Annotated in this window: 4 protein-coding genes; all 4 read right to left on the bottom strand. The window is 74.8% G+C overall.

Annotation, left to right across the window (positions count from 1 at the left end; translation table 11 throughout):
- Nucleotides 1-6,734 (bottom strand): type I polyketide synthase (locus ACF068_RS31690; RefSeq protein ID WP_392277769.1); only part of this gene is annotated, 6,734 nt, incomplete at its 3' end.
- A gap of 279 nt (nt 6,735-7,013) precedes the next feature.
- Nucleotides 7,014-23,456 (bottom strand): type I polyketide synthase, encoded by a 16,443-nt coding sequence (locus tag ACF068_RS31695; RefSeq protein ID WP_392277770.1) that lies wholly within the window; start codon nt 23,454-23,456, stop codon nt 7,014-7,016.
- A gap of 91 nt (nt 23,457-23,547) precedes the next feature.
- Nucleotides 23,548-39,402 carry a type I polyketide synthase gene (locus tag ACF068_RS31700; RefSeq protein ID WP_392277771.1) on the bottom strand — a complete coding sequence of 5,285 codons (15,855 nt, stop codon included), beginning with the start codon at nt 39,400-39,402 and terminating at the stop codon, nt 23,548-23,550.
- A gap of 341 nt (nt 39,403-39,743) precedes the next feature.
- Nucleotides 39,744-42,102 (bottom strand): SDR family NAD(P)-dependent oxidoreductase (locus ACF068_RS31705; RefSeq protein WP_392277772.1); only part of this gene is annotated, 2,359 nt, incomplete at its 5' end.

Genomic DNA, 42,102 nt, shown 5'->3' on the forward strand with positions numbered 1-42,102 from the left:
CCCTGCGAGTGACCGATCACCGCACCCGGACGCACCCCAGCAGCACGCCACACCTCCGCCAACGACACCATGACGGCGAAGAGGGCAGGCTGCACGACGTCCACCCGGTCCAAGGAGGGCGCGCCTTCGGCGCCGCGCAGCACATCGCGCAGCGACCAGTCGGTGAAGGGCTCCAGCGCCTTCTCGCACTCATCCACTCGGGTGGCAAACACGGGTGAAGCGTCCAACAACGCCACTGCCATGCCTACCCATTGCGACCCCTGTCCGGGGAACAGGAACGCCGTCTTACCCCCGACGGCCTCCCCCTGGACGACCAGGGGTGAGGTGTTCCCCGCCGCCAGGGCGGTGAGGGCGTTCGCGTAGTCGTCCTGGTCGCGGCCGATGAGCACGGCGCGCCGGCCCAGGGCGGTCCGGGTCGTGGCCAGGGAGTGGCCGATGTCGGCGACCCGCTGGTCAGGGTGGGTGGACAGGTGCGTCAGCAGGCGCTCGGCCTGCCCGCGCAGCGCCTTGTCGTTCCTGGCGGTCAGCGGCCACGGCAGCGGGAGGGGCGCGCCGGACGCGGAGCCGTCCTGGGCGTGCGGGGCCGGCTTCGTGGTCAGTAGGGGTTCGGGGGACGGCTCAGGGGTTTCCGGGTCGTCGGTCCCCTCGTCGACCGGGGCCTGCTCGATGATGGCGTGGGCGTTCGTCCCGCTGAACCCGAACGACGACACGCCCGCGCGCCAGGGGCGGTCGGTCTCCGGCCAGGCGCGCTGCTCGGTCAGCAGCGTGACCTCGCCGGCGGTCCAGTCGACGTGCGGGGTGGGCTCGGCGATGTGCAGGCTGCGCGGCAGCACTCCGTGCCGCATGGCGAGCACCATCTTGATGACGCCCGCGACACCGGCGGCGGCCTGGGCGTGGCCGATGTTCGACTTGATGGAGCCGAGCAGCAGGGGCCGGCCGGCCGGCCGGTCCTGACCATAGGTCGCCAGGAGGGCCTGCGCCTCGATCGGGTCGCCCAGCGTCGTGCCCGTACCGTGCGCTTCGACGACGTCCACGTCGGCGGCCGTGAGCCGGGCGTTGGCCAGGGCCTGGCGGATGACGCGCTGCTGGGACGGGCCGTTGGGGGCCGTCAGGCCGTTGCTGGCACCGTCCTGGTTGACCGCCGAGCCGCGCACGACCGCCAGCACCGGGTGCCCGTTCTTGCGGGCGTCCGACAGGCGCTCGACGAGCAGCATGCCGACGCCCTCGGCCGGGCTGAACCCGTCGGCGTCCGAGGAGAAGGCCTTGCAGCGGCCGTCCGTGGACAGGCCGCGCTGCCGGCTGAACTCGATGAAGGTGCCGGGTGTCGACATGACCGTCACACCGCCCGCGAGCGCCAGCGAGCATTCACCGCTCCGCAGTGCCTGTACGGCGAGGTGCAGGGCGACCAGCGAGGCGGAGCAGGCGGTGTCGACGGTGACCGCCGGGCCTTCGAGACCGAAGGTGTACGACAGCCGGCCGGAGACGACGCTGCCCGCGCTGCCCGTGGCCAGGTGGCCTTCGAGGTCGCTCGTGGTGGCGCGTACCAGGTTGGAGTAGTCGGAGCCGTTGGTGCCGACGAAGACGCCGGCCTGGCTGCCGCGCAGGGTCTCCGGGTCGATGCCGGCCCGCTCGAAGGCCTCCCAGGAGGTTTCCAGGAGCAGCCGCTGCTGCGGGTCCATGGCCAGCGCCTCGCGCGGCGAGATCCCGAAGAACGCCGCGTCGAAGGCGGCCGCGTCGGAGAGGAAGCCTCCCTCGCGGGTGTACGAGGTGCCCTGGGCGTTCGGGTCGGGGTCATACAGCGCGTCGACGTCCCAGCCGCGGTCCAGGGGGAACTGGGACAGCGCGTCACCGTCGGAGGTGAGCAGGTGCCACAGTTCCTCGGGGGTGCAGACGCCGCCCGGGAAGCGGCAGCTCATGGCGACGACGGCGATGGGCTCCGCGTCGGAGAGCGCGGCGCTCGTGGGGACGGGGGCGGCGGTGGCGGCACCGGCCCGGCCGAAGAACTCGGCGCGCAGGTGGCGGGCGAGGACGGTGGGCGTGGGGTGGTCGAAGACGAGGGTGGGCGGCAGCTTGAGCCCGCTGGCGGCGTTGAGCCGGTTGCGCAGCTCGACGGAGGTGAGTGAGTCGAAGCCCAGCTCCTTGAACGCCCGGCCCGCCTCGACCGCGTCGGGCCCGGCGTAGCCGAGGACGGCGGCGACCGCGGTGCGGACGAGTTCCAGCAGCAGGCGCTCCTGCTCGGCCTCCGGCAGTCCGGTGAGCTGCTGGGCCAGCGCGGCCGCGCCTCCGGGGTCGTCGGCGGCGTCGGCGCGGATGCCCTCCATGACCTCCCGCGCCTCGGGGAGGTCGTGCAGCAGGGGCCGGGGGCGGCCGGATGTGAAGGCCAGGACGAAGCGCTTCCACTCCATGTCCGCGACCGTGAGGGTCGTCTCGTCGCGGTTCAGCGCGTGCTGGAGGGCGGAGACGGCCCGCTCGGGTGCCATCTCGATGACGCCGTGCCTGCGCATCCGGTCGCCCACCGCGCCCTCGGCCATGCCGCCGTCGCCCCAGGGGCCCCAGGCGATGGAGGTGGCGGGCAGCCCCGCCCCGCGGCGGTGCTCGGCGAAGGCGTCCAGGAAGGCGTTGCCGGGCGCGTAGTTGCCCTGGCCGGGGGCGCCGAAGGTGGCGGCGAAGGACGAGAACAGCACGAACGCCGACAGGTCCAGGTCCCGGGTCAGCTCGTCCAGGTGCAGGGTGGCGTCGACCTTCACCCGCAGCACCCGCTCGACCTGCGCGGGGGTCAGTGCCTCGATGACGCCGTCGTCGAGCACGGCGGCCGTGTGCACGACGGCGGTCAGCGGCCGGTCGGCCGGTACGGCCGCGATGAGGGCGGCCACGGCGTCGCGGTCGCTGACGTCGCAGGCCGCGACGGTGACCTCGGCGCCGAGTGCGGTGAGTTCGTCGCGCAGTTCGGTGGCGCCGGGGGCGTCAAGGCCCCGGCGGCTGGTGAGCAGCAGGTGCTCGGCGCCGTTGCCGGCGAGCCAGCGGGCCACGTGGGCACCGAGCGCGCCCGTACCGCCGGTGACCAGCGTCGTGCCCTCCGGCTTCCAGGCCCGGACGGCGGGCGTCTCGGCGAGCCGCGCCCGGACCAGGCGACGCACGTGGAGGCCGGAGGCGCGGACGGCGACCTGGTCCTCGGCGGCGTCACCGGCGAGGACGCCCGCGAGCCGGGCGAGCGTCCGGTCGTCCACGGCGTCGGTACCGGGCAGGTCCACCAGACCGCCCCAGCGCTCGCCGTGCTCCAGGGCCGCCACCCGGCCGAGGCCCCACACGGCGGCCTGCGCGGGGTCGGCCGCCCGCTCGGTGCGGGTCACGGCGACGGCTCCGCGCGTGGCGCACCACAGGGGGGCGGCGACCTCGGCGTCGCCGAGGGCCTGGACCAGGGAGAGGGTCGCGATCACACCGGCGGGAGCGGAGACGCCCAGCGGCTCGTCGGCCCCGTCGCAGGTCAGCAGGGACAGCACGCCCGCCACGGCGGAGCCGTCGGCGAGCGCCTCCCGGATCCGCCCGGCCAGCTCGCCCCGGATGTCCTCGATACGGGTGTCGGTACGGGTGTCGTCGGTACGGGTGTCGTCGGTACGGGTGGGCGTGACGGGCCGTACGTCGGCGCCGTGTTCGGCCAGCGTACGGAGCACGGCGTCGGTCAGCTCGGAGGTGGTCTCGGGAACGGCCACCAGCCAGGTGCCGGACAGACGGGAGTGGGCGGGCTCCGGCGCGGGCTTCCAGGTCACCCGGTAGCGCCAGCCGTCGACGGTCGACTGCTCACGGCTCCGGGTCCGCCACGAGGACAGGGCCGGCAGCAGCGCAGTCAGCGTCTCGTCCTCGTCGACGTCCAGTTCCGCCATGAGCGCGGCCACGTCCTGCCGCTCGACGGCCTCCCAGAAGCGGGCGTCCACCGCGTCGACCGGGTACGCGGCGGCGGTGTCCTCTGCCGCGCCGCTCTCCAGCCAGTAGTGCTCCTGCTGGAAGGCGTAGGTGGGCAGGTCGACCCGCCGGGCGCCGCTGCCGGCGAACACCGCGTCCCAATCGACCGTCACACCCCGGACATAGGCCTCGCCGAGGGAGAGCCAGAACCGCTCCAGACCACCCTCGTTACGCCGCAGGGAGCCGAGCACGGCGGCCTCACGGCCCGCGTCCTCCACCGTCTCCTGCACACCCACACTCAGCACCGGATGGGGACTGGACTCGATGAACACCCCGAAACCCTGATCCAGGAGCGTGCGCACGGCCTGCTCAAGCTCCACCGTCTGACGGAGGTTACGGAACCAGTAGCCCGCGTCCAGCTCCGGACCCGTGACCCACTCCCCGGTGACGGTCGACAGGAACGGCACCTCAGCCGCCTGCGGGACGATCGGAGCCAGCAGCTCCGCCAGCTCCTCGCGCAGCAGCTCGACCTGCGCCGAGTGCGAGGCGTAGTCCACGGCGATCCGCTTGGCCCGCACCCCATCCTGCTCACACACCGCCAAGAACTCATCCAAAGCGGCGACCTCACCGGAAACGACGACCGAAGACGGCCCGTTGACCGCGGCGATGGAAATCCGGTCCTCACCCCACGGGGCGATACGCTCCCGCACCTTGTCGACCGCCAGCGGCACGGACACCATCCCGCCCACACCCGCCAACACCCGACCGATCGCCTGACTACGCAGCGCCACCACACGGGCCGCGTCCTCCAGCGACAAGATCCCCGCCACACACGCGGCGGCGATCTCCCCCTGCGAGTGACCGATCACCGCACCCGGACGCACCCCAGCAGCACGCCACACCTCCGCCAACGACACCATCACCGCGAAGAGGGCAGGCTGCACCACATCCACCCGGTCCAAGGAGGGCGCGCCTTCGGCGCCCCGCAGCACATCGACGAGCGACCAGTCGGTGAACGGCTCCAGCGCCTTCGCACACGCCTCGATCCGGGCAGCGAACTCCGGCGAGGAGGTAAGCAGTTCCTCCGCCATGCCCACCCACTGCGAGCCCTGCCCCGGGAACAAGAACGCCGTCTTGCCCGCGACGACCGAACCCGTCACCACGTTCGCGGCCATCGCCCCCGACGCCACCGCCTCCACACCCGCCACGTGATCACCGAGGACCACCGCCCGGTGCTCCAAAGCCGCCCGCGACGACGCCAACGACCAGCCCACATCCAGCACACCGGCACCCGGCGCACCCGCGAGCCAACCCGACAACCGCTCCGCCTGCGCCCGCAACGCCCCCGCACTCTTACCCGACAACACCCACGGCACCACCGCAAGACGACCAGGAGCACCATCACCGGCAGCACCATCAGCGCCATCGGCACCACCCTCGACCGAGGAAACCTCCGGCGCCTGCTCCACGATCACATGCGCGTTCGTCCCGCTGAACCCGAACGACGACACACCCGCACGGCGGGGTTCTCCCGTCTCCGGCCAGGCGGTCGTGTCGCCGATCAGGGAGACGGCACCCGCCTCCCAGTCGACGTGCGGGGACGGCCGGTCGAGGTGGAGGGTCTTCGGTACGACGCCGTGGCGCATCGCCTCGACCATCTTGATGATGCTCGCGACACCGGCGGCGGCCTGGGTGTGGCCGATGTTCGACTTGATGGAGCCGAGCCACAGCGGCCGGTCCTTCGGCCGGTCCTGGCCGTAGGTGGCCAGCAGCGCCTGCGCCTCGATCGGGTCGCCCAGCGTCGTCCCCGTACCGTGCGCCTCGACGACGTCGACGTCGGCGGCCGACAGCCGGGCGTTGGTGAGCGCCTCGTGGATGACGCGCTGCTGCGAGGGGCCGTTCGGGGCGGTCAGGCCGTTGCTCGCGCCGTCCTGGTTGATCGCCGAACCGCGTACGACCGCCAGCACCGGGTGCCCGTTGCGCTGCGCGTCGGACAGCCGCTCGACGAGCAGCATGCCGACGCCCTCGCCCCAGCCCGTACCGTCCGCGGCCGCCGCGAAGGGCTTGCAGCGGCCGTCCGGGGCGAGCCCGCGCTGCCGGCTGAACTCGGTGAACGTCGCGGGGGTCGCCATCACGGTGACACCGCCGGCCAGCGCCAGGGAGCACTCCCCCGCGCGCAGTGCCTGCACGGCCAGGTGGAGAGCGACGAGTGACGACGAGCAGGCCGTGTCGATCGTGACCGCGGGCCCTTCGAGGCCGAACGTGTAGGCCACGCGGCCGGAGGCGATGCTGCCGGAGCTGCCGGTGCCGAGGAAGCCCTCGACGCCTTCGGGTACGGAGTCGAGGCGGGCCGTGTAGTCGTGGTACATCACACCGGCGAAGACGGCCGTCCTGCTGCCCCGTACGGACGAGGGGTCGATGCCCGCCCGCTCGAACGCCTCCCAGGAGGCTTCCAGCAGCAGCCGCTGCTGCGGGTCCATCGCCAGCGCCTCGCGCGGCGAGATCCCGAAGGGGGCGGGGTCGAAGCGGGCGGCGTCGTAGAGGAAGCCGCCCTCGCTGACGTAGCTGGATCCGGCGCTGTCGGGGTCGGCGTCGTACAGGGACTCCACGTCCCAGCCGCGGTCGACGGGGAAGCCGGAGATCGCGTCGTCACCGTTCTCGACGAGCCGCCACAGGTCCTCGGGGGTGCGGACGCCCCCGGGGTAGCGGCAGCTCATCGCGACGATGGCGATGGGCTCCTGGTTCTTCTCCTCGACCTCGCGGAGCCGCCTGCGGGCCTGGCGCAGATCGGCGGTCGCCCGCTTCAGGTAGTCGCGAAGCTTGTCCTCGTTCACCATTGCGTGGGCTCCATGCCAGAGAGGCGGTTGTACTGGTCGGTCGTCCGTGGGTCCGGGGCCGGCGTGCGGGCCCCGGAGGGGTGGGGTGGTCGGCCGGTACGGGGCGGCGCCGCCGCCCGCTCGGGGAGCGGGGGCGGCGCGCCCTCGTGCGGCGCTCTCGTCCGCCCGTGGGGCGGACGGCGGGGGTGATCGATCCGCTGATCGATCGGGTGATCCGATCGGGTGATCTGATCGGTTCGGGTGATCGGCCGGGTGATCGGTCGGGTGATCGGTCGGTCAGGAAGCGCCGAGCTCGTCGTCCAGCAGGTCGAACAGCTCGTCGTCGGTGGCCGTTTCGAGGTCGTCGTCGTCGACGTCCTGGTCGGCGGCACCGGTCGCGTCCTGTGCGTCGGTCCACTTGGTCATGAGTGCCTGGAGGCGCATCGTGATCCGCGAGCGGGTGACGCCGTCCGTGTCGGCCGCGCTCAGGGCGGCCTCCAGGCGGTCGAGTTCTCCGAAGACGGACGGCCCGTCGTCATCGAGGGGCAGTGCCGAACGGAGGTGTCCGCTCAGCGCTTCGGGGGTCGGGTAGTCGAAGATGAGCGTGGCCGGCAGCCTGAGCCCGGCGGCCGCGCCGAGCCGGTTGCGCAGCTCGACCGCCGTGAGGGAGTCGAAGCCGAGCTCCTTGAACGCGGTTCCCGGTTCGATGGCGGCCGCGCCGCTGTGTCCCAGTACCTGGGCCACCTGGGTGCAGACCAGGTCCAGCAGCACCCGGTCCCGTTCGGCGGGCGGCAGTTGGGCGAGCCGCTGCGCGAGCGAGTCGGGGCCGTCCGCCGCCGCTCCGCCCGCCCTGCGCCGCACCGGGGTACGGAGCAGCCCGCGCAGCAGCGGCGGCACGGTGTCGCCGACCTGCGCCTGGAGCGCCGCCAGGTCGAGCCGGGCCGGTACGAGCAGCGGCGCGGTCCGCGCCTCCTCGGGCACGGCGCCGGACGGGGTCCCGCCCGGCAGGGCCGTGTCGAAGAGCGCGAGGCCCTCGGCCGTCGACAGGGGCGTCATGCCGCCCCGGCCGCCGAGCCGCCGCCGGTCGCGGTCGTCGAGCGTGGCGGCCATGCCCGCCTCGTCGTCCCACAGGCCCCAGGCCAGGGAGACCGCCGTGAAGCCCTGCGCCCGGCGGTGCTGGGCGAGCGCGTCCAGGAATGCGTTGCCCGCCGCGTAGTTGGCCTGCCCGGCATTGCCGAACACACCGGCGGCCGACGAGAACAGGACGAACGCGGCCAGGTCGAGCCCGTGCGTCAGTTCGTGCAGGTTCCACGCCGCGTCCACCTTGGGCCGCAGGACGCGTTCCATGCGCTCGGGCGTCAGTGACTCGACGGTGCCGTCGTCCAGGACGCCCGCGGTGTGCACCACGGCCGTCAGCGGGTGCTCGGCGGGTACGGAGCCCAGCAGCGCGGCCAGCGCGTCACGGTCGGCCGCGTCACAGGCGGCCCAGGTGACGTGCGCGCCCGCCCCGGTGAGGGCGGCCGTGAGCTCCGCGGCGCCTTCGGCCTCGGCACCACGGCGGCTGGTGAGCAGCAGGTGCCGTACGCCGTGCTCGGCGACCAGGTGCCCGGCGAAGAGCCCGCCGAGCGTCCCGGTCGCCCCCGTGATGAGGACGGTGCCCTCCGGGTCGAGGCCGTGGCCGGGGAGCGCGCCGTCCAGGGCGGGCGCGACGACCGCCCGGGCCAGCCGGGGGGCCAGCACGGCCCCGTCCCGTACGGCGAGTTGCGTCTCGGGGGCGTCCAGTGCGGCGGGCAGCGCCCGGTAGGAGGCGTCCGCGCCGTCGAGGTCGACCAGCACGAAGCGGTCGGGGTGTTCGGCCTGCGCGGAACGGACCAGACCCCATACGGCGGCGTGCGCCAGGTCCTGGACGTCCTCCTCGGCGTCCGTCGCGACGGCGCCCCGGGTGACCAGCGCCAGCCGCGAGCCGGCGAACCGCTCGTCGGCCAGCCAGGAGCGCACCAGCCGCAGTACCTGCCCGGCGGCGGCGTGGGCGGCCGGCACCAGGCCGTCCGCCGCGTCCGGGCCGGGCGCCAGGGAGACGAGGACCGTCTCCGGGGCCTGATCCCCCAACGCCCGTGCCAGCTCCACCGCTTCGCCGAGTGCCGCCAGGTCCGCGTACCGGCCGTCGGGGCCTTCACCCGTGGCGGCCCCGGCATCCGGGGCGTCCGCGCCGAACAGCGCGTCCCGCTCCAGCACACCGGTCCGCTCCAGCGCCGCGCCCAGCTCCAGCGGGTCGGCGCCCAGGAGCGCCCAGCGCCCGCCGGTGGGCGGCTGCGCCCCGGGCAGGGACAGTACGGGCCAGTCGACCTGGAACAGCGCGTCCCGCACCGGGCCCGGTCCGCCGTCGCCGAGGGCGTCGACGGACACCGGGCGCAGCACCAGGGAGCCGGCGGTCAGCACCGGTCGGCCCGTCTCGTCCGCGAGGTCCAGTGCCACCGCGTCCTGGCCGTCGGCCGGCGCCATCCGCACCCGCAGCGCCGTCGCTCCCGAGGCGTGCAGCCGCACGGTGTCCCACGAGAACGGCAGCCTCGCGCCGCCGGGCCCGCCGGGGAAGAAGTCCCCGAGGCCGACCGCGTGCAGTGCGGCGTCGAGCAGCGCCGGGTGGAGCCCGAAGAGGGCTCCCTCCGCCTGCCGTTCGTCGTCGAGCGCCACCTCGGCGAACACCTCGTCACCGTGCCGCCAGGCGCGTCGCAGATTGCGGAACGCCGGACCGTACCCGAGCCCGATGGCGTCGAACGACGGGTACAGGTCCTCGACCTCGCAGGCGACCGCACCGGCCGGGGGCCACTCGGAGCGCCCGTCGGGCAGCCCCTCGGCCTCGCCGGCGGGCTCGTCCGCGACGGACAGGACGCCGCTCGCGTGCCGGGTCCAGGGCTCCCCCGGTCCGGACTCCTCGGGGCGGGAGTGGACGTGGAACGCCCGCCGCCCCGACGCGTCCGGCTCCGCGACGGTGAGCCGTAGCTGCACCGCGCCCGACTCGGGCAGCGTCAGCGGGGCTTCCAGGGTGAGGTCCTCCAGCAGGTCGGAGCCCGCGTGGTCGCCGGCCCGCACGGCCAGCTCCACCAGGGCGGCGCCGGGCAGCAGTACCGTGCCGCCCACGCGGTGGTCGGCCAGCCACGGGTGCGTGCGGAGGGAGAGCCGCCCGGTGAACAGGAACCCGTCCGAGTCCGGCAGCTCCACCGCGGCACCCAGCAGCGGGTGCCCGACCTGGCCGAGCCCCGCGGAGGTGACGTCCCCGCCCAGCGCGTGGGCGGGTGCCTCCAGCCAGTACCGCTGCCGCTGGAAGGGGTAGGTCGGCAGGTCGACGCGCCGGGCGCCGGTACCGGCCCAGTACGCCTCCCAGTCGACCGTCACACCCCGGACCTGGGCCTGGGCGAGAGCGGTGGCCACCGTTTCCGTTTCCGGCCGGCCGTTGCGGAGGGCGGGCGCGAAGACGGCCGCGTTCGCCTCACCGGTCTGGCAGTCCTGGGCCAGGGCCGACAGGACCCCGTCCGGGCCGAGTTCCAGGTACGTCGTGACCCCGGCCGCCTCCAGAGCGCGTACGCCGTCCAGGAACCGCACGGCCTCGCGGACATGACGTACCCAGAAGTCAGCCGACCCCATCTCGTCCGTGACCAGCGCACCGGTCAGGTTCGACACGACGGCGATACGCGGGGTCTCGTACGTGATCGACTCCGCGACCTTGCGGAAGTCGGCCAGCATGCCGTCCATGTGCGGCGAGTGGAACGCATGACTCACCGTCAGGCGCTTGGTCTTACGACCCAACTCCTCGAAACGTCCGGCGATGGCCACCGCGTCGACCTCGTCACCCGCGATCACGACCGACTGCGGCCCGTTGATCGCCGCGATACTGACGCCCTCCGTGAGCAGCGGCAGGACCTCGTCCTCAGCCGCCTGCACCGCGATCATCACGCCACCGGTCGGCAGCGCCTGCATCAGACGCCCACGAGCCGCCACCAATGTGCACGCGTCCTCCAGCGAGAACACCCCGGCCACATGCGCGGCCGCGATCTCACCGATCGAATGACCCGCCAGGAAGTCCGGCTTCACGCCCCACGACTCCACCAGCCGGAACAGCGCCACCTCCACCGCGAACAGCCCAGGCTGGGTGAACTCCGTACGGTCGAGGGCAGCCGCGTCCGACCCGAACAGCACATCCTTGAGCGGCAGTTCCAGGCGGGCGCAGATCGCGTCCAGCGCCTCCGCGAACACCGGGAACGCCTCGTACAGCTCACGACCCATACCCAGCCGCTGGCTGCCCTGACCCGTGAACAGGAAGGCGAGCTCGCCACCGGCCGGTGAGCCCTCGATCAGGTGGGCGGAGGAGCCGCCCTCGGCCAGCGCGGTGAGACCGGCCAGGAACTCCTCGCGGCCCTCGGCGACCACGGCCGCCCGCCGGTCGAGTGCCGTCCGGCTCGTCGCCAGCGCGTACCCGATGTCGGCGAGGGACAGTTCGGGGTGCTCGGCGGCGTACGTCCGCAGTCGTCCGGCCTGCTCGCGCAGGGCGTCCTGGTTCTTCGCCGAGAGCAGCCACGGGAGGGTGCCGGGCGTGCGCTCGGGCACCTGCGGAAGCTCGGCGTCCACCGGGTCGGGGGCCTGCTCGATGATGGCGTGGGCGTTGGTGCCGCTGAAGCCGAAGGACGAGACGGCGGCGCGGCGCGGGCGGCCGGTGTCCGGCCACTCCGTCTGCTCGGTCAGCAGGGCGACGTCGCCCGCCGTCCAGTCGACGTGCGGGGTCGGCTCGTCCACGTGCAACGTCCGGGGCACGACACCGTGGCGCATCGCCTGCACCATCTTGATGATGCCCGCCACACCGGCGGCCGCCTGGGTGTGACCCATGTTCGACTTGATCGACCCCAGCAGCAGCGGCCGGCCCTCCGGCCGGTCCTGGCCATAGGTGGCAAGAAGCGCCTGCGCCTCGATCGGGTCGCCCAGCGTCGTCCCCGTACCGTGCGCCTCCACGACGTCCACGTCCGCCGCCGACAGACCCGCACTCGCCAGAGCGGCACGGATGACGCGCTGCTGGGACGGACCGTTGGGGGCGGTGAGGCCGTTGCTCGCACCGTCCTGGTTGATCGCCGAGCCGCGCACGACCGCGAGGACCGGGTGGCCCTTGGCGCGCGCGTCCGACAGCCGTTCCACCAGCAGGACGCCCGCGCCCTCGGACCATCCGGTGCCGTCGGCACCGGCCGAGAACGCCTTGCAGCGGCCGTCGGCCGCGAGCCCGCGCTGGCGGCTGAACTCCACGAACGGCGCGGGGGTCGCCATGACCGTCACACCGCCCGCGAGCGCCAGCGTGCACTCGCCGTTGCGCAGCGCCTGGACGGCCAGGTGCAGGGCGACGAGCGAGGACGAGCAGGCGGTGTCGACGGTGACGGCCGGGCCTTCGAGCCCGAAGGCGTACGAGAGCCGGCCGGAGATGACGCTGGCCGCGTTGCCCGTGCCGAGGAAGCCCTCCACGCCCTCGGGGAGCGCGGTGAGCCGAGAGGCGTAGTCGTGGTACATCACACCCGCGAACACCCCGGTGCGGCTGCCGCGCAAGGTGGCCGGGTCGATGCCCGCCCGCTCGAACGCCTCCCAGGAGGTTTCGAGGAGCAGCCGCTGCTGCGGGTCCATCGCCACGGCCTCGCGGGGCGAGATGCCGAAGAACGCCGGGTCGAAGTGGCCCGCGTCGCGCACGAAGCCGCCCTCGCGGGCGTAGCTCGTGCCCTGCTGGTCGGGGTCGTCGTCGAAGAGGGCGGCCACGTCCCAGCCGCGGTCGTCCGGGAACCCCGAGATGGCGTCCCGGCCTTCCCGCACCAGCTCCCACAGGTCGTCGGGGGTCTCCACACCACCGGGGTAGCGGCAGCCGAGGCCGACGATCGCGATGGGTTCGTCGTCCCGGACCGCGGGGGTGCTCGGGCCGGTGGCCACGGGCGCCGCTCCGACGAGCTCGGCGCGCAGGTGGTCGGCGAGCACGAGGGGGGTCGGGTAGTCGAAGACGAGCGTGGCGGGGAGCCTGAGGCCCGTCGCCGCGGCGAGCAGGTTGCGCAGCTCCACGGCGGTCAGCGAGTCGAAGCCCAGCTCGCGGAACGAGCGGTCGGTCCCGACGGCCTCCGGTCCGGCGTAGCCCAGTACGCCGGCCACCTGGGCGCGCACGGTGTCGAGGAGGTACGCGGTCTGTTCGGCGGTCGTCAGTCGGCCGAGGCGTTCCGCCAGTGCGCCCGTGCCACCGTCGGCACCGGTCCCGGAGGTGCCCGCCGCACGGCGGGTGGGGGTACGGACGAGTCCGCTGAGCAGCGGCGGGAGCATCCCGCCACCGCTCGCCTGCGCCCGCAGGGCGGCCAGGTCCAGCTTGACCGGCACGAACACCGCCTGCTCGGACGCCGAGGTGGCGTCGAACAGGGCCACACCCTCCTCGGCGGACAGCGCGGCCACACCACCACGGTTCAGCCGCTCACGATCGGACTGGTCGAGTTCGGCCGCCATGCCGCCTCCGTCGGCGGCCCACAGGCCCCAGGCCAGCGAGGTGCCGGCCAGACCGGCGGCCCGCCGGTGCTGCGCCAGCGCGTCCAGGAACACATTGCCCGCCGCGTAGTTCGCCTGACCCGCACCACCGAACACACCAGCAGCCGACGAGAACAGCACGAACGCGGACAGGTCCATGTCGCGGGTCAGCTCGTGAAGGTTCCACGCGCCGTCGACCTTCGGACGCAGCACACCCGACAACCGCTCCGCCGTCAGCGACCCGACCACACCGTCGTCCAGCACACCGGCCGTGTGCACCACGGCCGTCAGCGGATGCGCCTCGGACACCTGTGCCAGAGCCTCAGCCAGGGCGTCCCGGTCGGCGACATCACACGCCGCCCACGACACCTCAGCACCCAGCCGCGCCAACTCCGCCGTCAACTCAGCCGCACCAGCGGCCTGCGCACCACGACGGCTGACCAGCAGCAGATGCCGCACACCCCGCTCCGCCACCAGATGACGAGCGAACAAACCACCCAACGTGCCACCCGCACCCGTCACCAACACCGTGCCGTCCGGGTCGAAGCCACGCTCCCCCGCATCAACGGCACCAGCACGGGCCAGCCTCGGCACCAACAGCGACCCGTCCCGGACCGCCACCTCCGGCTCACCCGTGGCCAGGGCCGCCGCCACCGCCTGTCCGGGCAGGCCCTGCCCATCGGCGTCGACGTCCAGGTCGACCAGGCCGAACCGGCCGGGGTGCTCCGTGCCGGCGGACCGGACCAGGCCCCACACCGCCGCACCCGCGAGATCGCGGACGGGCTCGGAGGGACCGGTCGCCATCGCCCCGCGCGTCACGAAGACCAGGCGGGCGTCCGCGAACCGTTCGTCGGCGAGCCAGGCCCGTACGAGGTCGAGCGCCTCGGAAGCGCGCACGTGCACCGCGTGCGGCAGCACGTCACCGTCCGCCCCGGTCGCCGTGCTCGTGCCGGTGCCGATGAAGACCAGCTCCGGCACATCGGCGTCCGCGTCGGCGAGGGCCGTGAGGTCGGCGTACGGAACGGCTTCCAGCCCCGGCACCTCCGAGCCGAGCACCGCCGGCACGGAGGCCGTCGGCTCCGCCGGCCGGCCGGCCGGGAGTTCGGTCCAGTCGATCCGGTACAGGGACTCCTGGTGACCGCGCGCGGCGCCGATCTGCTCGGCCGACACCTCCCGCAGGGTCAGCGCGTCCACCGAGGCGACGGGGTCGCCGACCCCGTCGGCCAGTTCCAGGGACACCGTGCCGGGGCCGGCGGCGGCCAGGCGGACCCGTACCGCCGAGGCGCCGGCCGCGTGCAGCCGTACACCGCTCCAGGCGAAGGGAAGGCGCGCGCCGCCGACGGCCGCGTCACCCTCGGGACCCGTCAGCAGATCGCCGAGGGCCAGGGTGTGCAGCGCCGAGTCGAGCAGGGCGGGGTGCAGTCCGAAGGCGCCGGCGTCGTTCCGGGCCCCGTCGGGCAGGGCGAGTTCGGCGAACAGTTCGCCGTCGCGCCGCCAGGCCGCCCGCAGCCCCTGGAACAGGGGCCCGTAGGTGAGACCGGACGCGTCGAGGACGTCGTACACGTTCTCCACCGGCACCGGCACCGCGTCGGCGGGCGGCCACGCACCGAGATCGGCGCCCGCGTCCCGGAGGTCGTCCGAGAGGAGGCCGTCGGCGTGCCGGACCCACGGGCCGTCCTCGGCGTCGGGGCGCGAGTGGACGGCCACCGGACGGCGGCCGGAGCCGTCGGGCGAGCCGACCACGACCTGGAGCTGGACCGTGCCCGTCTCCGGGAGGACCAGGGGTGCCTGGAGCGTCAGCTCGTCCAGGGCCCGGCTGCCGGCGCGTTCGCCCGCGTGCAGGGCCAGTTCGACGAGTGCCGTGCCGGGGAGCAGGACCGAGCCCATGACGGCGTGGTCCGCCAGCCAGGGGTGCGTCCGCAGCGAGAGCCGGCCGGTGAACACGCGCTCGTCGGAGTCCGCGAGCGCGACGGCCGCGCCCAGCAGCGGATGCCCCGCCGCGGCCAGTCCGAGCCCGTGGGCGTCGCCGGGCCGTGGGGTGCCCGTCCCGGGCCAGTAGCGCTCGCGCTGGAAGGCGTACGTGGGCAGGTCGACGCGCCGGGCGCCCGTACCGGCGAAGTAGGCGTTCCAGTCGACGGGCGTGCCGTGGACGTGTGCCTGGGCGAGGGCGGTGTTCAGGGTCTCGGCCTCGGGCCGGCCGGAGCGGAGGGCGGGCGCGAAGACCGCGTCGGTGTCGCCGCTCAGGCAGTCCTGGGCCAGGGCCGACAGGATGCCGTCGGGACCGATCTCGACGTACGTGGTGACGCCCTCGGCCTCCAGGAAGCGCATGCCGTCAAGGAAGCGGACCGCGTCCCGGACGTGCCGTACCCAGAAGTCCGCCGAACCCATCTCGTCCGTGACCAGCGCACCGGTCAGGTTCGACACGACGGGGATCCGGGGGGTCTCGTACGAGATCGACTCCGCGACCGTACGGAAGTCCTCCAGCATCCCGTCCATGTGCGGCGAGTGGAACGCATGGCTCACGCTCAGCCGCTTCGTCTTACGACCCTGCTCCTCGAAGTGCTCGGCGATCGCCAGCGCATCGGCCTCGTCACCCGCGACGACCACGGACTGCGGACCGTTGATCGCCGCGATGCTCACCCGCTCGGTCAGCAGCGGCAGGACCTCGTCCTCCGACGCCTGGACGGCGATCATCACGCCACCGGTCGGCAGCGCCTGCATCAGACGGCCACGCGCCGCCACCAGCCGGCACGCGTCCTCCAGCGAGAACACACCCGCCACGTGCGCGGCCGCGATCTCACCGATGGAGTGCCCGGCCAGGAAGTCGGGCTTCACGCCCCACGACTCCAACAGCCGGAACAGCGCCACCTCCAGCGCGAACAGCGCGGGCTGCGTGTACTCCGTACGGTCCAGAGCAGCCTCGTCCGCGCCGAACAGCACCTCCTTCAGCGGCAGGTCGAGCCGCGCGCACACCGCGTCGAGGGCGTCCGCGAACACGGGGTAGGTGTCGTGGAGTTCACGGCCCATGCCGGGGCGCTGGCTGCCCTGTCCGGTGAACAGGAACGCCGTGCGGGCGCCCTTGGCCGCCGTGCCCCGGACCGGTCCGGGGGTGGTCGCCGCCCGGTCGTCGGTGAGGGCGTCGAGCGCGGTGGCGGCGGTCGCGGCGTCCGTCGCGAGGACGACGGCGCGGTGGTCGAACAGCGCCCGTCCCGTGGCGAGCGAGTGGGCCACGTCCGCGAGGGGCGTGTCGGGGTGGGCCGCCAGGTGGGCGCGCAGGGCCCGGGCCTGGGCGGACAGCGCCTCGGCGCTACGGGCCGAGATCCGCAGGGGCAGGAGGCGGGGCGGAGTGTTCGGGGCGGGCGCGCCCGGAACGGTCCCGGCGGTGGTTGTGGCGTCGTCCTGGGCGGTCTCCTCCGGGGCCTGCTCGATGATGGTGTGGGCGTTGGTCCCGCTGATGCCGAACGAGGAGACGCCCGCCCGGCGCGGACGGCCGGTCTCGGGCCACGGCACCGGCTCGGTGAGCAGGGTGACCGCGCCTTCCGACCAGTCGACGTGCTGGGTCGGCCGTTCGGCGTGCAGGGTCGGCGGCAGCACCCCGTGGCGCATGGCCATGACCATCTTGATGACGCCCGCGACACCGGCGGCGGCCTGCGTGTGGCCCAGGTTCGACTTGACGGAGCCGAGGAGCAGCGGGCGGTCCTCGGCCCTGTCCTGGCCGTAGGTGGCCAGCAGCGCCTGCGCCTCGATCGGGTCGCCCAGCGTCGTGCCCGTACCGTGCGCCTCGACGGCGTCGACGTCGGCCGCCGACAGGCCCGCGCTCGCCAGGGCGGCGCGGATGACACGCTGCTGGGAGGGCCCGTTGGGGGCGGTCAGCCCGTTGCTGGCGCCGTCCTGGTTGACGGCCGAGCCACGGACCACGGCGAGGACCGGGTGGCCCTTGGTGCGCGCGTCCGACAGCCGCTCGACGAGCAGCATGCCGACGCCCTCGCCCCAGCCCGTCCCGTCGGCGTCGGCCGAGAAGGCCCGGCAGCGGCCGTCGGCGGACAGCCCGCGCTGGCGGCTGAAGCCGACGAAGGTGCCGGGGGTGGCCATGACGGTGACGCCTCCGGCCAGCGCCATGTCGCACTCACCGGTGCGCAGCGCCTGGATCGCCATGTGCAGGGCGACCAGGGACGACGAGCAGGCGGTGTCGATGGTGACGGCGGGGCCTTCGAGACCGAAGGTGTAGGAGACCCGGCCCGAGGCGATGCTGCCCGTGCTGCCCGAGCCGAGGGAGCCTTCCGCTCCGCCGGCCGAGCCCTCCAGCAGGGCGGCGTAGTCGTGGTACATCACACCGGCGAAGACGCCGGTCCGGCTGCCCCGCAAGGTGGCGGGGTCGATGCCGGCCCGTTCGAAGGCCTCCCAGGTGGTCTCCAGGAGGAGCCGCTGCTGGGGGTCGGTCCCGACGGCCTCGCGGGGGGAGATGCCGAAGAACGTCGGGTCGAAGGCGGCGGCGTCGTGGAGGAAGCCGCCGTGGCGGGTGTACGAGGTGCCGGGGTGGTCCGGGTCCGGGTGGTACAGGCCCTCGACGTCCCAGCCACGGTCGGTGGGGAAGCCGGAGATGGCGTCGCCGCCGCGCTCCAGGAGCCGCCACAGTTCCTCGGGGCTGGTGACGCCGCCGGGGAACCGGCAGCTCATGGCCACGATCGCGATCGGGTCGTCGACGGCGGTGGTCGGCCCAGGGGCGGGCGCGGTTCCGGTGGCGGCGGGGGTGTTCCCGGTGCCGCCGAGTTCGGCGGACAGGTGCCGGGCGAGGGCGAGCGTGGTCGGGTGGTCGAAGACCAGGGTGGCGGGCAGGCGCCGGCCGGCGGCCGCACCGAGGCGGTTGCGCAGTTCGACCGCCGTGAGGGAGTCGAAGCCCAGGTCGGTGAAGGCGTGTTCGGGGTCGATGGCGTCGGGGGAACCATGGCCGAGTACGTCGGCGACGTGGGTGCGGACCAGGTCGAGGAGCAGCCGCTCCCGCTCGGGCGCGTCGAGGCCGCCGAGCCGCTGTTCCAGGGCGGAGAGGTCCGTGGTGCCGCGTGCGGCGGCGCCGGCGGCGGCGCGGCGGGCCGGTGCGCGGACCAGCCCGCGCAGCAGCGGGGGTACGCCGGTTCCGGGGGTGGCGGCGGGGAGGGTGAGCCGCATGGGGACGAGCAGGCCGGTTCCGGCGGCCGTGGTCGCGGGGTGGTCCTCGGCCGTGTCCAGGGCGTGGGCGAGGTCGAGGAGCGCGAGGCCCTCGTCGGCGGTGAGGCCGTGGACGCCGCCGCGCTTCATCCGGTCGAGGTCGGCCCGGTCCAGGGCGCCGGCCATGCCGTCGGTGTCCTCCCACAGGCCCCAGGCGAGTGACCGGCCGGGCAGCCCGTGGGCGCGCCGGTGCTGGGCGAGGGCGTCGAGGAAGCTGTTGGCGGCGGCGTAGTTGCCCTGGCCGGGGGCGCCGAAGACGCCGGCGGCGGAGGAGAAGAGGACGAAGGCCGACAGGTCCAGGTCGCGGGTCAGTTCGTGGAGGTTGAGGGCCGCGTCGACCTTGGGGCGGAGGACGGCGGAGAAGCGTTCGGGGGTGAGGGAGTCGATGATGCCGTCGTCGAGAACGCCGGCGGTGTGGACGACGGCCGTGAGCGGACGGTCCTCGGGCACGGCGGCGAGGACCGCCGCCAGGGCCTGCCGGTCGGACGCGTCACAGGCCGCCCAGGTCACCCCCGCACCGGACTCGGCCAGCTCCCGGGCGAGCTCTGCCGCACCGGGCGCAGCTTCACCCCGGCGGCTGAGCAGCAGCAGATGCCGCACACCGTGCTCGGCCACCAGATGACGGGCCACCAGCCGGCCGAGCGTACCGGTCGCACCGGTCACCAGCACCGTCCCCTCGGCCCCGTACGCAGAGGTCCCGACGGACACCTCGCCCGACAACCCGGCAGAGGTCCCGGTGACCTTGGCGAGCCGGGGGGCGTGCGCGGTGCCGTCGCGCAGGGCGAGCTGCGGCTCGTCGGTGGCGAGCAGGGCGTCCAGGGTCCGCCGGTCCGGGCCGCCGACGGGGGTGGCCCCGTGCGGGGTGCCGGCGTCCACGAGGACGAAGCGGCCCGGGTGTTCGGCCTGCGCGGAGCGCACCAGGCCCCAGACCGCGGCGTGCACCGGGTCGGGCACCCGGTCGCCGGTGGTGGCGGCGACGGCGCCGTGCGTGAGCAGGACGAGCCGGGTGTCGGCGAGCCGGTCGTCGGCCGTCCAGCGCCGCAGGAGGTCGAGCGCCCGGTGTGCGGCCTCGTGGACCGCCGCGGGGGTGAGCGCGGGCGGCTGCGGGTGCGGGACGAGGACGGCGTCCGGCGCGGGGGCGCCCGCGTCGAGGGCCTCGGTCAGCTCCGCCAGGTCCGTGTGGTGGGTGACGTACCGGCCGGGCGCGAAGGTCCCGGCGTCCTCCTGGTCCTGGGCGGCCGGGGCGTTCGACGGCTCGCCGAGCACCGCCCAGCGCCGCGCGTGCGCGGCCGCTTCGGGGAGCGTCAGCGGGGTCCAGTCCACGCGGAACAGGGCGTCGTGCGGGCCGTTCGCGACGGGGCCCGGCTCCGCCGGGGAGACCGGGCGGAGGGCGAGCGAGGCGATGTCGGCGACGGGCTGTCCGGCGCCGTCGGCCAGCGCGACGGACACGGCGTCGGGTCCGGCCTGCGTCAGCCGTACGCGGAGCACGGTGGCGCCCACGGCGTGCAGGGTGACGCCCGTCCAGGAGAACGGCAGCCGTCCCCGGCCGGTGTCCTCGACCAGTCCGGCCAGGCCGATGGTGTGCAGCGCCGCGTCGAGCAGCGCGGGGTGCAGGGCGAACTGGGCGGCGTCGGCGCTCTGGCCGGCGTCCAGTTCGATCTCCGCGTAGGCGGCGTCCTCGCCGCGCCAGGCCGCGCGGACGCCCTGGAAGGCGGGCCCGTACGCGAGGCCGGCCTCGGCGAGACCGGTGTACAGGTCCTCGACGGGCAGGGGGGTGGCGCCGGCCGGGGGCCAGACGTCGGGGGCGAAGGACGGGCTCGGGGCGCCGGTGGCGAGGACGCCGTCGGCGTGCCGTGTCCACGGCGCCGTGGTGCCGGTGTCGGGGCCGGCCGGGTCCGTCGCGGGTTCGGGGCGGGAGTGCACGGCGAGGGAGCGGCGGCCGGAGGCGTCCGGGGCGCCGACCCAGAGCTGGACCTGGACGCCCCCGTGCTCGGGGAGGACGAGCGGGGCGTGGAGCGTCAGTTCGTCGAGGTGGTCGCAGCCGACCTGGTCTCCGGCGCGTACGGCCAGTTCGACGAAGGCGGTGCCGGGCAGGACCACGGAGCCCATGACGGCGTGGTCGGCGAGCCACGGGTGGGTGTCGAGGGAGAGGCGGCCGGTGCAGAGGAGGCCGTCCGTGCCGGCGAGCGCCACGGCGGCGCCGAGCAGCGGGTGTCCCGCGCTGCCGAGTCCGGCGGCCGACACGTCGCCGGGGGGCCGACCCGCGTCGAGCCAGTACGTCTCGCGCTGGAAGGCGTACGTGGGCAGGTCGACGCGCCGGGCATCGGTGCCCGCGTAGTAGGCGGCCCAGTCGACGGCAACGCCGCGGACGTGGAGCCGTGCGAGCACCCCGGTGAGGGTCTCGGTCTCCGGGCGGCCCCGGCGGAGCAGGGGCACGAAGGCGGCGGTGTCGCCGGTGGGGCAGTCCTGGGCCAGCGCGGACAGGATCCCGTCCGGGCCGAGTTCGACGTAGTGCGCGACGTTGCGGTCGGCGAGGGTGCGGATGCCGTCGAGGAAGCGGACGGCGTCGCGGACGTGGCGTACCCAGAAGTCGGCCGAGGCGATCTCGTCGGTGACCCGTGTGCCGGTGAGGTTGGAGACGAGGGGGATGCGCGGGGACGCGTACGTGATCGACTCCGCGACCGTACGGAAGTCCTCCAGCATGCCGTCCATCAGGGGCGAGTGGAACGCGTGACTGACCGTCAGGCGCTTGGTCTTACGGCCCTGTTCCTCGAAGCGGGCGGCGACGCCGACCGCGTCGGCCTCGTCGCCGGCGACGACGACCGATCGCGGGCCGTTGATCGCCGCGATGCCGACCCGTTCGGTGAGCAGCGGCAGGACCTCGTCCTCCGACGCCTGGACGGCGATCATCGCGCCACCGGCGGGCAGGGCCTGCATCAGCCGCCCACGGGCGGCGACCAGGGTGCAGGCGTCCTCGAGGGAGAACACGCCGGCCACATGCGCGGCGGCGATCTCGCCGATCGAGTGACCGGTCAGGAAGTCGGGCTTCACGCCCCAGTTCTCGAGGAGCCGGTACAGCGCGACCTCGACCGCGAACAGCGCGGGCTGGGTGAACTCCGTCCGGTCGAGGGTGGCCTCGTCGTCCCCGAACAGGACGTCCTTGAGCGGCCGGGCGAGGTGGGGGTCCATCCCGGCGCAGACCGCGTCCAGCGCCTCGGCGAACACCGGGTAGGTGTCGTACACTTCGCGGCCCATGGCCGGCCGCTGGCTGCCCTGGCCGGTGAACAGGAACGCCGTCTTGCCGGCGACCGGGCGGCCGAGGGTGACGCCCGGGGCGGCGGGGGCGGCCGTGTCTTCGGGGTCGAGCGCGGCGAGGGCGTCCAGCGCGGCGGTGAGGCCCGCCTCGTCGGGGGCCGTCAGGACCGCGCGGTGGTCGAAGGCGGTGCGCCCGGTGGCGAGGGAGAGGGCCGTGTCGCCGGCGCGGTGGCCGGGGTGGGCGGCCAGGTGGGCGTGGAGCTTGCGCGCCTGGTCGCGGAGGGCGGCCGGGGTCCTGGCGGAGAGGACCCAGAGCGGCGGTACGGGGGGCGCGGTGGCGGCGGGAGCGGTTTCCGCGGGCTCGTCGGCGTCGGGGGCCTGTTCGAGGATGGTGTGGGCGTTGGTGCCGCTGATGCCGAACGAGGACACGCCCGCTCTGCGGGGCGCGCCGGTCTCGGGCCAGGGCACCGGCTCGGTGAGCAGGGAGACGGCGCCCTCGCTCCAGTCGACGTCGGGGGTCGGTGCGTCGACGTGCAGGGTCCGCGGGAGCACGCCGTGGCGCATGGCCATGACCATTTTGATGATGCCGGCGACACCGGCGGCGGCCTGGGTGTGGCCCAGGTTCGACTTGATGGAGCCGAGCCACAGCGGCCGGCCGTCGGGGCGGTCCTGCCCGTAGGTGGCGAGGAGCGCCTGGGCCTCGATGGGGTCGCCGAGGGTGGTGCCGGTGCCGTGGGCCTCCACGGCGTCGATCTGGGTGGCCGACAGGCGCGCCCCGGCGAGGGCCTGGCGGATGACGCGCTGCTGGGAGGGGCCGTTGGGGGCGGTCAGGCCACTGCTGGCGCCGTCCTGGTTGACGGCGGAGCCCCGGACCAGCGCGAGGACGGGGTGGCCGTTGCGGCGGGCCTCGGAGAGCCGTTCCAGGACGAGCATGCCGGCGCCCTCGCCCCAGCCCGTACCGTCGGCGGCGGCGGCGAAGGACTTGCAGCGGCCGTCGCCGGCCAGGCCGCGCTGGCGGCTGAACTCGGTGAAGGTGCCGGGGGTGGACATGACGGTGACGCCACCGGCGAGGGCCAGCGCGCACTCGCCGTTGCGCAGTGCCTGGACGGCCAGGTGGACGGCGACGAGCGAGGAGGAGCAGGCGGTGTCGATGGTGACGGCGGGGCCCTCGAGCCCGAGGGTGTAGGCGATGCGGCCGGAGGCGATGCTGCCGGAGCTGCCGTTGCCGAGGAAGCCCTCGACCTCCTCGGGCACGCTGAACAGCCGTGCGGCGTAGTCGTGGTACATCAGTCCGGCGAAGACGCCGGTACGGCTGCCGCGCAGGCCGGCCGGGTCGATCCCGGCCCGCTCGATGGCCTCCCACGAGGTCTCCAGCAGCAGCCGCTGCTGCGGGTCCATGGCCAGGGCCTCGCGGGGCGAGATCCCGAAGAACGCGGCGTCGAACTCGGCGGCGTCGTGGAGGAACCCGCCGACCCGTTCGTACGCCTCGATGCCGGACTCGGGGTCGGGGTCGAAGAGGACCTCGTCGTCCCAGCCCCGGTCCGTGGGGTAGGGGGTGACGGCGTCGCCGCCCCGGGCGACGAGCTCCCACAGCCGTTCGGGGGTGTCGATGCCGCCGGGGTAGCGGCAGCTCATCGCGACGACCGCGATCGGCTCCTGCTCCCGCTCCTCGACCTCGCGCAGCCGTCGTCGTGCCTCGCGGAGATCGGTCGTCGCCCGCTTGAGGTAATCGAGGTACTTCTCCTCGTTCACCATTTACGCCATCCCCGTGGTCAGAGTCGGAAAGCTCGCGCGGAGCCGGTGGTTCGGAAGGAGGGAACCGCGGTGCGGTGCGTCCTGGAGCCGGTCAGGACAGCCCCAGTTCGTCGTCGAGGAGATCGAAGATCTCGTCGGCCGTCGCGGACTGGATTTCCCGCTCGTGGGCGGTGCTGTCCTGTGCACTGTGCGTTTCATTCCACTTCGCCAGAAGGTCTCGCAGCCGGGCGGTGATGCCCGCGCGTTCGACGTCGTCGGGGGCGACCGTCGAGAGGATCGATTCGAGCTTGTCGAGTTCCGCGTGGACGGGCCGGCGGGACGGGTCGCCCTGGCCGAGCCGCTCGCCGAGGTACGCGGCGAGCGCGGCGGGGGACGGGTAGTCGAAGATCAGCGTGACGGGCAGCCGCAGTCCGCTGTGCGCCGTGAGCCGGTTGCGCAGGTCGACCGCCGTCAGCGAGTCGAAGCCCAGGTCGAGGAAGCCCCGCCCGGCGTCGACATCGTCCGCGTCCCGGTGGCCGAGCACGGCGGCCACCTGGCCGCGGACCAGCTCCATGAGCGCCTGGTCGCGTTCGGCGGGCGCCAGGCCCGCGAGGCGCTCCTCGAGGGAGCCGGCGGGGTCGGTGGCGTGCCGGTTCGCGGTGCGCGTCCCGGAGTCGGCGGCGCGGCGCGCGGGGGTGCGCACCAGGCCGCGCAGCAGCGGCGGCAGGGTGCCGTCGGCGGCCTGGGCGCGCAGGGCCGCCGGTTCGGTCCGCATGGGTACGAGGACGGCGTCGTCCAGCGTGTGGGCGGTGTCGAACAGCGCGAGGCCCTCGTGGGGGGCGAGCGCGGCCACCCCGGAGCGGGCCATGCGGGCCAGGTCGGTGTCGTCCAGGGCGCCGGCCATGCCGTCGGCGGCGGCCCACAGGCCCCAGGCCAGTGACCGGCCGGGCAGCCCGTGGGCGCGCCGGTGCTGGGCGAGGGCGTCCAGGTAGCTGTTGGCGGCGGCGTAGTTGCCCTGGCCGGCGGCGCCGAAGCAGCCGGCGACGGAGGAGAAGAGCACGAACGCGGTGAGGGGGTGGCCCTCGGTCAGCTCGTGCAGGTTCCATGCCGCGTCGACCTTGGGGCGGAGGACGGTGTCGAGGCGTTCGGGGGTGAGGGAGTCGATGATGCCGTCGTCGAGAACGCCGGCGGTGTGGACGACGGCCGTGAGCGGACGGTCCTGGGGTACGGCGGCGAGGACCGCCGCCAGGGCCTGCCGGTCGGACGCGTCACAGGCCGCCCAGGTCACCCCCGCACCGGACTCGGCCAGCTCCCGGGCGAGCTCTGCCGCACCGGGCGCAGTTTCACCCCTGCGGCTGAGCAGCAGCAGATGCCGCACACCGTGCTCGGCCACCAGATGACGGGCCACCAGCCGGCCGAGCGTACCGGTCGCACCGGTCACCAGCACCGTCCCCTCGGCCCCGTACGCAGAGGTCCCGACGGAGGCGGTGGCGGAGTCGGCGGTCGCGGCGTCGGCGGTCGCGGCGTCGGCGGTCGCGGCGTCGGGCGTTTCGGAGGCCGCCCGGGCGATCCGGCGCAGGCGGAAGGCGTGCGCCTCGCCGGCCCGCAGCGCGAGCTGCGGCTCGTCGGTCGCGAGCGCCGCGGCCAGGGCCCCGAAAGAGGCCTCGGTGCCGTCGGTGTCCGCGAGGACGAACCGGCCGGGGTTCTCCGACTGCGCGGACCGCACCAGGCCCCACACGGGCGCGTGGGTCAGGTCCGCGACCCGCTCGCCGGGGGCGGCGGCGACCGCGCCCCGGGTCAGGACCACCAGCCGGGAGCCGTCGAGGCGTTCCTCGGCCTGCCACTCCTGGACCAGGGCGAGCGCCTGGTGCGTGGCCGTCCTGGCGGCCGCGGCGGGGTCTCCGCCGGAGGCGCCGGGCGACAGGGGGACGACGACGACGTCGGGTGCCGTGGCGCCCGACGCGAGGTCGGCGCGCAGCTCGCCGAGGCCCGCGTACACGTCGAGCCGTTCGCCCGCGACCCTGAGGTCGGGTGCGTCGGCGCCGAGCACGGCCCAGCGCTCCCCGGCGGGGACGGCCCCGGCGGGCAGGGCCAGCGGGGTCCACTCGACGCCGAACAGCGACTCGTGGTGCGCGGCACCGTCCCGGCCGAGCTGCTCCGCCGTGACGGGCCGGAGGACCAGGGAGTCGACGGAGGCCACCGGCGCGCCGGTGGAGTCGGCGACGTCCAGGGCGACACCGCCGGACCCGGTGGCGGTCAGCCGGACGCGCAGTCCGGCGGCTCCGGACGCGTGCAGCCGTACACCGGTCCAGGCGAAGGGCAGTCGGGCCCCTTCGGCCGGGGCGTCGGTGGACGCGCCGGGGGTGCCGAGGCCGAGGGCGTGCAGGGCGGCGTCGAGCAGTGCCGGGTGCACCCCGTAGGCGGCGGCGTCGGCCTCGTGGGCCTCGTCGAGGGTGACCTCGGCGAACAGTTCGTCGCCGCGCCTCCAGACGGCGCTCAGCCCCTGGAAGGCGGGCCCGTAGCCGAGCCCCGCCGCTGCCGCCGCCGGGTAGAACCCGTCGGTGGGGACGGGCTCCGCGCCGGCCGGCGGCCACTGGGCCAGGTCGGCGGCGCGCGTGGGCGCGGTGCGGGCCAGGACACCGGTGGCGTGCCGGGTCCACGGCTCGTCGGCCGGGGCGTCGGCGCGGCGGGAGTGCAGGGTCAGCGTCCGGCGCCCGGAGTCGTCCGGTGCGTCGACGGCGAGCTGGAGCTGGACGGCGCCCTGGTCGGGCAGGGTGAGCGGGGCTTCGATGGCCAGCTCGTCGAGGGTGTCGCAGCCGGCCTGTTCAGCGGCCCGCAGGGCCAGTTCGACGAACGCGGTGCCGGGCAGCAGGACGGTGTCCATGACCGTGTGGTCGGCGAGCCAGGGGTGGGTGGACAGCGCGAGGCGCCCGGTGAGGACCAGTCCGCCGGAGGCGGGCAGGTCGACGGTGGCGCCGAGCAGCGGGTGGCCGGCCGTCTCCAGGCCCGCCGCCATCACGTCCTCGGTGGACACGCCGACGTCGAGCCAGTAGCGCTTGCGCTGGAAGGCGTACGTGGGCAGCTCGACCCGCCGGGCGCCGGTCCCGGCGTAGTAGGCGTCCCAGTCGACCGTCACGCCCTGCACGTGGGCGCGGGAGAGGGCGGTCGCCAGCGTGACGGCCTCGGGGCGGCCGGTGCGCAGGGCGGGCACGAAGACCGCGTCGGTGTCGCCGGTCACGCACTCCTCGGCGAGGGCGGACAGGACGCCGTCGGGGCCGAGTTCGAGGTACGTGGTGACGCCCTCGGCTTCGAGGGTGCGGACGCCGTCGAGGAAGCGGACCGCCTCGCGGACATGGCGTACCCAGAAGTCGGCGGACGCCATGTCGTCGGTGACGAGCGCGCCGGTCAGGTTCGACACGACGGGGATGCGGGGCGTTCCGTAGACCAGCCCCTCGGCGACCTTGCGGAAGTCGGCGAGCATGCCGTCCATGTGCGGCGAGTGGAACGCGTGGCTGACCGCCAGGCGCTTGGTCTTACGGCCCTGAGCCTCGAAGACCTGGGCGATGGCGACCGCCGGGTCCTCGTCACCCGCGACCACGACCGACCGCGGGCCGTTGATCGCCGCGATGCTCACCCGCTCGGTGAGCAGCGGAAGGACCTCGTCCTCCGACGCCTGCACCGCGATCATCACGCCACCGCCGGGCAGCGCCTGCATCAGCCGCCCGCGGGCGGCGACCAGCTCACCGGCGTCCTGGAGGGAGAGCACCCCCGCGACGTGCGCGGCGGCGATCTCACCGATCGAATGGCCGGCGAGGAAGTCCGGCGTCAGGCCCCACGACTCGACCAGCCGGAACAGCGCCACCTCGACCGCGAACAGCGCGGGCTGGGTGAACTCGGTCCGGTCGAGCGCGGCCCGGTCGTCGCCGAACAGGACGTCCTTCAGCGGTGTGCCGAGGTGCCGGTCCAGTTCGGCACAGACCTCGTCCAGCGCCCGCGCGAAGGCGGGGTACGTCTCGGACAGCTCACGCCCCATCCCCGGCCGCTGGCTCCCCTGGCCGGTGAAGAGGAAGGCCGTGCGGCCCTCGCGGGCGGTGCCGCGCACGAGTCCCGCCGTGTCCTCGCCGCGCGCCAGGGCGTTCAGGCCGCGCAGCAGTTCGGCGCGGTCCCCGGCGAGCAGCGCGGCCCGCTGTTCCAGCGCCGAGCGGGTGGTCGCCAGGGACAGGCCCAGGTCGACGGTGCGCAGCCCCGGGTCGGCCTGGACGTGCGCGTGGAGGCGGCGGGCCTGGGCGCGCAGCGCGTCCTCGCCGCGGGCCGAGACCAGCAGCGGGACGGGTACCCGTCCGGCGGCGGTGCCGGGTGCCGGCGGGGCCGGTGCGGGCTCCGGCTCGGGGGCCTGCTCGATGATGGCGTGCGCGTTGGTGCCGCTGATGCCGAACGAGGAGACGCCCGCGCGGCGCGGCCGTCCGGTCTCCGGCCACTCCACGGCCTCGGTGAGGAGGGACACGGCGCCCGCCGACCAGTCGACGTGCGGGGTGGGCTCGTCGACGTGCAGGGTCCGCGGGAGCACCCCGTGGCGCATCGCCATGACCATCTTGATGACGCCGGCGACGCCCGAGGCGGCCTGGGTGTGGCCGAGGTTGGACTTCACCGAGCCGAGCAGCAGCGGCTGGTCGCCGGTGTGCTCCTGACCGTAGGTGGCGAGGAGGGCCTGGGCCTCGATGGGGTCGCCCAGGGTGGTGCCGGTGCCGTGCGCCTCGACGGCGTCGACCTGTGCGGCGGTGACCCCGGCGTTGGCGAGCGCTGCGCGGATGACGCGCTGCTGGGAGGGGCCGTTGGGGGCGGTGAGCCCGTTGCTGGCGCCGTCCTGGTTGACGGCCGAGCCGCGCACGACCGCCAGGACCTGGTGGCCGTTGCGGCGGGCGTCGGACAGCCGCTCCAGCAGGAGCATGCCGGCGCCCTCGCCCCAGCCCGTACCGTCCGCCGCGGCGGCGAAGGACTTGCAGCGGCCGTCGGCGGCCAGGCCCCGCTGGCGGCTGAACTCGATGAACGTGCCGGGGGTGAACATCACGGTGACACCGCCCGCGAGGGCCAGGGAGCACTCGCCGTTGCGCAGCGCCTGCGCGGCGAGGTGCAGGGCCACCAGCGACGACGAGCAGGCCGTGTCGACGGTGACCGCGGGTCCCTCCAGGCCGAAGGTGTAGGCGACGCGGCCCGACACGATGCTGCTGGAGCTGCCGGTGCCGAGGTAGCCCTCGACGCCGTCGGGCACGGCGTGCAGGCGTGCGCCGTAGTCGTGGTACATGACGCCCGCGAAGACGCCGGTACGGCTGCCCCGTACGGTCGCCGGGTCGATCCCGGCCCGCTCGAAGGCCTCCCAGGTCGTCTCCAGCAGCAGTCGCTGCTGCGGGTCCATCGCCAGCGCCTCACGCGGCGAGATGCCGAAGAAGGAGGCGTCGAACTCGGCGGCGTCGTGCAGGAACCCGCCGTCCCGCGCGTAGGACGTGCCCTGGCTCTCCGGGTCGGGGTCGTACAGTCCCTCGGTGTCCCAGCCGCGGTTCTCGGGGAGCCGGGTGATGCCGTCCGCCCCGGCGGTGAGCATCTGCCACAGGTCCTCCGGGCTGCGTACGTCCCCGGGGTAGCGGCAGCTCATGGCGACGATCGCGATGGGCTCGTCGTCGGCCGCGGTGGTGACGGGGCCGCCGGTCGCCGCGGCCGCGGCGTCGTCCCCGTCGCCCTCGTCGCCGAGGAGTTCGGCGCGCAGGTGGCGGGCGAGGACGGTCGGGTCCGGATAGTCGAAGATCAGGGTGGCGGGCAGGCGCAGCGCGGTCGCGGCGTTCAGGCGGTTGCGGAGTTCCACGGCGGTGAGCGAGTCGAAGCCCAGCTCCTTGAACGCCCGGCCCGACTCGACGGCCGCCGGGCCCGCGTGGCCCAGCACCGCGGCGACCTGGGTGCGCACCACGTCCAGCAGGGCACGGTCCTGTTCGGCGGCGGACAGGCCCGCCAGCCGGCGGCGCAGCTCGGTCTCGCCGGCCCCGGCGGCGGTGGCGGCGTCGACGGTACGCCGGGTCACTCCCCGGACGAGCCCGCGCAGCAGGGGCGCGACGGTGCCCGCCGCGGCCTGGGCGCGCAGGGCCTCGGTGTCGACCCGCATGAGGGCCACGGCCGCGTCGTCGAGGGAGACGGCCGTGTCGAACAGGCCCAGTCCGTCGGCGGCCGTCAGCGGCGGCAGTCCGGCCCGGCGCATCCGGTTGACGTCGGCCGCGTCGAGCGCGCCGGCCATGCCGTCGGCGACGGACCACAGGCCCCAGGCCATCGCGGTGGCCGGGAGGCCGTGGGCGCGGCGGTGCTGGGCGAGGGCGTCCAGGAACGAGTTGGCGGCGGCGTAGTTGCCCTGGCCGGGGCCGCCGAAGAGGCCGGAGGTGGAGGAGAAGACCACGAACGCCGACAGGTCGAGGTCGCGGGTCAGCTCGTGCAGGTGCCAGGCCGCGTCGACCTTGGGGCGCAGGACCGTGGACAGCCGCTCGGGGGTCAGCGAGGTGATGACCCCGTCGTCGAGGACGCCCGCGGTGTGGACGACGGCGCTCAGCGGGTGCTCGGCGGGAACGTCCGCGAGCAGCGCGGCCAGCGCGTCCCGGTCGGCCACGTCGCACGCGGCCCAGGTCGCGTGGGCGCCGGATTCGGCGAGTTCGGCGGTGAGTTCGGCGGCGCCCGGCGCGTCGGCACCGCGACGGCCGACGAGGAGCAGCCGGTCCACGCCGTGCTCGGCGACCAGGTGCCGGGCGGTGAGCCGGCCCAGCGCACCGGTCGCGCCGGTGATCAGGACCGTTCCGCCGGGTCCGAACGCGGGGGCGCGGCCGGGCTCGTCCTGCCCGGTCTCGACGCGGGCGAGGCGGGGGACGCGCACGGAGCCGGCACGCAGCGCGAACCGCTCCTCGTCCGAGGCGAGGGCCGCCCCGAGGGCGCGGTCGGACAGGTCGTGCCCGTCGGTGTCGACGAGCGCGATCCTGCCGGGGTTCTCCGTCTGCGCGGACCGCAGCAGGCCCCACGCCGTGGCGGCGGCCAGATCGGTGACGTCCTCGTCCGGGCCGGCCGCGACCGCCCCGCGGGTGAGGAACACCAGACGGGAGGCGGCGAACCGCTCGTCGGCCAGCCAGGTCCGGGCGAGCGCCAGCGCGTCATGGGCGGCGGCGTGCACGGCCGCCGGGGTGAGGGCGCCGGACAGCGGCGCCCGCTCGACGAGCACCTCGTCCGGTACGGCCGTCCCGGCGTCGACGGCGGCGGCGAGCGCGGCCAGGTCGGGGTACCGGTCGGCGTCGGGGTGACGGTCGGAGCCGGGGTACCGGTCGGCGTCGGGGTGACGGTCGGAGCCGGGGTGACGGTCGGGGCCGTCGCCTGCGGGGCCGGTGGGGGTGAGGGACGTGGCGGGGCCGGTGAGGAGCGCGTACCGGACCGCGGGGGCGGTGGTGTGCGCGTCGGTGCCGGGCAGCTCCGTCCACTGCTGGCGGAACACCGACTCGTGGTAGGTCGTACGGGCCGCGCGGAGCTGGTCGGCCGTCACCGGGCGCAGCCCCAGCGACTCGACGGTCGCGACCGGGGCGCCCGAGGCGTCGGCGATCTCCAGCCGGACCCCTTCGGCGCCGGCCGGCGAGAGGCGGACCCGCAGCGCGGCGGCACCGCCCGCGTGCAGCGACACGCCCGACCAGGCGAAGGGCAGCCTGCCCCGGCCGTCGTCGGCGCCGATGCCGCCCAGGCCGATGGCGTGCAGGGCCGCGTCCAGCAGCGCCGGGTGCAGACCGAACCGGCCGGCCTCGTCCTCGGTGCCCTCCGGCAGCCTGACCTCGGCGTAGACCTCGCCGTCCCGCTGCCATGCCGTGCGCAGGCCCCGGAAGGTGGGCCCGTAGGCGAACCCGATGTCGGCGAGCTGGTCGTACCGCCCGTCCAGGTCCACCTCGGTGGCTCCGGCCGGGGGCCAGTCCGCCGGGCCGGACGCGGCCGGGGTGCGCCCGCCCACGGCGAGCACACCGCTGGCGTGCCGCGTCCACGGCTCCTCGGCCGCCAGCCCCTCGGCCCGCGAGTGCAGGGCGAGCGGGCGGCGCCCGTCCTCCTCGGCCGCGCCCACCCACACGCGGAGCTGGACGCCCCCGTGCTCGGGCAGGACCAGCGGGGCCTCCAGCGTCAGCTCCTCGAGGTGGTCGCAGCCGAGCTGGTCACCGGCGCGGGTGGCCAGCTCCACGAAGGCGGTGCCGGGCAGCAGGACGCTGCCGAGGATCGCGTGGTCGGCCAGCCAGGGGTGCGTGGAGAGCGCCAGCCGCCCGGCGAACACCATGCCGTCCGACTCGGGCAGGGCGACCCCGGCGCTCAGCAGCGGGTGCCGGGTGTCGTCCAGGCCGATCGCCTCGACGTCGCCGAGGTGGAGGGAGGAGACGGCCGGCCAGTAGCGCTGCCGCTGGAAGGCGTACGTCGGCAGGTCGACCCGCCGGGCGCCCGTGCCGGCGAAGTACGCCGCCCAGTCGACGGGGACGCCATGGGCGTGTGCCTGGGCGAGGGCGGTGGTGACGGTCTCCGCCTCGGGCCGGCCGTTGCGCAGCGCGGGCGCGAAAACGGGGTCGGTGTCGGTGTCGGTGTCGCCGGTCAGGCAGTCCTGGGCCAGGGCCGACAGGATCCCGTCGGGGCCGAGTTCCAGGTACGTGGTGACCCCGGCGGCCTCCAGCGCCCGGACACCGTCCAGGAACCGCACGGCTTCCCGGACGTGCCGTACCCAGAAGTCGGGGGACGCCATCTCGTCCGTGACCAGCGCACCGGTCAGGTTCGACACGACGGCGATACGCGGGGTCTCGTACGAGATCGACTCCGCGACGGTACGGAAGTCGTCCAGCATGCCGTCCATGTGCGGCGAGTGGAACGCATGGCTCACGCTCAGCCGCTTGGTCTTACGACCCTGCTGCTCGAAGTGCTCGGCGATGGACACCGCGTCCGCTTCGTCGCCCGCGACCACGACCGACTGCGGGCCGTTGATCGCCGCGATGCTCACCCGCTCGGTGAGCAGCGGAAGGACCTCGTCCTCCGAGGCCTGGACCGCGATCATCACGCCACCGGACGGCAGCGCCTGCATCAGACGGCCACGCGCCGCCACCAGCGTGCAGGCATCCTCCAGGGACAGCACCCCGGCCACATGCGCGGCCGCGATCTCACCGATCGAATGACCCGCCAGGAAGTCCGGCTTCACGCCCCAGCTCTCGACGAGCCGGAACAGCGCCACCTCCACCGCGAACAGCGCGGGCTGGGTGAACTCCGTGCGGTCCAGCGCGGCCCGGTCGTCGCCGAACAGGACGTCCTTCAGCGGTACGTCGAGATGGGCGTCCAGGTGCGCGCAGGCCGCGTCCAGCGCGTCCGCGAACGCCGGGAAGGCCTCGTACAGGCCACGGCCCGTGCCCGGCCGCTGGCTGCCCTGACCGGTGAACAGGAACGCCGTCTTCCCGGCGACCGGCGAGCCGGTGACGACGCCCGCCGCCGTGCCGTCGTCCGCCAGCGTGGCGAGGCCCGCCAGCAGACCCTCACGGTCCGCGGCGACCACGGCCGCGCGCTGCTCGAACGCCGAGCGGCCGACCGCCAGGGACAGGCCCAGGTCCACCGGGCGCAGTTCGGGGTGCCGTGTGGCGTGGGCGTGGAGCCGGCGGGCCTGGTCGCGCAGGGCGTCCCGGCTCCTGGCCGAGACGAGCCACGGCAGCGGGCCGTCGCCGCGTCCGGCGGCCACGGGGGGCGCGGGGAGGTCGGCGGGCGTGCCCTCGGGCAGGTCGTCCTGGGCAGGGGCCTGCTCGATGATGGTGTGGGCGTTCGTTCCGCTGATGCCGAAGGACGAGACGCCGGCCCGGCGCGGGCGGCCGGTCTCCGGCCACGCCTGTGCCTCGGCCAGCAGGCGTACGCGGCCCGCCGTCCAGTCGACGTGCGGGGTCGGCTCGTCGACGTGCAGGGTCTGCGGGAGCACTCCGTGCCGCATCGCCAGCACCATCTTCATCACCCCGGCGACACCGGCGGCGGCCTGGGTGTGGCCCAGGTTCGACTTGATGGAGCCGAGCAGCAGCGGCCGGTCCTCGGGCCGGTCCTGGCCGTAGGTGGCCAGCAGAGCCTGCGCCTCGATCGGGTCGCCCAGCTTGGTGCCGGTGCCGTGCGCCTCGACGGCGTCGACGTCGGCGGTCGTGAGGCCGCCACCGGCGAGGGCCTGGCGGATGACGCGCTGCTGGGAGGGGCCGTTGGGGGCCGTGAGCCCGTTGCTGGCGCCGTCCTGGTTGATCGCCGAGCCGCGGACGACCGCCAGCACCGGGTGCCCGTTCTTGCGCGCGTCCGACAGGCGCTCGACGAGCAGCATGCCGACGCCCTCGCCCCAGCCCGTGCCGTCGGCGGCGGCCGCGAAGGCCTTGATGCGGCCGTCCTCCGCCAGACCCCGCTGGCGGCTGAAGTCGATGAAGGAGGCGGGGGTGGACATCACCGTCACGCCACCGGCCAGCGCCATGGTGCACTCGCCCTGCCGCAGCGCCTGGATCGCCCAATGCAGGGCGACGAGCGACGACGAGCAGGCGGTGTCCACGGTGACGGCCGGGCCCTCCAGGCCCAGGACGTAGCTGACACGGCCGGAGACGACGCTCGCGGCGTTGCCGGTGCCGAGGAAGCCCTCGACGCCGTCGGGGGCGGCCAGGATGAGGTTCAGGTAGTCCTGGCCGTTGGTGCCGGTGAAGACGCCGATCTGTTCGCCCCGCACGGTGGCGGGGTCGATGCCGGCCCGCTCGAAGGCCTCCCAGGACGTTTCGAGGAGCAGCCGCTGCTGCGGGTCCATCGCCAGCGCCTCGCGCGGCGAGATCCCGAAGAACGCCGGGTCGAAGTCGGTGGCGTCGGCGAGGAAGCCGCCCTCGCGGACGTAACTGGTGTTCTCGGCGACGGACTCGGGGTCGTACAGCCCGTCCAGGTCCCAGCCGCGGTCGGCGGGGAACCCGGAGATGGCGTCGCGGCCGCTGACGAGCAGCTCCCAGAGGTCCTCCGGGGTGCGCACACCGCCGGGGAAGCGGCAGCTCATCGCGACGATCGCGATCGGGTCGTCGTCGGTGGCCGGCGCGGCGGACGCGGGGGCGCGGTGGGCCGTGTCCGGTGCCCGCGAGCCGAGCAGTTCGTCCTGGAGGAAGGAGGCCAGGGCGAAGGAGTTGGGGTAGTCGAAGATCAGGGTCGCGGGCAGCCGCAGGCCGGTGCGGGCGGTGAGGAGGTTACGGATCTCCACCGCGGTGAGGGAGTCGAAGCCGAGGTCCCGGAAGGCGCTGGCCGGGTCGACGGATTCCGGTCCGGCGTGGCCGAGCACGGCGGCCACCTGGGTGCGGACGAAGTCCAGGGCCAGCCGGTCGCGTTCGTCGGCGGGGGCGTCCGCGAGGCGCGCGGCGAGGGTGTCGGCGGGGCCGCCGGGCTCACCGGCGGTGGTGGACCCCTGGGCCTCGGTGAGGGCCTGGGCGGCCTCCGGGAGGTCTCCGATCAGCGGGCAGGGGCGTACGGCGGTGAGACCGAGGGCCAGCCGCTGCCAGTCGATGTCGGCGACGACGGAGGCGGTCTCGTCCAGGGTGAGTGCCGTGCGCAGCGCGGACAGGGCCGTCGTGGGCGCGAGGGCGGGCAGGCCGGACTGCCGGAGACGTTCGGCGACGAGGTCGTCGGTGGCCATGCCGCCGTCGGCCCAGGCGCCCCAGGCGAGCACGGTGGCGGGCAGCCCGTCGGCGCGGCGCTGCTCGGCGAGGGCGTCGAGGTGGGCGTTGGCGGCGGCGTAGTTGGCCTGTCCGGCGGCGCCGAAGACGGCGGCGACGGAGGAGAAGAGGACGAAGGCGGACAGGTCCAGGTCGCGGGTCAGCTCGTGCAGGACGTGCGCCGCGTGGGCCTTGGGACGCAGCACGCCGGCGAGACGGCCCGGCGTCTGGGCGTCCAGGACGCCGTCGTCGAGTACGCCGGCGGCGTGGACGACCGTGGTCAGGGGGTGCTCGGCCGGGACGGCCGCGAGGAGCGCGGCGACGGCGTCGCGGTCGGCGACGTCGCAGGCGGCGAAGGTGACCTCGGCGCCCAGCTCGCGCAGTTCGGCGGCGAGTTCGCCGGTGCCCTCGGCGTCCGGGCCGCGCCTGCTGACCAGCAGCAGGTGGTCGGCCCCGGCGGTGGCGAGGAGGCGGGCGACGTGCCGGCCGAGTGCGCCGGTGCCGCCGGTGACCAGGGCGGTGCCGGTGGTGGTCCACTCGGTGGCGGGGCGCTCCTCGCGGGGGGCGCGGGCCAGTCGGCGGACGAAGACGCCGGTGGAGCGTACGGCGAGGTGGTCCTCGGTGCCGAGGCCGCCCAGGACGTCGGCGAGGCGGCCGGTGGCGCGCTCGTCGGGCGTCTCGGGCAGGTCGACGAGGCCGCCCCAGCGGTGCGGGATTTCGAGGGCGGCGGTGCGGCCGAGGCCCCAGACCTGGGCCTGGGTGACGCTGGCGAGCCGGTCGGACCGACCGGTGGAGACCGCGCCCCGGGTGGCGGCCCACAGCGGGGCGTCGACACCGGCGTCGCCCAGGGCCTGGACCAGGGCGGTGGTGGCGGCGAGCCCGGCGGACAGCGCCGGGTCCTCGGGGTGGGGCCGCTCGTCGAGTGCCAGCAGCGACAACACGCCGACGGGCGAGGCGGCTGTGGCGGTGGCGTCGGCGGTGGCGGCTCCGGCGGCGGTGGCGGTGGCGTCGGCGGCGGCGGCTTCGGTGGCCGCTCCGGTCCGCGCGAGGGTGTCGCCGATGTGCCGGGCCATGGCGGCGCGGTCGTCGAGGGCCGCGTCGAGTACGAGGGTGCTGACGGTGGCCCCGCGGGCGGTCAGCGCGGCCCGGGCCGCCGTGGCCCACGGGTCGTCCGCGTGTCCGGCGGGGACGGCGAGCAGCCAGTTCCCGGTGAGGGGTGCGGAGGTCGTGTCCGTGAGCGGCTTCCAGGTGACCCGGTAGCGCCAGCCGTCCACGGTGTCGCGGTCACGGTGGCGGCGGTGCCAGGCGGAGAGGGCGGGCAGCACGCTGCTGAGCGGCTCGTCCCCGTCGACGCCGAGGGTGTCGGCGAGCGCGGCGAGGTCCTCGCTGTCGACGACCTCCCAGAACTTGGCGTCCCCGGTGCCCAGTTCGCCGCCGTCGGCGGGGCCCGTGAGGTCGGTGAAGGGGTCGCGCGGCCAGTACAGCTCGCGCTGGAAGGCGTACGTGGGCAGGTCGACGCGCCGGGCGCCGGTGCCGGCGAACCGGGCGGCCCAGTCCGGGGACAGTCCGCGCACATGGGCGCCCGCGACGGCCGCGGTCACCGACCAGACCTCGCTCCGGCCGGCGCGCAGCGCGGGCAGGAAGGCCGCGGCACGCGGGCCGGTGGCGGTCCGGCACTCCTGGCCGAGGGCGGACAGGACGCCGCCGGGGCCGAGTTCGACGTACGTGGTGACCCCGCGGCTCTCCAGCCAGCGGACGCCGTCGAGGAACCGGACGGCCTCGCGGACGTGGCGTACCCAGAAGTCGGCGGTGGCGATCTCGTCGGTGGCCAGGGCGCCGGTGAGGTGGGTGACGAGCGGGATGCGCGGGCTCTCGTACGCGATGCGGTCCGCGACCTCGCGGAAGGCGTCGAGCATGCCGTCCATGTGCGGCGAGTGGAACGCGTGGCTGACCGTCAGGCGCTTGGTCTTGCGGCCCTGGGCCTCGAAGTGCGCGGCGACGGTGACCGCGTCGGCCTCGTCACCGGCGACGACGACCGACCGAGGGCCGTTGATGGCGGCGATGCTCATCCGGTCCGTCAGGAGCGGGAGGACCTCGTCCTCCGACGCCTCGACGGCGATCATGACGCCACCGGCGGGCAGCGCCTGCATCAGCCGGCCGCGGGCGGCCACCAGCGTGCAGGCGTCCTCCAGCGAGAACACCCCGGCCACATGGGCGGCGGCGATCTCGCCGATCGAGTGACCGGCCAGGAAGTCGGGCTTCAGGCCCCAGCTCTCCACCAGGCGGTACAGCGCGACCTCGACCGCGAACAGTGCGGGCTGGGTGAACTCCGTCCGGTCGAGGGCGTCCCGGTCGTCACCGAACAGGACGTCCTTCAGCGGGCGGGCGAGGCGTGCGTCGAGCTGGGCGCAGACCGCGTCCAGCGCCTCCGCGAACACCGGGTACGTCTCGTACAGTTCACGGCCCATGCCCAGTCGCTGGCTGCCCTGACCGGTGAACAGGAACGCCAGTTTGCCCTCGGTGGCGCTGCCTTCGAAGACGTCGGCGGAGGGGCGGCCCTCGGCGACTGCCGCGAGCCCGGCCATCAGGGTGTCCCGGTCGTGGGCGACGACGGCGGCCCGGCGGTCCAGGGCGGCCCGGGTGAGGGCCTGCGAGAAGGCGACGTCGGCGAGACCGAGGCCCGGGCGGGTGGTGAGGTGGGCGTGCAGGGCCGCGGCCTGGGAACGCAGCGCGGCCTCGGTCCGACCGGACAGGACCACGGGCAGGGCGGCCGTCCGGCCGCTCGGGGACGACGCGTCGGCGGCGGTCCCCGGGGCGGTCCCCGGCGTGCCCTCCGCGCCGCTCTCGGACGCGCCTTCCGCGCCGCTCTCCGGGGCGCTCTCCAGGATGATGTGGGCGTTGGTGCCGCTCATGCCGAACGACGAGACGCCGATGCGGCGCGGCTGGTCGGTCAGCGGCCACGGCCGCGCCTCGGTGAGCAGGGACACGTCCCCCGCCGACCAGTCGACGTGCGGCGTCGGCTCGTCCACGTGCAGGGTGCGCGGCAGCACACCGTGGCGCATCGCCATGACGCTCTTGATGACGCCCGCGACACCGGCGGCGGCCTGGGCGTGGCCGATGTTGGTCTTGAGGGAGCCGAGCCACAGCGGCCGGCCGTCGGGGCGGTCCTGGCCGTAGGTGGCGATGAGGGCCTGCGCCTCGATGGGGTCGCCGAGCCCGGTTCCGGTGCCGTGGGCCTCGACCGCGTCGACCTGGTCGGGGGTGAGCCGGGCGTTGGAGAGGGCCTGGAGGATGACGCGCTGCTGGGAGGGGCCGTTGGGGGCGGTCAGGCCGTTGCTCGCGCCGTCCTGGTTGACGGCGGTGCCACGGATGACGGCGAGGACGGGATGCCCCTTGCGGCGCGCGTCGGAGAGCCGCTCGACGAGCAGGATGCCGACGCCCTCGGCGAGGCTGAACCCGTCGGCGTCCGGCGAGAACGCCTTGCACCGTCCGTCGGTGGCGAGCCCGCGCTGCTTGCTGTAGTCGATGAACGTGCCGGGCGCCGACATCAAGGTGGCACCGCCCGCGAGCGCCAGCGAGCACTCGCCGTTGCGCAGCGCCTGCACGGCCAGGTGGAGGGCGACCGAGGAGGACGAGCAGGCGGTGTCGACGGTGACGGCGGGGCCCTCGAGCCCGAAGGTGTAGGAGAGCCGGCCGGAGGCGACGCTCGCCGCGTTGCCGGTGCCGAGGTAGCCCTCCACGTTCTCGGACGAGCTCAGCAGCGCGGTGAGGTAGTCGTGGTTGCTGGTGCCGACGAAGACGCCGACCTGCTTGCCGCGCATCGACGTCGGGTCGATCCCGGCCCGCTCGAACGCCTCCCACGAGGTCTCCAGCAGCAGCCGCTGCTGCGGGTCCATCGCCAGCGCCTCGCGCGGGGATATGCCGAACAGGGACGGGTCGAAACGCGCGAAGTCCTGGACGAAGCCGCCCTGGTTGGCGTAGCTCGTGCCCGGGTGCTCGGGGTCCGGGTGGTAGACGGTGTCCATGTCCCAGCCGCGGTCGGCGGGGAAGCCGGTGATGGCGTCACCGCCGTCGACGACGAGCTGCCACAGCTCCTCGGGCGAGGTGATGCCACCGGGGTACCGGCAGCCCATGCCGACGATGGCGATGGGGTCCTGGTTCTTCGCCTCGACGTCACGCAGCCGCTGACGCGTCTGGTGCAGATCCGCCGTCACCAGCTTCAGGTAGTCCCGCAGCGTCTCTTCATTCGCCATTTAACGCAACCACCCATTTGCAGCAGACGGCATAGGAATCTGTTTTGGAAAAGGCCGAGAATTACATCGGGTATTCAGTCGGCCCAGCCGTGACCGAATCGACTGATCAGCGGCAGGCTATTCGCCGCTCAATCCTCCCGACAACCCCTAACTGCCCCCTACGCACCCCTGGATGGGAGGGTGCGTAGGGGGCAGTGGGGCCCTACGTGAATTCGCCCAGGGGGCTGACCATCCTGACCAATAACCGGAGTTCCGTCAATAACCGAATGCCTGGGATATCCGGTCGGACCGGCCCGGTGTCCGGCCGGGTGGCCGGGCGGTCGGGCGTGGCCCGGAATCGGTCAGGCGCGGCCCAGCCCCTTGTTGATGAAGGCGAACAGCTCCTCGTCGCTCGCGTCCTGGAGCAGTTCGACCTCGTCGAGGACACCGTCCGCGGGGCCGGCCGGTCCCGTCCCGGTCCCGTCGGCCACCGAGGCCGCCGAGGCCGCCGGGTCCTCGCTCTCGTTCCACTTCGCCAGCAGCGACTGGAGCCGCATGGTCACCCGGGCCCGTACGACGTTGTCGGCCGTGCCCCGCTCCAGGACCGCCTCCAGCTTGTCCAGCTCCTCCAGCAGCGGGGCCCCGCCGGCCGCCGCGTCCGGGACGATCCCGGCACGGAGGAAGGCGGCGACGGCGGCGGGCGTCGGGTGGTCGAAGACCAGGCTGGCGGGCAGCTTCAGGCCGCTCGCCGCACCGAGCCGGTTGCGCAGCTCGACCGAGGTGAGCGAGTCGAAGCCCAGCTCCTTGAACGCCCGGCCCGCCTCGACCGCCGACAGGTCGGGGTGGCCCAGGACGGCCGCCACGGCGGTGCGGACCAGCTCCAGCAGCAGCCGCTCCTGCTCCACCTCCGGCAGCCCGGCGAGCTGCCGGCCGAGCGCCACTCCCCCGGCCTGCTCGTCGGCGGACTCGCGCCGGGTCGTCTCGATGATCCGGCGGGCCTCCGGCAGCTCCAGCAGCAGCGGCCTGTCCCGGTCGGCGGTGAAGGCCAGCGTGAACCGCTTCCAGTCCATGTCGGCGACGGTCAGGGTCGTCTCGTCACGGTCCAGGACGTGCTGCAACGAGGCCAGGGTCCGCTCGGCGGACATCGCGAGGATGCCGTGCCGGCGCATGCGGTCGCCCGCGGCGCTCCCCTCGCCCTGCGAGCCGCCCCACGGGCCCCAGGCGATGGACGTGGCGGGCAGCCCGGCCGCACGGCGGTACTCGGCGAAGGCGTCCAGGAAGGTGTTGCCGGGTGCCTGGTTGCCCTGGCCGGGGGCGCCGAAGGTGGCGGCGAAGGACGAGAACAGCACGAACGCCGACAGGTCCAGGTCCCGGGTCAGCTCGTCCAGGTGGCGCGTCGCGTCCACCTTGAGGCGCAGCACGGCCTCCACCTGCTCCGCGGTGAGCGCCTCGATGACACCGTCGTCCACGACCGCCGCCGCGTGGAACACGGCGGTCAGTGGCCGGTCGGTGGGTATGGCGTCGAGGAGGGTGGCGACGGCGTCGCGGTCGGCCATGTCGCAGGCGGTGATGGTGACCTGGGTGCCCAGTGCGGTGAGTTCGTCGCGCAGTTCGGTGGCGCCGGGGGCGTCGAGGCCCCGGCGGCTGGTGAGCAGCAGGTGCTCGGCGCCGTTGCCGGCGAGCCAGCGGGCGACGTGGGCGCCGAGGGCTCCCGTACCGCCGGTGACCAGGGTCGTGCCCTCCGGCTTCCAGGCCCGGACGGCGGGGGTGTCGGACAGCGGGGCGTGCGCCAGGCGCCGGCCGAACAGGCCGGAGGCGCGCAGCGCGACCTGGTCCTCGGCACCATCGCCCGCCAGGACACCGGCCAGCCGGTCGAGCGTACGGGCGTCGGGACCCGCCGGGTCGGCGGGGAGGTCGACCAGACCGCCCCAGCGCTCGCCCTGCTCCATGGACGCCACCCGCCCGAGGCCCCAGACGAGCGCCTGGGCCGGATCGGCGACCCGCTCGGAACGGCCGGTGGCGACGGCCCCGCTCGTGAGGCACCACAGCGGAGCGGTCACCTCGGCGTCGCCGAGGGCCTGGGACAGCGCCAGCTCGGCGGGGAAGGCCCCGTCACCGGCGAGGGCGAGGAGGGACACCACACCGGTGGGCGCGCTGCCGGCCGCCGTCTCCTTCAGCAGCGCCGCGAGCCGTTCCCGGCCGGTGCCGGCCGGGACGGTGACGCTACGCACCTCGGCGCCGCGCTCGGCCAGCGACCGGAGCACGGTGTCGGCCAGCCCGGAGCCGGTCTCGGGAACGGCCACCAGCCAGGTGCCCGACAGACGGGAGCCGGCCGGCTCGGCCAGCGGCTTCCAGACCACCCGGTAACGCCAGCCGTCGACAGTCGACTGCTCACGACTACGACGACGCCACGACGACAGAGCCGGCAACAGGGCGGTCAACGACTGATCGTCCTCGACGTCCAGCTCCGCCGTCAGCGCTTGAAGGTCCTCACGCTCCACCGCCTCCCAGAACGCGGCATCGACCGCACTGTCCCCGGACACCGTGACCGCCTCGACCGGCGCGGCCTCCGGCCAGAACCGCTGCGACTGGAACGCATACGTCGGCAGGTCGACCCGGCGGGCGCCGCTGCCGGCGAACACCGCGTCCCAATCGACCGTCACACCCCGGACATAGGCCTCGCCGAGGGAAAGCCAGAACCGCTCCAGACCACCCTCATTA

This window comes from Streptomyces sp. NPDC016309, from assembly GCF_043077235.1.
Taxonomy (GTDB): domain Bacteria; phylum Actinomycetota; class Actinomycetes; order Streptomycetales; family Streptomycetaceae; genus Streptomyces.

Bases quoted from the DNA above. Each gene is read 5' to 3' on its own strand.
- ACF068_RS31695 (WP_392277770.1), bottom strand. From the start codon at position 23,456: ATGGTGAACGAGGAGAAGTACCTCGATTACCTCAAGCGGGCGACGACC.
- ACF068_RS31700 (WP_392277771.1), bottom strand. From the start codon at position 39,402: ATGGCGAATGAAGAGACGCTGCGGGACTACCTGAAGCTGGTGACGGCG.